General features: G+C 74.3%; 43 protein-coding genes, 1 tRNA gene and 1 pseudogene (2 of these 45 only partly in view). 26 read left to right on the top strand and 19 right to left on the bottom strand.

What is annotated here, in order from left to right; genetic code table 11:
• From recQ to ACH4TP_RS12230, 3 genes are all read left to right on the top strand, one after another.
• Positions 1–1,357: the 3' portion of a DNA helicase RecQ gene (gene recQ / locus ACH4TP_RS12220; RefSeq protein WP_398437352.1), read on the top strand. It extends 707 nt beyond the left edge of the window; only the last 1,357 of its 2,064 coding nucleotides appear in the window; its start codon lies off the left edge, out of view; its stop codon occupies positions 1,355–1,357.
• A gap of 291 nt (positions 1,358–1,648) precedes the next feature.
• Entirely contained in the window at positions 1,649–1,861 is a 213-nt protein-coding gene (locus ACH4TP_RS12225) for a hypothetical protein (protein WP_398437354.1), read from the top strand.
• Positions 1,862–2,175: 314 nt separating this feature from the next.
• Positions 2,176–2,343, top strand: a complete 168-nt coding sequence (locus ACH4TP_RS12230) for a hypothetical protein (protein WP_398437356.1) — start codon at positions 2,176–2,178, stop codon at positions 2,341–2,343.
• Between the two features lie 4 nt (positions 2,344–2,347).
• Here the strand turns inward: ACH4TP_RS12230 and ACH4TP_RS12235 are convergent, their stop codons facing one another.
• On the bottom strand, positions 2,348–3,649 hold the full coding sequence (locus ACH4TP_RS12235; protein WP_398437357.1) for a YhgE/Pip domain-containing protein: 1,302 nt from the start codon (positions 3,647–3,649) through the stop codon (positions 2,348–2,350).
• 312 nt (positions 3,650–3,961) lie between these two features.
• Between ACH4TP_RS12235 and ACH4TP_RS12240 the strand changes: the two genes are divergently transcribed.
• The gene (locus ACH4TP_RS12240; protein WP_398187359.1) at positions 3,962–6,478 is read left to right on the top strand and encodes an ATP-dependent Clp protease ATP-binding subunit; all 2,517 of its coding nucleotides are present in this window, start codon (positions 3,962–3,964) and stop codon (positions 6,476–6,478) included.
• A gap of 28 nt (positions 6,479–6,506) precedes the next feature.
• Here ACH4TP_RS12240 and ACH4TP_RS12245 read toward each other — a convergent pair whose 3' ends face one another.
• From ACH4TP_RS12245 to ACH4TP_RS12255, 3 genes are read right to left on the bottom strand one after another with little or no spacing between them, the layout of a single operon-like run.
• Positions 6,507–7,436 carry a LysR family transcriptional regulator gene (locus ACH4TP_RS12245; protein WP_389231047.1) on the bottom strand — a complete coding sequence of 310 codons (930 nt, stop codon included), beginning with the start codon at positions 7,434–7,436 and terminating at the stop codon, positions 6,507–6,509.
• A 48-nt stretch (positions 7,437–7,484) separates the two neighbouring features.
• Positions 7,485–8,321, bottom strand: a complete 837-nt coding sequence (gene fdhD, locus ACH4TP_RS12250) for a formate dehydrogenase accessory sulfurtransferase FdhD (protein WP_398187365.1) — start codon at positions 8,319–8,321, stop codon at positions 7,485–7,487.
• The gene (locus tag ACH4TP_RS12255) at positions 8,309–10,615 is read right to left on the bottom strand and encodes an FdhF/YdeP family oxidoreductase (RefSeq protein ID WP_398437360.1); all 2,307 of its coding nucleotides are present in this window, start codon (positions 10,613–10,615) and stop codon (positions 8,309–8,311) included. The genes fdhD and ACH4TP_RS12255 overlap by 13 nt, the downstream gene beginning before the upstream one ends.
• A 211-nt stretch (positions 10,616–10,826) precedes the next feature.
• On the opposite strand from ACH4TP_RS12255, the gene ACH4TP_RS12260 reads away from it, so the two are divergent.
• The gene (locus ACH4TP_RS12260; protein ID WP_398437361.1) at positions 10,827–12,602 is read left to right on the top strand and encodes an FUSC family protein; all 1,776 of its coding nucleotides are present in this window, start codon (positions 10,827–10,829) and stop codon (positions 12,600–12,602) included.
• 7 nt (positions 12,603–12,609) lie between these two features.
• Here the strand turns inward: ACH4TP_RS12260 and ACH4TP_RS12265 are convergent, their stop codons facing one another.
• Positions 12,610–14,934, bottom strand: a complete 2,325-nt coding sequence (locus ACH4TP_RS12265; RefSeq protein WP_398437364.1) for an FdhF/YdeP family oxidoreductase — start codon at positions 14,932–14,934, stop codon at positions 12,610–12,612.
• Between the two features lie 219 nt (positions 14,935–15,153).
• Here ACH4TP_RS12265 and ACH4TP_RS12270 point away from each other — a divergent pair, with 219 nt between their 5' ends.
• Genes ACH4TP_RS12270 through ACH4TP_RS12280 form a run of 3 tightly spaced genes read left to right on the top strand, consistent with a single transcriptional unit; the run spans position 15,154 to position 17,597 of the window.
• Positions 15,154–16,143 carry a Dyp-type peroxidase gene (locus ACH4TP_RS12270; RefSeq protein WP_398437367.1) on the top strand — a complete coding sequence of 330 codons (990 nt, stop codon included), beginning with the start codon at positions 15,154–15,156 and terminating at the stop codon, positions 16,141–16,143.
• Positions 16,140–16,955, top strand: a complete 816-nt coding sequence (locus tag ACH4TP_RS12275) for a family 1 encapsulin nanocompartment shell protein (RefSeq protein ID WP_398437369.1) — start codon at positions 16,140–16,142, stop codon at positions 16,953–16,955. The genes ACH4TP_RS12270 and ACH4TP_RS12275 overlap by 4 nt, the downstream gene beginning before the upstream one ends.
• Positions 16,956–16,958: 3 nt before the next feature.
• Positions 16,959–17,597 carry a DUF1345 domain-containing protein gene (locus tag ACH4TP_RS12280; protein WP_389231068.1) on the top strand — a complete coding sequence of 213 codons (639 nt, stop codon included), beginning with the start codon at positions 16,959–16,961 and terminating at the stop codon, positions 17,595–17,597.
• A gap of 12 nt (positions 17,598–17,609) precedes the next feature.
• Here ACH4TP_RS12280 and ACH4TP_RS12285 read toward each other — a convergent pair whose 3' ends face one another.
• The 3 genes from ACH4TP_RS12285 to ACH4TP_RS12295 all read right to left on the bottom strand — a co-directional run bounded on the left by ACH4TP_RS12285 (position 17,610) and on the right by ACH4TP_RS12295 (position 20,221).
• Positions 17,610–18,437, bottom strand: a complete 828-nt coding sequence (locus tag ACH4TP_RS12285; protein WP_398437370.1) for a hypothetical protein — start codon at positions 18,435–18,437, stop codon at positions 17,610–17,612.
• 4 nt (positions 18,438–18,441) lie between these two features.
• Positions 18,442–18,906: a GreA/GreB family elongation factor gene (locus ACH4TP_RS12290; protein ID WP_398437372.1), complete on the bottom strand. Its 465-nt coding sequence runs from the start codon at positions 18,904–18,906 to the stop codon at positions 18,442–18,444.
• 70 nt (positions 18,907–18,976) lie between these two features.
• On the bottom strand, positions 18,977–20,221 hold the full coding sequence (locus ACH4TP_RS12295) for a serine hydrolase domain-containing protein (RefSeq protein ID WP_398187388.1): 1,245 nt from the start codon (positions 20,219–20,221) through the stop codon (positions 18,977–18,979).
• Between the two features lie 147 nt (positions 20,222–20,368).
• Between ACH4TP_RS12295 and ACH4TP_RS12300 the strand changes: the two genes are divergently transcribed.
• Positions 20,369–21,016, top strand: coding sequence for a 1,4-alpha-glucan branching protein (locus tag ACH4TP_RS12300; RefSeq protein ID WP_389231078.1), 648 nt, complete (start codon positions 20,369–20,371; stop codon positions 21,014–21,016).
• 11 nt (positions 21,017–21,027) lie between these two features.
• Here the strand turns inward: ACH4TP_RS12300 and ACH4TP_RS12305 are convergent, their stop codons facing one another.
• The 3 genes from ACH4TP_RS12305 to ACH4TP_RS12315 all read right to left on the bottom strand — a co-directional run bounded on the left by ACH4TP_RS12305 (position 21,028) and on the right by ACH4TP_RS12315 (position 28,446).
• Complete coding sequence (locus tag ACH4TP_RS12305; RefSeq protein ID WP_398437374.1) at positions 21,028–22,101, bottom strand: trypsin-like serine peptidase; 1,074 nt, start codon at positions 22,099–22,101, stop codon at positions 21,028–21,030.
• A gap of 6 nt (positions 22,102–22,107) precedes the next feature.
• Positions 22,108–27,405 (bottom strand): trypsin-like peptidase domain-containing protein, encoded by a 5,298-nt coding sequence (locus tag ACH4TP_RS12310; protein ID WP_398437376.1) that lies wholly within the window; start codon positions 27,403–27,405, stop codon positions 22,108–22,110.
• Positions 27,406–27,570: 165 nt separating this feature from the next.
• Positions 27,571–28,446, bottom strand: a complete 876-nt coding sequence (locus ACH4TP_RS12315) for a DNA/RNA non-specific endonuclease (protein WP_398437378.1) — start codon at positions 28,444–28,446, stop codon at positions 27,571–27,573.
• Between the two features lie 100 nt (positions 28,447–28,546).
• Here ACH4TP_RS12315 and ACH4TP_RS12320 point away from each other — a divergent pair, with 100 nt between their 5' ends.
• Positions 28,547–29,356 carry a caspase family protein gene (locus tag ACH4TP_RS12320; RefSeq protein ID WP_398437379.1) on the top strand — a complete coding sequence of 270 codons (810 nt, stop codon included), beginning with the start codon at positions 28,547–28,549 and terminating at the stop codon, positions 29,354–29,356.
• Positions 29,357–29,509: 153 nt separating this feature from the next.
• Positions 29,510–30,943, top strand: a complete 1,434-nt coding sequence (rox, locus tag ACH4TP_RS12325) for a rifampin monooxygenase (protein WP_398437381.1) — start codon at positions 29,510–29,512, stop codon at positions 30,941–30,943.
• A 146-nt stretch (positions 30,944–31,089) separates the two neighbouring features.
• Here rox and ACH4TP_RS12330 read toward each other — a convergent pair whose 3' ends face one another.
• The 5 genes from ACH4TP_RS12330 to ACH4TP_RS12350 all read right to left on the bottom strand — a co-directional run bounded on the left by ACH4TP_RS12330 (position 31,090) and on the right by ACH4TP_RS12350 (position 39,842).
• A complete protein-coding gene (locus ACH4TP_RS12330) occupies positions 31,090–34,125 on the bottom strand; it encodes an AAA family ATPase (RefSeq protein ID WP_398437382.1) in 3,036 nt (1,011 codons plus the stop codon).
• Between the two features lie 226 nt (positions 34,126–34,351).
• Positions 34,352–36,118: a S8 family serine peptidase gene (locus ACH4TP_RS12335; protein ID WP_389231098.1), complete on the bottom strand. Its 1,767-nt coding sequence runs from the start codon at positions 36,116–36,118 to the stop codon at positions 34,352–34,354.
• 397 nt (positions 36,119–36,515) lie between these two features.
• Positions 36,516–37,382 (bottom strand): GNAT family N-acetyltransferase, encoded by an 867-nt coding sequence (locus ACH4TP_RS12340; RefSeq protein WP_398437383.1) that lies wholly within the window; start codon positions 37,380–37,382, stop codon positions 36,516–36,518.
• 181 nt (positions 37,383–37,563) lie between these two features.
• Positions 37,564–38,919, bottom strand: a complete 1,356-nt coding sequence (locus ACH4TP_RS12345; protein ID WP_398437385.1) for a DMT family transporter — start codon at positions 38,917–38,919, stop codon at positions 37,564–37,566.
• Positions 38,916–39,842: a phosphatase PAP2 family protein gene (locus ACH4TP_RS12350; protein ID WP_398437387.1), complete on the bottom strand. Its 927-nt coding sequence runs from the start codon at positions 39,840–39,842 to the stop codon at positions 38,916–38,918. The genes ACH4TP_RS12345 and ACH4TP_RS12350 overlap by 4 nt, the downstream gene beginning before the upstream one ends.
• Positions 39,843–39,993: 151 nt before the next feature.
• On the opposite strand from ACH4TP_RS12350, the gene ACH4TP_RS12355 reads away from it, so the two are divergent.
• Both ACH4TP_RS12355 and ACH4TP_RS12360 read left to right on the top strand, forming a co-directional pair.
• Positions 39,994–40,596: a TetR/AcrR family transcriptional regulator gene (locus ACH4TP_RS12355; protein ID WP_398187418.1), complete on the top strand. Its 603-nt coding sequence runs from the start codon at positions 39,994–39,996 to the stop codon at positions 40,594–40,596.
• Positions 40,597–40,625: 29 nt separating this feature from the next.
• Positions 40,626–40,991, top strand: a complete 366-nt coding sequence (locus ACH4TP_RS12360) for a DUF488 domain-containing protein (protein WP_398187421.1) — start codon at positions 40,626–40,628, stop codon at positions 40,989–40,991.
• Here the strand turns inward: ACH4TP_RS12360 and ACH4TP_RS12365 are convergent.
• On the bottom strand, positions 40,962–41,492 hold the full coding sequence (locus ACH4TP_RS12365; protein WP_398437390.1) for a DUF309 domain-containing protein: 531 nt from the start codon (positions 41,490–41,492) through the stop codon (positions 40,962–40,964). The genes ACH4TP_RS12360 and ACH4TP_RS12365 overlap by 30 nt on opposite strands.
• A 197-nt stretch (positions 41,493–41,689) precedes the next feature.
• Here ACH4TP_RS12365 and ACH4TP_RS12370 point away from each other — a divergent pair.
• From ACH4TP_RS12370 to ACH4TP_RS12390, 5 genes and pseudogenes are all read left to right on the top strand, one after another.
• Positions 41,690–44,376 (top strand): annotated as a pseudogene (locus ACH4TP_RS12370) (ATP-binding protein).
• 53 nt (positions 44,377–44,429) lie between these two features.
• Positions 44,430–44,503: transfer RNA gene (locus ACH4TP_RS12375), tRNA-Pro, on the top strand.
• Positions 44,504–44,679: 176 nt separating this feature from the next.
• Positions 44,680–45,126: a hypothetical protein gene (locus ACH4TP_RS12380; RefSeq protein WP_398437392.1), complete on the top strand. Its 447-nt coding sequence runs from the start codon at positions 44,680–44,682 to the stop codon at positions 45,124–45,126.
• 76 nt (positions 45,127–45,202) lie between these two features.
• Positions 45,203–46,819, top strand: a complete 1,617-nt coding sequence (locus ACH4TP_RS12385; RefSeq protein ID WP_398437394.1) for a multicopper oxidase family protein — start codon at positions 45,203–45,205, stop codon at positions 46,817–46,819.
• A gap of 99 nt (positions 46,820–46,918) precedes the next feature.
• A complete protein-coding gene (locus ACH4TP_RS12390) occupies positions 46,919–47,980 on the top strand; it encodes an NAD-dependent epimerase/dehydratase family protein (protein WP_398437396.1) in 1,062 nt (353 codons plus the stop codon).
• 45 nt (positions 47,981–48,025) lie between these two features.
• Here ACH4TP_RS12390 and ACH4TP_RS12395 read toward each other — a convergent pair whose 3' ends face one another.
• Together ACH4TP_RS12395 and ACH4TP_RS12400 are read right to left on the bottom strand one after the other, a co-directional pair.
• A complete protein-coding gene (locus tag ACH4TP_RS12395; RefSeq protein WP_389231125.1) occupies positions 48,026–49,144 on the bottom strand; it encodes a sensor histidine kinase in 1,119 nt (372 codons plus the stop codon).
• Positions 49,141–49,941 (bottom strand): response regulator transcription factor, encoded by an 801-nt coding sequence (locus ACH4TP_RS12400; protein ID WP_398437398.1) that lies wholly within the window; start codon positions 49,939–49,941, stop codon positions 49,141–49,143. The genes ACH4TP_RS12395 and ACH4TP_RS12400 overlap by 4 nt, the downstream gene beginning before the upstream one ends.
• A gap of 125 nt (positions 49,942–50,066) precedes the next feature.
• Between ACH4TP_RS12400 and ACH4TP_RS12405 the strand changes: the two genes are divergently transcribed.
• The 8 genes from ACH4TP_RS12405 to ACH4TP_RS12440 all read left to right on the top strand — a co-directional run.
• Complete coding sequence (locus ACH4TP_RS12405; protein ID WP_398437400.1) at positions 50,067–50,771, top strand: glycosyltransferase family 2 protein; 705 nt, start codon at positions 50,067–50,069, stop codon at positions 50,769–50,771.
• Complete coding sequence (locus ACH4TP_RS12410; RefSeq protein ID WP_398187444.1) at positions 50,768–51,406, top strand: DUF2064 domain-containing protein; 639 nt, start codon at positions 50,768–50,770, stop codon at positions 51,404–51,406. The genes ACH4TP_RS12405 and ACH4TP_RS12410 overlap by 4 nt, the downstream gene beginning before the upstream one ends.
• Positions 51,403–52,200, top strand: a complete 798-nt coding sequence (locus tag ACH4TP_RS12415) for a class I SAM-dependent methyltransferase (RefSeq protein ID WP_398437402.1) — start codon at positions 51,403–51,405, stop codon at positions 52,198–52,200. Before ACH4TP_RS12410 ends, ACH4TP_RS12415 begins: the two co-directional genes overlap by 4 nt.
• Positions 52,200–53,696 carry a glycosyltransferase 87 family protein gene (locus ACH4TP_RS12420; protein WP_398437404.1) on the top strand — a complete coding sequence of 499 codons (1,497 nt, stop codon included), beginning with the start codon at positions 52,200–52,202 and terminating at the stop codon, positions 53,694–53,696. The genes ACH4TP_RS12415 and ACH4TP_RS12420 overlap by 1 nt, the downstream gene beginning before the upstream one ends.
• Positions 53,693–55,117 (top strand): molybdopterin-dependent oxidoreductase, encoded by a 1,425-nt coding sequence (locus ACH4TP_RS12425; protein ID WP_398187453.1) that lies wholly within the window; start codon positions 53,693–53,695, stop codon positions 55,115–55,117. The genes ACH4TP_RS12420 and ACH4TP_RS12425 overlap by 4 nt, the downstream gene beginning before the upstream one ends.
• Positions 55,114–55,668, top strand: a complete 555-nt coding sequence (locus tag ACH4TP_RS12430) for a hypothetical protein (RefSeq protein ID WP_398187456.1) — start codon at positions 55,114–55,116, stop codon at positions 55,666–55,668. Before ACH4TP_RS12425 ends, ACH4TP_RS12430 begins: the two co-directional genes overlap by 4 nt.
• The gene (locus ACH4TP_RS12435) at positions 55,658–56,449 is read left to right on the top strand and encodes a PQQ-binding-like beta-propeller repeat protein (RefSeq protein WP_398437407.1); all 792 of its coding nucleotides are present in this window, start codon (positions 55,658–55,660) and stop codon (positions 56,447–56,449) included. The genes ACH4TP_RS12430 and ACH4TP_RS12435 overlap by 11 nt, the downstream gene beginning before the upstream one ends.
• Positions 56,450–56,538: 89 nt before the next feature.
• Positions 56,539–57,410, top strand: partial view of a WD40/YVTN/BNR-like repeat-containing protein gene (locus ACH4TP_RS12440; RefSeq protein ID WP_398437409.1) — the 5' portion only. It continues 1,558 nt past the right edge of the window; only the first 872 of its 2,430 coding nucleotides appear in the window; the start codon lies at positions 56,539–56,541; the stop codon falls past the right edge of the window.

Genomic DNA, 57,410 nt, shown 5'->3' on the forward strand with positions numbered 1-57,410 from the left:
CAAGCAGCTCCTGGAGCTGATCAGGACCGAGCACGACGGGGACGCGGGCGTCGTCTACTGCCTCTCGCGCGCCTCGGTGGAGAAGACGGCGGCCGCCCTCGTCGAGCAGGGCATCGACGCCGTCCCGTACCACGCCGGCATGGACGCCCGGACGCGCGCGGCGAACCAGGCCCGGTTCCTGCGGGAGGACGGGGTCGTCGTGGTGGCGACCATCGCCTTCGGCATGGGCATCGACAAGCCCGACGTGCGCTTCGTGGCCCACCTCGACCTGCCCAAGTCCGTCGAGGGCTACTACCAGGAGACCGGCCGCGCCGGACGCGACGGCGAGCCGGCCACGGCCTGGCTGGCGTACGGCCTCCAGGACGTCGTCCAGCAGCGCAAGATGATCGACGGCTCCGAGGGCGACGAGACCCACCGCCGCTCCCTGGCCATGCACCTGGACGCCATGCTCGCCCTGTGCGAGACGGTCGACTGCCGCCGCGTCCGGCTCCTGGAGTACTTCGGGCAGACCGGCACGCCGTGCGGCAACTGCGACGCCTGTCTGACGCCGGGCGAGTCCTGGGACGGGACCGTCGCCGCGCAGAAGCTGCTGTCCACGGTGTGGCGGCTCGCCAAGGAACGGCGCCAGAAGTTCGGCGCCGGCCAGATCATCGACATCCTCCAGGGCAAGCGGACCGCCAAGGTCATCCAGTTCGACCACGACCAGCTGTCGGTGTTCGGCGTCGGCTCGGACCTCGGCACCGCCGAGTGGCGCGGGGTCGTCCGCCAGCTCCTCGCGCAGCGGCTGCTCGCGGTGGAGGGCGACTACGGGACGCTGGTGCTCACGGAGGACAGCGGCGAGGTGCTCGGCGGACGCCGCCAGGTCCCGATGCGCAAGGAGAAGGCCGCCGCCCCCGCCCGCAAGGAGTCCGGGGCCCGCTCCGGCAAGGGCGCGCGCGTACCGGTCGATCTGCCCGCGACCGCCGTGCCGGTCTTCGAGGCCCTCCGCGCCTGGCGGGCCGCGGCGGCGCGCGAGCAGGGCGTGCCGGCGTACGTCGTCTTCCACGACGCGACGCTCCGCGAGATCGCGACCCGACTGCCCGCCACCGTCGAGGAACTCGGCGGCGTCGGCGGCGTCGGCGAGGCCAAGCTCGCCAAGTACGCCGAGGGCGTCCTCGACGCCCTGGCCCAGGCGGGAGCCGAGGGGCCGGGCACCGGATCCGTCCCCGCCGCGCCCGCCGCCGCGCCCGCTCCGGCTGCCGCGCGCGCTGCCGTGCCGCCGGTGCGGGGGCCGGAGCCGGACGTCCCGCCGTTCCACGACGAGGAGCCGCCGTTCGACATGGACGAGCCCGAGCCGCCGTGGGACGAGTTCGCGTAGCCCGGGGAACCCCGGTCGCCGGAGGCCGTATCGGAGACGTCCGATACGGCCTCCGGCCTTTCCGGCCGTTTCCGCGAGACGGGACACGGTCCGGACGGTTGTGGAACGCGGCCGAGGGAGCGGTGCGCGCTGTTGGCTTTCCGGTCTTCCTGCCTCCCGGTCGCCGCGTCGGGGCGGTGCCGCCGGACCCCGCGACCCTCATGTGAGGAACGTTCCACCGACGACGAGCAGCGGGCGCGGAACCCCATGGGCGGGGGCGGTCCTCGCCGTGACCGCCCCCGCCCTGGCCGGGTGCTCCACCGCCGAGCAGAGCAGGACCCTCGCCCGCGCGGAGCAGAACTGGTCGGCCGGTGCCTCAAGGGCTTCGGGGCCGACTGGAAGCCCGCCCCGGAGCTCCCCGCGACCGACCCGAAGAACCTGCTCGACTGGCGGCACGGGATCCATGGCGCCGGGATGTCCGCGGAGTTCGGCTACCAGGTGGAACCGGCGCAACAGGCGCGCTAAGACAAGACGTTGAGACACGAACGAGTCGTACCCCGGTCCATGGAAGACCCGCAGGTGAAGGCGGTGTTCGCGTGCCGGTCCGCCTGCTTGGAGGCCAAGGGCTTCGCGTACCCGGCTCCCATGGCCGCCCATGACGACCCCCGGTTCCGGCCCCGGCCCGAAGGGGCGTCGCGCGAGGAGACCGTCACAGCGCTCGCGGCGGACCGCCGCGCCCTCGACAGCGGCCTGCGCAAGGCGGCGGACGTCCTCGCCCGCCCCTGGCCCACGCGGAGGGCGATCCCACCGCCTGGATCTCCAGCGACGAGGACACCGTCATGTCGATGGAGACGTGCGCGGTGCACTCGGACCAGTTCCGGTTCCGCCTCTACTGCAGCGCCGGCTGCAAGGGGGTCTCCGACACGGTCGGCGCCCGCTCCGGCACGTCCACCCTCTGGAACACCCGGAAGGACAACCGCTCCATCCGGTTCGGCAGCACCTGGTAGTCCCTCACTCGGGCTGCGGCGTGAGGCGCCGCAGTCCCCTGCGGTCGTAGTAGTGCGTCATGCCGAAGCCGAACGCCAGGGCGAGCACCGTGCCGATCGCGATCATGATCCAGCCGCGGGCGAGACCCGCGTCGGCCCGGGCGTCGAAGTACAGGATGGACCGGATGCCCGAGCTGAGCTGGTGCATCGGCTCGAAGATCCCCAGGAAGCGGTAGAACGCGGGGGTCGCCTCCAGCGGGATGGTCGCCCCGGAGGAGGGGAGGGCCAGGGCGATGAAGATGAACATGGACACGAGCTGCCCGATGCCCCCGAAGGCGGCGTTGATGGCCTGGACGCCGAGGCCGACGGCGACCGTCGCGCAGTAGGAGAAGAGCCACAGCATCGGCAGGTGGCCGGCGTCCATGTCCAGGATCCCGATCGTGGCGACCATGACCAGGGTGGTGGTCAGGAGCGCGATCCCGGCGGTCATCAGCATCTTCAGGACGAGCGTCTGGGTGCGGCTGATCGGGACGGTCGGCCGGCGGGTGTGCCAGGGGCCGAGCTCGCTGTCGGCGTAGCCGAGCGCGGTGTCGACGCCGGTGTTGATGAGGTTTCCGCCGATGAAGCCGCCCAGGACCAGCAGCAGCGTGTAGTAGAAGGCGGTCAGGCCCAGGCCGCTGTGCCGGCCGATCGGATGGCCGACGCGGGTGGTGACCGCGACGGGGTCGGTCAGGAGCAGCCGCGTGGTCGGCGCGGCGGCGGTGGCCGAGAGCTGCTTGCCGATGGTCAGCGAGGCCTGGTGCGCCGCGCCCTGGTTGATCTGGGCCGCCAGGGACGAACCCAGGCTCCCCAGGCCGGGGTTGGTGAGCACGGTGAGCGTCGGGCGGACCGTCGCCCGGTTCGTGGTCAGCGCGGCGACGGACCGGGTGAAGTCCTTCGGGACGACCAGGGCGCCGAAGACCTTGCCGGAGGCCAGCGCGTCCTGCGCGGCCGAGGCGTCGAGGCGGCGCCAGTCGACGGAGGTCCTCGTGGAGCCCACCGAGACGACCGTGTCGGTGATCTGCTTCCCGAGGCTCTCCCGCTGCCCCGGCAGCGGGGGTCCCTCGTCCTCGTCGACCAGGGCGATCGGCAGCTCGTCCAGGTGGTCGTTCGGGCTGAGGATGCCGCCCATGTAGAGGAGCGAGAGCAGCAGCGATACCAGGGCGCACAGGACGGTCGGTACGAGCCACAGCTTGGCATGCCGTACGAGCGCGGAGGCGCGGACCTGGGGGCCGGTGCCCGTGCCGGTGCCGGGGGCCGGGGCGTTCGGGGGGATCGCGGAGGTCATGGGGCCATCGTCGACGGACGGAGCCGTTATCCGGGCATTTCGGGCGTCCGTGTGGGTGGGTGTGTCGGGCCCTGCCGGTGGCGAACAGGGGGGCGTGCCCGGTGGCGGACTGGAGCACCCGGTCGACGGTGGACAGGTGGGGCGCGCTCGGTGGCGGACGGAGGCCGTGCTCGGCGGCGGGACCGGAGGCCGTGCTCGACGGCGGACCGGAGCGCCCGGCGGCGGAGCCCCGCCGGTCCTGCTCCGATTGCGGAGCGGTGGGCGCCGGGTTTGAGTGGGGAGGACCCCCGTCTCGCGCTTTCAGGAGCTGCCATGTCGATGGCGTTCGGTTCACCCTTCGGATCGTCGGATCCGTTCAGCGACCTGTTCAACCGGTTCTTCGGCATGTCACCGGCCTCGTCGCCCCCGGCGGTGCAGCGCGTGCCGATCGGGCGGCTGCTGACCGAGTCCGCCCACGAACTCCTGAACACGGCCGCGCGCAAGGCCGACGAGGACGGCAGCTCCGACCTCGACACGGAACACCTCCTGTGGGCGGCGACCCAGGTCGAGCCGACCCGCCGGCTCCTCTCCCAGGGCGGGGTGAACCCCGACAAGCTCGCCGAGCAGCTCGCCGAGGTGCTGCCCCGCGAGTCCGCCGAGCCGTCCGCCGAGCCCGGACTGACCCCGGCGGCCAAGCGGACCCTCGCGACCGCCCACGCCTACTCGCAGGCGGCCGGCGTCTCGTACATCGGCCCCGAGCACATCCTCAGCGCCCTCCTCGGCGACGCCGGCTCCGGCGCCTCCCGCTTCCTGCGGGCCGAGGACCTGGACGTGAAGAAGCTCCGCGGCCTCACCGACCAGGCGGCCCGCCCGGAGCCGCGCGGCGCCCCCGCCGCCGCGAAGCAGCCGGCCACGACCCTCGACGAGTACGGCCGGGACCTCACCGAGGAGGCGAAGGCGGGCAGGCTCGACCCGGTCGTGGGCCGGGCCGACGAGATCGAGCAGACCATCGAGATCCTCTCCCGGCGCTCCAAGAACAACCCCGTGCTCATCGGCGAGCCCGGCGTCGGCAAGACCGCCATCGTCGAGGGACTCGCCCAGCGCATCGTCGCGGACGAGGTCCCCGACACCCTCAAGGGCAAGCGGGTCGTCTCCCTTGACCTGTCCGGCATGGTGGCCGGCGCGCAGTACCGGGGACAGTTCGAGGAACGCCTCAAGAAGGTCATCGAGGACGTCCAGGAGGCCGAAGGGGAGATCATCCTCTTCATCGACGAGCTGCACACCGTCGTCGGCGCGGGCGCCACCGGCGAGGGCTCGATGGACGCGGGCAACATGCTCAAGCCCGCCCTCGCCCGCGGCGAACTGCACGTGGTCGGCGCCACCACCATCGACGAGTACCGCAAGCACATCGAGAAGGACGCCGCCCTCGAACGCCGCTTCCAGCCCGTCCTCATCCCGGAGCCGACCGTCGAGGAGACCGTGCAGATCCTCGAAGGACTGCGCGACGCGTACGAGGCCCACCACCAGGTCCGCTTCGCCGACGGCGCCCTCGCCGCGGCCGCCGAGCTCTCCGACCGCTACATCAGCGACCGCTTCCTGCCCGACAAGGCCATCGACCTCATGGACCAGGCCGGCGCGCGCGTACGGCTCCGCAGCGGCGGCCGCTCCACCGAGGTCGTCAGCCGCGAGGACAGGCTCGCCAAGCTGGGGCGCGAGAAGGACCAGGCCGTCGCCCGCGAGGACTTCGAGAAGGCCAAGGAACTCAAGGAGCAGATGGCCGAGGTCGAGGGCGAGCTCGCCGGGGTCGAGGAGCGCCGCGAGGGCGTCGTCTCGGTCACCGCCGCCGACATCGCCGACATCGTCTCCCGCCGCACCGGCATCCCCGTCTCGCAGCTCACCGCCAGCGAGAAGGAGAAGCTCCTCAGGCTGGAGGAGGAGATGCACGCCCGGATCGTCGGCCAGGACGAGGCGGTCACCGCCGTCTCCGAGGCCGTGCGCCGCAACCGGGCGGGCATGGGCGACCCGAACCGGCCCGTCGGCTCCTTCCTCTTCCTCGGTCCCACGGGCGTCGGCAAGACCGAACTCGCCAAGACCCTCGCCGAGCTGCTCTTCGGCGCCGAGGACCGCATGATCCGCTTCGACATGAGCGAGTTCCAGGAGAAGCACACCGTCGCCCGGCTCGTCGGCGCGCCTCCCGGATACGTCGGCTACGAGGAGGCCGGCCAGCTCACCGAGAAGGTCCGCCGCCAGCCGTACAGCGTCGTGCTCTTCGACGAGATCGAGAAGGGCCACCCCGACGTCTTCAACACGCTGCTCCAGATCCTCGACGACGGACGCCTCACCGACGGACAGGGCCGCACGGTCGACTTCCGCCACTGCGTCGTCATCATGACGTCCAACATCGGCGCCCACCGCATCCTCGCCCACGAGGGCGACGCGGCCGAGCTCAAGGACGAGCTGATGGAGGACCTGCGGGGCCGCTTCCTGCCCGAGTTCCTCAACCGCATCGACGACATCATCGTCTTCCACAGCCTCACCGAGGAGAACCTGTCGGAGATCGTCGACCACCTCCTCGACCGCAGCAAGCACCGCGTCCACGCGCAGGGCCTGACCCTGGAGGTCACCGAGGCGGCGAAGAAGCTCCTCGTCGCCCACGGCTACCAGCCGGCGTTCGGCGCCCGGCCGCTGCGCCGCACGATCCAGACGGAGCTCGACAACCGCGTTGCCTCCCTGCTGCTCGGCGGCGAGGCCGATCCCGGTGACACGATCGTCGCGGACGTCGTGGACGACTCGCTGCACTGCCTGGTCCGCAAGCCCGAGGACGCGGAGGGCGCCGCCGCGCCGGCCTGACAGCAGCCCGTACGGACCTCCCGGGAGCTCAGCGCGGTACGGAGTCCCCCGGGAGCCGGTCCAGGGCGGCGGCGACATCGGTGCGGCCCGCGACCTCCCGGAGCGCGCGGGCCATCACGGACTCCGGCTCCCGGACGACCGTCACCAGACCGACCGGCACCGACCGCGCCGGCTCGGCCATCGGCACCGCCCGCATGCCGTGCGGCACCCCGAAGACGTGCAGCCAGGCATGCGGCACGATGCCGGCCCAGCGGCCGGTCCGCACATGGGCGAAGAGCGCCGCCACCGAGTCGGTCTCCACCCGCGGGGAGGGCCGCACGCCCGCCTCGGCGAACAGCCCGTCCAGGACCTGGCGCCCCTGCATGGTCCCGGTCAGCAGACAGAGCGGCAGCCGCGAGGCCTCCGCCCAGGTCGCCGTCGTCCGGTGCGCCGGGGCGTCGGCGGCGCCGGTGAGGAGCACGTACCGCTCCTCGTACAGCGGAACGGCCCGGAAGTTCTCCGGCAGCCCGTTGTGCAGATACGTCACTCCGGCGTCGATCTCGAAGTCCCGCAGCTGCCGCAGCACGTCCTCCGCCCGCAGGTCCGTCGCCACCTCCACGGTCACCAGCGGATGCGCCAGGCAGAACGGCGCCGTGAGCAGGGCGACCGCGCCGGACGCCGTCGGCACCGAACCGATCCGTATCCGGCCGCTCAGCCCCGTGCGCAGCGCGCCGACCTCGCTCTTGAGGGCGTCGCGGTCGGCAAGCAGACGCTGCGCCCACACCACGATCCGCTCGCCCTCGGGCGTGAGGCCCTCGTACCGGCGGCCGCGCAGGACCAGCGGGACGCCGAGCTCCTCCTCCAGCTTCCGGACCGCCTCCGAGAGGGCGGGCTGGGAGACGTGGCAGGCCTGGGCGGCGCGGGCGAAGTGACGCTCCCGCGAGAGGGCGACCAGGTACTCGAGTTGGCGGAACAGCACCCCACGGGTCTACCCGACCGCCCGCCCGAACGCCAATCGGCACCGCCGTCAGCCGACGGGCCCGGCCTCCAGCCGGTCGTCGCCGCAGTAGACGTTCATCGACGTCCCGCGCAGGAAACCGACCAGCGTCAGACCGCTCTCCGCGGCGAGGTCCACGGCCAGCGAGGAGGGCGCCGACACGGCCGCGAGCAGCGGGATCCCGGCCATCACCGCCTTCTGCACCAGCTCGAAGGAGGCCCGGCCGCTCACCATCAGCACCGTCCCCCGCAGCGGAAGCAGCCCCTCCCGCAGGGCGTGCCCGACGACCTTGTCCACGGCGTTGTGCCGGCCGACGTCCTCCCGCAGGCACAGCAGCTCGCCCCCGGCCGAGAAGAGACCGGCCGCGTGCAGCCCGCCGGTGCTGTCGAAGACCTTCTGCGCCGCCCGCAGCCGGTCGGGGAGCGCCGTCAGGACCTCGGGCCCCACGCGCAGCGGGTCCTCGGCGACGGACCAGGCGGCCGTGGTCCGCACCGCGTCCAGGCTCGCCTTGCCGCACAGACCGCAGGAGGAGGTCGTGTAGAAGTTCCGCTCCAGGGACGCGTCGGGGGCGGCCACCCCGGGCGCGAGGACGACGTCGACCACGTTGTACGTGTTGCCCCCGTCGGAGGTGGCGCCCGCGCAGTACCGGATCCCGGCCACGTCCCCGGCCGCGCGCACCACGCCCTCGCTCACCAGGAAACCGGCGGCCAGGTCGAAGTCGTCGCCCGGGGTGCGCATCGTCACGGTCAGCGGGCGGCCGCCGACCCGGATCTCCATCGGCTCCTCGGCGGCGAGGGTGTCGGGGCGGTACGCGGAGCCGCCCTCCCGCACGCGCAGCACGCGCCGCCGCCGGGTCACGCGTCCCATCGGGCGCTCCGTCCGTCGGCCGGTTCGAGGCGGACCACGACGCCCTTGGACGTCGGGCAGTTGCTGATGTCGGCGACGCTGTCGAGCGGCACCAGGACGTTGGTCTCCGGGTAGTACGCCGCCGCGGAACCCCGGCTCGCGGGGTACGCGACCACCCGGAAGCCCTCCGCGCGCCGCTCCCGCCCGTCGTGCCAGACGCTCACCAGGTCCACGAGCTGGCGGTCCTGGAGTCCGAGGGCGTCGAGGTCGGCCGGGTTGACCATGACCACCCGGCGGGCGTCGTGGATGCCGCGGTAGCGGTCGTTCGGCGCGTACCAGACGGTGTTCCACTGGTCGTGCGAGCGCAGCGTCTGCAGCAGCAGGTGCCCCTCGGGGACGTGCGGCATCGTGAACGCGTTGCACGTGAAGACGGCCTTGCCGCTCGGGGTGGGGAAGACCCCGGAGTTCACCGGATTGGGCAGGTGGAAGCCGCCCGGCCGGGCCACGCGCGCGTTGAAGTCCTCGAAGCCGGGCACGACCCGGGAGATCCGGTCCCGGACGGCGCCGTAGTCCCGCTCGAACTCCTCCCAGGGGACGGCGGGTTCGTCACCGAGGGTCGCGCGCGCGAGACGCGCGACGATCGCGACCTCGCTGAGCAGGTCGGGGGAGGCGGGCGGCAGCTTCCCCCGGGAGGCGTGGACGTCGCTCATGGAGTCCTCGACGGTCACGAACTGCTCGACGCCGCCCTGCACGTCCCGGTCGCTGCGGCCCAGCGTGGGCAGGATCAGGGCGGTCTCGCCGCAGACCGTGTGGGAGCGGTTGAGCTTGGTGGAGACGTGCGCGGTGAGCCGGCAGCCCCGCATCGCCTCCTCCGTGACCGCGCTGTCGGGGGTGGCCCGTACGAAGTTCCCGGCGACGCCCAGGAAGACCTTCGCGCGCCCCTCGCGCATGGCGCGGATGCCGTTCACCGCGTCCAGGCCGTGGTGGGTCGGCGGGGTGAATCCGAACTCCTTCTCCAGGGCGTCGAGGAACCCCTGCGGCATCCGCTCCCACACGCCCATCGTGCGGTCGCCCTGCACGTTGCTGTGGCCGCGCACCGGGCACACGCCCGCGCCGGGCCTGCCGATGTTGCCGCGCGCCAGGAGGAAGTTGACGACCTCCCGGATGGTGGGGACGCCGTGCTTGTGCTGGGTGAGGCCCATCGCCCAGCACACGATGATCCGCTCGCTGCGCAGGACCCGCTCGAAGACCTCCTGGATCTCCTCGCGGGACAGCCCCGTCGCCGTCAGGACGTCCTCCCAGGACACCTTCCGCGCGTGCTCGGCGAACTCGGCGAAGCCGGTCGTGTTCCGCTCGATGAAGCCGCGGTCGAGGACGGTGCCCGGCGCGGCGTCCTCGGCCTCCACCAGGAGCCGGTTCAGGGCCTGGAAGAGGGCGAGGTCGCCGCCGGCGCGGATGTGCAGGAACTGGTCGGCGATCGGCGTGCCGCGGCCGATGATCCCGCGGACCTTCTGCGGGTGCTTGAAGCGCATGAGCCCGGCCTCGGGCAGCGTGTTCACGGCCACGACCTGCCCGCCGTTGCGCTTGGTCTCCTCCAGGGCCGACAGCATCCGGGGATGGTTGGTGCCCGGGTTCTGCCCCACGACGAAGACCAGGTCGGAGTGGTGGATGTCGTCCAGGGAGACGCTGCCCTTGCCGATGCCCAGCGTCTGGGACAGCGCGGAACCGCTGGACTCGTGGCACAGGTTGGAGCAGTCCGGCAGGTTGTTCGTGCCGTAGGCGCGCGCGAAGAGCTGGAGGAGGAACGCGGCCTCGTTGTTCAGCCGGCCGGAGACGTAGAAGAGGGCCTCGTCGGGGGAGTCGAGCGCCTTCAGCTCGCCGGCGAGCAGCCCGAGCGCCTCGTCCCAGCCGATCGGCTCGTAGTGCGTCGCGCCCGGCCGCTTCACCATCGGCTCGGTGAGCCGGCCCTGCTGGTTGAGCCAGTAGTCGGACCTGCCGCCGAGCTCCGCGATCGAGTGCTCGCGGAAGAAGTCCCGGGTGACGCGCCGCGAGGTGGCCTCGTCGTTGATGTGCTTGGCGCCGTTCTCGCAGTACTCGTTCCTGTGCCGCCGGCCCGGCGCGGGCTCCGGCCACGCGCAGCCCGGGCAGTCGATGCCCTCGGGCTGGTTGATGTTCAGCAGCGTCAGCGCGGTGCGCCGCGGGGACGTCTGGCCCAGGGAGTACTCCAGGGCGTGCGTCACGGCGGGAAGGCCCGTCGCCCAGGTCTTCGGCGGGGTGACCCGCAGGTCGTCGACCGGGTCCTCGATGGCGCTCATGCTCGGGTCCGCCTCATTTCCTCGCGAATATCGGATTCTGGCCGCAGAGCAGATTCGACCCCCGTTCGGAGCAAAGTCAAAGAGATGTTCTCGATGACCTGATAGGTGGCACCTATCAGGTCGCCGACGAGTGCTTTATCGGAGATGTGTATCGCGCGATCGGAAATGCCTCTTTGACTTGCGCGGAGAATGCGCCGAGGGTGATCGGGCCATGAATTCCTGTCGTCGTACACCACGGCGTGCGGCCGCCCGTCTGGGGCGGGCGCTCTCCCCGAGGGGCGCGCTCGCCCTCCAGAGCGTGGACGGAGCGCTGTCCTTCGCGCTGCGCGCCGCGCTCGCCATGGCGCTGCCCGCGCTGCCGCTGGCGCTCACCGGCCGCGCGGACCAGGCCGTCTACACGATGCTGGGATCCTTCACCACCACCTTCGGCCGCAATCTGCCCTACGCGCGCCGCGCCCGCGTGCTCGCCGTCGTCGCCGTCGCGATGACCGCGTGCGTGGCCTGCGGCGCGGCGCTCGCCGCCTGGGCGCACCCCAGGGACGGGGGCGCGGGCGCCGCCGTGACCGTCGTGGCCACGGCCCTGGTGGCCGGTCTGGCGAAGTTCGCCTGCGACGCGGCCCGGCTGAGCGGGCTCGGCGCGGTGCTGCTGCTGTTCTCCTTCGCGGTGGCGGCCAACGGCGCCTCGGCCCCCGCCGACGTCCTGCCCCGGGCCGGCCTGGCCGCCTGCGGCGCGGCCGTCGCCTGGGCCCTGGCCGTGGCGGGCCGGCTCGTGCACCCGGACCGCCCGCAGCGGCTCGCCGTCGCCGCCGCCCTGCGCGAACTCGCCGACCTGTGGGACGCGAGCGGCACGCGGGGCCCCGGCCGTCCCGTACGGCACCGGGCGACCGCCGCGGTCCTCCAGGCGTACCGCACGCTCGGCGTCCTGCCCCCGTCCGGCGCCGACCGGAGCGGCCGGGGCGACACCTGCGTCCGCCTCACGGACCTCGCCTGGGCGCTGCTCGTCGGTTCCGCCCGCCGCCCGCCGGACGACCCCACCGGTCTGGCCCGGGCGCTGCGCCGCCAGGTCCGCCTGCTCGTCAGCCGCCGCCTGCGGGCCCCGCGCCTCCTGCCCGAACTGGCGCTCCCGGCCCTGATCGCCCAGTCCGGAATGCTCGCCCGGCCCGACGGCCCCGCCGGCACCGGGGTGTCAGGACCCGGGCCGGTCCCGGCGGACCCCACCACCCTGCGCGCCGCCGGGCTCCGGGCCGCCGCCCTGGTGACGGGACCGGCCCACGGCCGCGCGGCGGTCCTCCTCGTACCGGCCCTGCGGATGGTCCTCGGCACCGGCCTCGCGGGCGGCACGGCCCTCCTCCTGGGCCTCGGGCACGGCTACTGGGCGGCGATCTCCGCCGCCGCCGTCCTCCACTCGGTCAACGTGCGGACGGCGGCCCAGCGGGCCGTCCAGCGCACCCTGGGCACGGTCGCCGGCCTCCTGCTCGCCCTCGGCGTCCTCGGCCTGGGCCCCGGGCCGGTGACGCTCGTCCTCGTGATCGTCCTGTTCGAGTTCCTCCTGGAGTACGTCGTCGCCCGCAACTACGGGCTCGGCGTCGTCTTCCTCACCCCGCTGGCCCTGCTCCTGACCGACCTGGCCGCGCCCGCGCCCGCCGGGGCCCTCGTGCAGGACCGGGCGCTGAGCAGCGCGCTCGGGGTCGGCATCGGGCTCGGCTGCGCGCTGATCGTGGTCCACGACCGGGCGGCGGTCCGGGCGGAACGCGCGCTCGCCGCCTGCGCGGAGGCCTCGGAGCGGGCCGAACGCGCCCTGGAGGAGGGGGCCGTGCGCGCGTTCCCGCTCGTCCAGACGCGCCTGGCGGCGGCCGCGGTGGAGCTGCGGGAGGCCGACGACGCCGCGGCGGGGGAGCTCTGGCCGGCCGAGATCGACCCCACCGAGCTCGCCGCCGCCGAACGGCGCGCCTACCTCCTCCTGGACCGGCTGGTCCGCCAGGCGTGACGCACCGTCAGGAGGCGCGCTCGATCGTCACCTTGACGTGCTTCATGATCGGCTGATCGCTCTGGGTGCTGTAGTCGCCCAGGGCGCACAGCACGTTCATCTCCGGCATGTAACCGGCGGCGCAGCCGCGCGGGATGTCGTACGGGACGGCGAGATAGCCTTTCAGGTGCCGCCGGCTGCCGTCCTTCGCGGTGCTCGTGATGTCGACGGTGCCCATGTCGGTGATCCCGCGCTCGCGCATGTCCGCCCGGTTCATGAAGACGAGCGTGCGGCAGTTCTTGATGCCCCGGTAGCGGTCGTTGTCGGAGTAGATGGTGGTGTTCCACTGGTCGTGGGAGCGCATGGTGCCGAGCGCCAGGGTGCCGGGGGCGGGCACCACGTCGGGCAGTTCGGCGGCGGAGAACTCGGCGCGCCCGGACGGGGTCAGGAAGACGAGCTCGCGGGCGGGCTGCTTGATGCGGAAGCCCAGCGGCAGCCGTACGCGCCGGTTGAAGTCCTCGAAGCCGTCGAGCGCGCGGGCCATGGTGTCCCGGATGCGGTCGTAGTCCTCGACGTACCACTCCCAGGGCGTGGCGCTGTCGGGGAGCGCGGCGCGCGCCATGCCGGCGACGATGGCCGGCTCGGAGAGCAGGTGCGGCGAGGCCGGCTTCTTCATGCCGATCGACAGGTGCACCATGCTCATCGAGTCCTCGACCGAGGTGCTCTGGATCCCCTTGCGCTGGTGGTCCTTCTCGGTCCGGCCGAGGCAGGGCAGGATGAGGGCCTGCCGGCCGTGCACGATGTGGCTGCGGTTGAGCTTGGTGCTGACCTGGACGGTGAGCTCGCAGGCGCGCAGCGCCTCGTAGGTGTACGGGGTGTCGGGGGCGGCGAGCGCGAAGTTGCCGCCCATGCCGACGAAGACCTTGATCTCGCCCTCGCGCATGGCCTTGATGCTCGCGACGGTGTCCTTGCCGTGCGCGCGCGGGGGTTCGATCGAGCAGACCTCGGCGAGCCGGTCCAGGAACTCCGTACCGGGGCGGTGGTCGATGCCGCAGGTGCGGTTGCCCTGGACGTTGCTGTGGCCGCGTACGGGGGAGGGTCCGGCGCCCTCCCGGCCGAGGTTGCCGCGGAGCAGCAGCAGGTTGACGATCTCCCGCACGGTGTCGACGCCGTGCTCGTGCTGGGTGATGCCGAGGCACCAGCTGACGATGGAGCGGTCGGCCTCCCCGTACACGCGCGCGGCCTTGAGGATGTCGGCCCGGCTCAGCCCGGACTGCCGTTCGAGCTCCTCCCACGGGGTGGCCTCGCACAGCGCGCGGTACTCCTCGAAACCCGAGGTGTGGCGCTCGATGAACTCCCGGTCCAGTGCCTTCGGATCGGTCGACGAGGCCTCCAGGACCGCCTTCGCCATGCCGCGTACGAGCGCCATGTCGCCGCCGATGCGCGGCTGGAGGTTGAGCGTGCTGGTCCTCGTCGTCTTGAACAGGGCCATGTCCGTGAAGTCGTGCGGGACGATGGTGCGGGTGGCGGCGGCCTCGACGAGCGGGTTGACGTGCACGATCTGCGCGCCGCGGTGGTACGCCTCGGCGAGGGCGGTGAGCATCCGGGGCGCGTTCGAGGCGGCGTTCACGCCGAAGACGAACAGCGCGTCGGCGGTCTGCCAGTCCTGGAGGTCGACCGTGCCCTTGCCGGTGCCCAGGGAGGCCTGGAGGGCGCGGCCGCTGGCCTCGTGGCACATGTTGGAGCAGTCGGGCAGGTTGTTGGTGCCCAGCTCGCGGGCCATCAGCTGGTAGAGGAAGGTGGCCTCGTTGCCGAGCCTTCCCGAGGTGTAGAACGTGGCCTGGTTCGGGTCGTCCAGACCGCGCAGGGTGCGGCCGACGAGCGCGAAGGCGTCCTTCCAGCTGATCGGCACGTAGTGGTCCGACTTCGCGTCGTAGACCATCGGCTCGGTGAGGCGGCCCTCGTTCTCCAGGTCGTAGTCGCTCCACCCGGCGAGCTCCGTCACCGAGTGGGCGGCGAAGAACTCGCGCCCGACCCGCTTGCGGGTCATCTCCCAGGTGACGTGCTTGATGCCGTTCTCGCAGATGTCCAGGTGGAGGCCCTTGGTGTCGTCGGGCCAGGCGCAGCCGGGGCAGTCGAAGCCGGTGTTCTCGTGGTTCATCCGCATGATCGCGCGCGGGCCGTCGACCAGCGCGCCCTCGCGCACGAGGAAGTTCGTCACGCTCTTCGCGGCGCCCCAGCCCGCGGCCGGGTGGTGGTACGGACGGAATTCCGGTTCGCCCCGGGGGGCCGGGCCCACCTGGGGTTCGCGCTCGTCCTGGGCGGCGGTGTTCTCGTCCTGTTCGGTGCTCAAGGCGCTTCACCCTCTCGCCCTGCGGACGCATGGGCATGGTGGGACGGAAAGCCCCCTCCGGGCAGGCTAAGCCCGCTGTCCGGCACCTGCCACCCCACACCGGAGGGGCCGCGTCCGGCTGCGCCGCGGCTCGCCGGAGGGCCCGCGCCGGGCTGCGTACCGGATCATGCGCACCTACGCTGGCGCTGTCCCTTTCGTGCCGTTTTCCCTGGGAGCGTCATGGTCGTACCCCAGTCCGTCGTCGCCCCGCCCTCGCGGGCTGCCGTCTTCCTGGTGGCCACCGTGAACCCGGGCGGCGAGACCGTGGTGCGGGAGGCGCTCCAGGACCTGACGGGACTGACCCGCTCGGTGGCGTTCCGTCACCCCGAGGCGTACCTCACCTGCGTCGCCGGCATCGGCTCCGAGGGATGGGACCGGCTCGTCGGCGGCCCCCGCCCCCGCGAGCTGCACCCCTTCCCGCCCCTGAGCGGCCCCCGTCACCGCGCCCCCGCCACCCCCGGCGACCTGCTCTTCCACCTGCGGGCCCGGCGCCCGGACCTCTGCTTCGAACTGGCCCGGCACATCGTGGCCGCCCTGGGCGGCGCGGTGACCGTCGTCGACGAGGTGCACGGCTTCGGGTACTTCGACGACCGCGACCTGCTCGGCTTCGTCGACGGCAGCGAGAACCCCGAGGGCGTGACGGCGGCCGAAGCGGTCCACATCGGCGACGAGGACCCGGACTTCCGGGGCGGCAGCTATGTGCTCGTGCAGAAGTACGTGCACGACATGGCGGCCTGGGACGCGCTCACCGTCGAGCAGCAGGAGCACGTCATCGGGCGCGGCAAGGGATCGAACATCGAGATGTCCGACGACGTCAAGCCCCCGGACTCGCACGTCGCCCTGAACACGGTCACCGACGAGAACGGCGTCCAGCAGCAGATCTTCCGCGCCAACATGCCCTTCGGACGGGTCGGCACCGGCGAGTTCGGCACCTACTTCATCGGCTACGCGCGCACCCCCGCCGTCACCGAGCGGATGCTCCGCAACATGTTCCTCGGGGATCCCCCCGGCACCACCGACCGCATCCTCGACTTCTCCCGGGCCGTGACCGGCGGCCTCTTCTTCGTGCCGAGCGCCGGCCTCCTCGACGACCTCCCCGCCCCGCCGGCGGCCGCGGCCCCCGGGGAGACCCTGGGCATCGGCAGCCTGAAAGGAGCCCTGGCCCCATGACGTCCCCCGAGTCCCGCAGCAACCTCCACCGCGAACTCGCCCCGATCACCGCCGCCGCGTGGGCCGAGATCGAGGAGGAGGCCCGCCGCACCTTCCGCCGCAACGTCGCGGGCCGCCGCGTCGTCGACGTCCCCGACCCGGCGGGACCCGAGCTCGCCGCCGTCGGCACCGGCCACCTCTCCGAGCTGGCCGCACCCGCCCCCGGCGTGACGGCACGGCTGCGCGAGGCGCGGCCCCTCGTCGAACTCAGGGTGCCGTTCACCGTCGACCGGGCCGCCGTCGACGACGTCGAGCGCGGCTCGAAGGACTCCGACTGGCAGCCCGTCAAGGACGCCGCCCGCGCCCTGGCGCTCATCGAGGACCGCATGGTCTTCGAGGGGTACGAGGCCGCCGGGGTCGAAGGACTGCGCGGCCGCAGCTCCAACCCGGTGCTGCGGCTGCCCGCCGAGCCCCGCGACTACCCCGACGCGGTCAGCCGGGCCCTCACCTCCCTGCGGCTCGCCGGCGTCGACGGCCCGTACGCGCTGCTGCTCGGCGCCGACCAGTACCGGGCCGTCAGCGAGACCTCCGACCACGGCTATCCGATCGCGGCCCACCTCGCCCGGATGCTCGACGGCTCCCCGATCTGGGCGCCCGCCCTCGACGGCGGCTTCGTCCTCTCCACCCGGGGCGGCGACTTCGCGCTGCGCATCGGCCAGGACGTGGCCATCGGCTACACCTCGCACGACGCGGACAGCGTCGAGCTGTACCTCCAGGAGACCCTCACCTTCCTGGCCTACACGGACGAGGCCGTCGTCGTCCTGGAGCCCTGAGCCGTGCTCCGGTGGTTGTTCGGCGCCGTCCCCCGTCTGGCCGCGTCGGCGCTCGTGGGCGCGGCGACCGGCGCGGGGGTCGCGGCCGTGACCGACACACCGCTGGGCGTCCTCGCCGGCATCGCCACGGCCGAGACCCTCTTCGTCGTCAGCGGCTGGATCGCCCTGTGGCCCATGGACGCCGCCACGACCCACCGCAACGTCCGGCGCGAGGAGTTCCGGCCCTTCGTCGAGGAACTCCTCGTCGTCATGGCCTCCGTGTGCGGGCTCGTCGCCATCGTCGTGCTCCTCCTGGTCGGGCACACTGACCTGAGCCACGCGGCGGCTGCGACGGCGCTCTGCGGCGTCTTCATGGCCTGGGCGGCGCTCCACCTCACGTACGCCACCCGGTACGCGTACCTCTACTACGCACTGAAACCCGGCGGCGGCATCGACTTCAACTCCCAGGCCCCGCCGAAGTACAGCGACTTCCTCTACTTCAGCTTCAACCTCGGCATGACCTACCAGGTCTCCGACACCAGTGTCTCCAGCCCCACGGTCCGCTCGGTCGTCCTGCGGCACTGCCTGCTGTCGTACGTCTTCGGGGCGAGCATCCTGGCCACCACCATCAACCTGGTCTCCGGAATCGTCACGGGCCGGTGACCCGGCCCGGGGTCAGCTCCGCCACCACGGCTCGCGCACGTAGCGGCTCTCCTCGCCCACGCACCCGGAGCCGTTGGAGATCTGCTCCGAGTCCAGGTTCCAGCCGACGACGCCGTCGCCCTTGCGGCTCAGCTCGATCAGCCGGTCGCTCTCCGTCCGCACGCCGTCCGTGACCCGGCACTCGACGATCGACGTCCAGGCCTGCCCGTCGAGCGCCGACACGAACGCCAGGAACGGCAGCACGAGCACCGTCAGGGCCAGGGCCACCCACTGCTCGACGCCGGCGGCCCGGCGCAGCCACGAGGGCGGCCGGTAGCCGGGTTCGCGGGCGGTCCGCTCCCGCCCGTGCCGGTGGTGCGGCCGACGCCGGCCCGTGCGGTACTCCACGACCACGCCCTGCCGCAGCGCGAAGGCGGCGAGCCCCGTGGCGAGGCCCCACCACGGCCCGAAGAAACAGGCGTCGACGACCCCCACGGCGACCGGGTTGACCACCGTGAGCGCCGCCCGCCGCAGCGCCCCCGCCGGGCCGCTCCCGAGGGGGACCGCCCCGCGCGCGGCGAACAGGGCGAAGACCACGCGGGAGACGACGACGCCGAGCACCGACCCGAGGAGCGGGTCCGTGATCACCATGCCGATCAGGATGTCCGGCCAGTTCCCCGGCTCCATGCCGACCAGCACGTCCCGCACGGCGTCGCCGCCGCCGACCGTGTAGGCCAGCTTCGTGACCGGCACCGCGACGGCCAGCGCCACCAGGACGGTGTGCCCGGGACCGCCCTTGCGGTCGGTCTCCCGGATCTCCTCGCGGCCGGGCCCGGAGGCGGAGGCGGCGGTGTCCGGCACGCCGTCAGCCGAGCGAGAGCACGACCGCCGTCGTCCGGCCCTCGGGTGTGTCGTACGTGACGGTGTCCCCGGCTCGGTGGCCGAGCAGCGCCTTGCCGAGCGGGCTGTCGGCGGTCACCAGGGTCGCGTCCAGGGCGTTCGCGAGCTCGCCGATCCGGACGGTCGACTCGGTGCCGTCCGCGAACCGCACGGTCACGCTGCTGCCCACACCGACCGCGTCGGTGGACGGCGCCCCCGCGACGGCCCCCTCCCGGAGGCGGCCCTCGATCTCGGTGATGCGGGTGCCGAGCCGGTCGAGCTCGTCGGCCCGCTGCAACTCGTCGGCCTGGTCGGCCCGGTCGCCGACCTCGTCGCCGCCGCCGTCCCGCAGCGTGACGGCGACGGCCTCGCGCTCGGTGCGCAGATCGGCGAGCTCGCGCTCCAGCGCCTCGCGGGCGACGGCGCTGAGGGGCTCGGGTCCACCGGTCATTGCTGCTCCCGATTCTGCGACGGCACGGATGCGTGCCTGGGATCATTCAGGACAATTCGGAGATTATCAGTCAGCTCCCGCTCGGACTCGGCTTGGGCTCCACCACCGGGATGTCGAAGACGTGGCCCGGGGTCACGATGCGGGTGATGGCCTGCCCGAAGAGCGTGCTGGGTTCGTTGCCGTCGTGCAGCACGTCCGTGTTGAGGAGGACGACCAGGGTGGCCTTCGCCTCCGGCAGGTAGATCGTGAGCGACTCGTAGCCCGGCAGGGAGCCGTTGTGGCCGATCCAGCCCTGGATGTTGAAGATGCCGAGTCCGTAGCCCGCGCCGGGGATGCCCGAGGGGTACGTGCGCAGCCGCTCGGCCTGCGTCTTCGGTGTGAGCAGCGTCCCGGTCGCGACCACCCGGGCCCAGGTGCGCAGGTCCTGGAGGTCGGAGATCATCGCTCCGGCCGCCCAGCCCCAGGAGGGGTTCCAGTCGGTGGAGTCCTCCAGCTTCCCCGAGGCGGTCTGCTCGGTGTAGCCGTGGGCGTGCGGGCTCGGGAACGCGGCGTCCGTCGGGAACACCGTGTGGCGCAGTCCGGCCGGTTCGATCACGTTCTTCCGGACGAACTCGTCGAGGGGCGTCCCGCTGACCTTCTCCACGACGAGCCCGAGCAGGATCAGGTTCGTGTTGCAGTAGTCGAACTCGGCGCCCGGCTGGAACTGGATCGGGTGCTTGAAGGAGTACGCGAGCAACTCCTGCGGGGTGAAGGGCCGGTACGGATCGGACGTGAGCGCCTTGTAGAAGCCCTCGTCCGCCGAGTAGTTGAAGAGGCCGCTGCGCATGGACGCCAGGTTGCGCAGGGTGATGTGGTCGCCGTTCGGCACGCCGTCGACGTACTTCGAGATCGGGTCGTCGATGCTCACCTTGCCCCGGTCGGCCAGTTCGAGCAGGGCGGTCACCGTGAACGTCTTGGTCTCGCTGCCGATCCGCATGTAGAGCCCGGGGTCCATCGGCTGCCCCGTCGCCTTGTCCGCGACGCCGAAGGAGCGGATGTACGTGCCCTTGCCGGGCGCGGAGAGGCCCACCGTGACGCCCGGGACGCCGGTCTCCTTCATCACGTCCTGGACCGCCCGGTCCAGGCGGGCGGCGACGGCCGGGGTGAGCTCAGGGAAGCCCGCGTCCGCCGACGGGGAGGGATCCGCCGCCACGAGGGCGGCGGGACCGGGAGGTCCGGCGGCGAAGGCCGTACCCGCGCCGACGGGGGCGACGAGGATCCCCAGGGCCGCGAACGCCACGCAGACGCGCCGGATCCGGGTGTGCGAGTACCTCACGGCGGGCCTCCTGCCGGCCGGGGACAACACCTCTTCTCCAGGCTAGGACGGCGTGGACGCCCCCGCAGCGCGACCCGGCCCGTCTGTTAGGTTGCGGATCTCCGGCCCCGGGTTTCTTCGCCCAGGTCAGAGAGGGAGATACGCACGATGGCCGTCATCCACCACACCACGATGCAGCCCACCAAGCTGGAGCTGCTCACCTCGTGGCTGCCCAGCCGCACCTGGTACACCGGCGGGGCCGACGCGCCGAGCCCGGCCAAGGCGGGCGGCTTCCGGCTCGACGACCCGGCGGGCGAGGTCGGCATCGAGTTCATGGCGGTCGCCGACGGCACCGGTCCGGACGCGGTCGCCTACCTGGTCCCGATGACCTACCGCGGCGCGCCCCTGGAGGGCGCCGAGCACGCCCTCATCGGCACCTCCGAGCACGGTGTCCTCGGCACCCGCTGGATCTACGACGGCACCCACGACCCGGTGCTCGTCGCCCAGTTGTACGCCCTGCTCGCCGGCCGCGCCGAGGCCCAGCACCAGAACGTCGACGACACGACCGACCCCACCGTCACCGCCTCCCTCGCCCCCGCCGGCGCGGACGCGGAGCTCGTACGGGTCGAGGAAGGCCCCGACCACACCGACGTGGTCGTACGGGAGGCGGGCGCGGCCGCGCCGCTGACGCTCCGGATCCGGCGCGTCCTGCGCCCCGGCGAGGACGGCGGACCGGGCCGCGGCCGGGTCACGGCCGAGTGGCGCCTCGCCGACGGCACCGCCGCCCGCGGCGCGTACGCCGTCGCCCTCGCCTAACAGGGCGCGGCTCAGACCCAGTTGACCTCCGCCTTCGCGAGCAGCGGGTCCTCGAGGAGCTCCCAGAGCGGGACGGCGAAGTTCCCCGTGCGGTAGCGGCCGCCGTAGTGCAGCCCGAGGACCCGGTGGTCGGCGAGGTCGAACACCGGGGAGCCGCTGTTGCCGCCGAGGGTCGAGCAGTCGTGCTTCATCACCAGACCGCCGGGGGTGAACTCGGTGGCCATGCCCGGCTGGAGCCGCTTCACGTTGTAGACGTCCATGAAGATCCGGCGCATCGACTCGGGCTCGTTGCGCCGGCCGTCCCAGGCCGGATAGCCGATCACGTACACCGGGCGGCCCGGCAGGTCCGCCGGCGCGTCCGCCGCGACCGCGAGCGGCGCCGGCAGGCCGTCCTCCGACACGGGCTCGACCCGCAGCAGCGCCATGTCGACGTCGGGGTGGACGCCGATGACGTCGGTGATCTCGTACGGCACCGAGGACCCGGGCGGCGCACCCTCGACGGGCAGCTCCTCCGCCGGGTCGACCCGCGCCGACATGCCGAACTCCAGGGCCCAGCGCTCGCCCTCCAGGCGGGTGAACTCCGCCGCCACATGACGGTTCGTCATCGCCGTGCGCGGGCCGACCAGGAAGGCCGTGCCGATCCAGTCCAGGCTGGGATGCCCGGTGACCTCGACCCGGCCGACCCGCAGGAGCGACTCCCGGATCGCGGGCCGCTGCGGCTCCAGGACCGCCCACTCGTCGCGCTGCGGGGCGAAGTCCTGCCGCTGGACCAGGATCGCCGGCCGGCCCTCCAGGAGGACGATCGCCTCCACCCCGAAGGTCTCGTCCCCGTCGAGCTCGTCCTCGCGGTGCCCGGCCAGCTTCTCCAGGCCGCTGACCCCGGCCTCCAGGACGCGGGCCCGCTCCTCGCGGGCGAAGCGGGAGATCTCGGCCGCCGGCGCCACCTCGGCGGGCAGTTCGAGCGCGGACTCGGCGATCTCCGCCTCCAGCTCCGCGCGCACCCGCGCGGCCACCTCCCGCAGATCGCCGAAGATCCGCTCCGCGCCGGTCGCCACCGGCGACACGCTCCGTGGTCCGTTCGGCATGGTCGCTCACCTCGGCTTCGCGTTCGGGTCCCCCGGGGCCGGCCGCCCGGACTGGGCCGCCATGATCTCCGCGTACAACTCCGGCCGGAACTCCCTGAGATGGGCCAGGACGCCGCTCATCTGGGTGCCCACGTTCACGAACCGCGTCCGGGCGCCCTGGAACTCGACCTCGTCCACCTTCCGCGTCCCCCGGTGCAGCCCCACGACCGTCCAGTCGTCGAGGCAGACCGGCGAACCGGAGGAGCCGCCGCGGGTGTCGGTGAAGTACAGGATGTCGCGCTCGTCCGCCCGGTAGACCAGGTTGTTGCGCAGCGCGACCCGCTTCGGCAGCCCGCCCGGGTGCTGGATGATGTTGACCGGTACGCGCTGCCGCTCGCGGACGATCAGCGGCCGCGTGGCCACCCGGAGGGTGGGCCGCTCCCCCTGGCCGGCGGCGAGCCGCACGATCGCGTAGTCGAGGTCCGCGTCCCAGGCCGCGAGCTCGCCGGCCGTCGCCTCCGGCGCGGCCGCCGCGTTCTCGACGAAGTCGAAGCGGGAGCGCGACATGAGCGCCTGGAGCCGCAGGTCCTCGTCGCTCACGTACGGCCGGACGCCCTCCTCCCACGAACGGGCCATCACCACATGGTGGTTGGTGACCAGCAGTCCCGGGGCGATCATCCAGCCCGTGCCGCCGTGCGGGTACGAGGGCAGCAGCGGCGCGCCCGACTCGTACGGCGGGATCCGCAGCAGCGCGACCGAGGCGCCGGCCCGGATGCCGCCGTGCAGGAACTCGTACGGCACGGTGTCGTCCTGGAGGACGACCTCCTCCTTCATCTCCCCGGGCATCATCTCCGGCGGCAGCTCCGCCTCGCCGGTGATCGCGCGGGCCACGGTGTCCAGGGCGCCCTGGAGGACGGCGCGCGGGCCCTGCTCACGGGTGTGCTCGACCGCGTTGTGCAGCCAGATCTCCAGCGGCACCAGACCGTCGAGGAGGCGCTCGACCTGGTTCATCGCGTTGAGGTCGGCATGCGCCTGCTCCCGGGGGTCGTCGAGCGGCCGGAGGGTGGCCGTGAAGTAGCCGGGGATGCCCTTGAGCAGGGCGGGGCGCAGCTCCCGGTCGGCGAGCCCCGCCTCCATGGCGGCGTTGCGGACCCGGACCAGCTCCGCCTGCGGCAGGAACGGCACCTTGCGCAGCGCGGCCCCGGCGGCGTTCGGCGGCGGGCGGGTCCACAGGCCGGTGCCTCCCTGCCGGGAGCGCGGACCGGGCCCCGGCTCCGCGCCCCCGGCGGCTTCGGTCCCGGCCGCTCCGGTCCCGCGCGGGGCCGGGCCCGCGTCCATCGCGGAGGCCACCCCGAGCAGCAGGTCCCCGCTGCCGTCCCGGAGCGTGAGCACCTGCCGGGCGACGCCGTCCAGGGTGCCGCGCCGCCGCGCCTCCCGCAGGTCCCGCTCGATCCGCTCCAGGTCCGGCCGGCGGGCGCCCGGGGAGGGCTCCGTTCCGGCGGCGGACTCCAGGATGCGGGTCAGCGGCCCGCGGAGGCCCGGCTCGGCGGTGAGCGTGCTGTCGATCCAGCGCGCCAGCTCCGTGACCACCGCCTCCTCGTCCGCGGGAAGCCCCACCAGCCGCAGCGTGTGCTCCAGGAGCCTCGGGTCCGCCCGGCAGGCCGTGGCCGCCGCCGTACGGGCCAGGGAGGGCTGCCGGGCCAGATCCGCGTCCGGCATCCCGCGCAGCGTCCGGGCGAGCCGCTCCTCCGTGGGCGCGGAGTCGCCGTCCGCGAGCGCCGCGAGCCGCGACCGGGCGACCAGGACCCCCAGCGACTCGAAGCGCAGCCCGAGGCCCGCCGCGATCTCCTCCGCCTCCTGGAGGTCCCGGTCCGCCTCCGCGAGGTCGCCCGTGTCCTGGGCGAGCCGCGCCGACAGCTGGAGCAGTTCGAGCTGGGTCTCCGCGCAGCCCGCCTCCTCCGCCCGGTCCACGGCCCGCTCGGCGCCCTCGCGCGCCTCCGCCGTCCGCCCCGAGCGGGCCAGGGTCTCCGCGAGCAGCGCATGCAGCCTGCTGCACGGGGTCCACGGCCGCCGCTCGGCGAGCCGCTGCCCCGCGGCCTCCACGTACCCCTGGGTGAGCAGGTCCTCCACCTCGCGCGCGGCGATCCGCTCCCAGTCCTCCTGGTCGGCCTCCGTCATGATCTGGTCGGGCACGTGGCCGCCGATCCTGCCGAGGAGGAACGCGGCCGGGCGGTGCGCCATCTCCCGGTACGTCGACCCGCCCAGGTAGGGCGCGACCCCCGACTCCCAACGGGCCTCCACCGTACGGGGGTTCTCGCCGAGACGGAGCCGGTGGTAGATCTCCTCGGCGCGCTCCCGGGTCCCCTCGCGGGCCGCGTAGTACGCGACGGCCCTGCGGTCCACGGCCCGCATCAGATCGGTCCGCGCGCTGTCCGAGAGGCGCAGCATGATGGCCCGCAGATCGGCCCGGTGCCGGATGACCTCCGGTCCCGCCGACTCCATCAGGTCGACCCGGGAGGTGAGCAGCCCGTAGAGCCTGCGGGCCTCCCCGGGGCTGTCGACCCGCAGCCCCGCCGGCCCGGCCAGGACCTCCCGGATCAGGTCGGGGGTGATGAAGCGGAGGGCCAGGCCCGCCTGCACGAGGGCCCGGACGTCGTCCTCCGCGATGTGCTTGAGCAGCCGGTCGTACAGCGTGCCCTGGATGAGCATCTGGTCGACCTGCCGGTCGAAGTAGCGGCGCCGGGAGGGCAGTCCGCGCAGCAGCTCGCCGAGCGAGGGGGAGTCGGCGCCCAGGGCGACCGCCGTCCGGGCCGCGAGCCTGAGGCTCAGCGGATGGCCGCCGATCCGGTCCGCGAGGTCCTCGGCGAGCGGCTCGTCCGCCACCCCGGAGGACATCAGCAGGTCCACCGACGCCTGGTGGTCCAGCTCGGTGAGCTCCATCGTGCGCGGGGTCAGCACCCGGGCCGGATGGTCGATCGGCGCCCGCCCGGAGACGACGAACCGCAGCCGCGAGTAGGCCGCCCGCAGGGCCGTCCACACCGCCCACATGCGGGCGATGACGGGGGAGCCCCGGTACTGGGCCTCCTCGAAGGAGTCGACGACCACGAGCAGCGGCGGGGGCGGCTCGCCCGGCGCCGGCCGGACGGCCTCGGCGACCAGGGACGCGGCCCGGTGGGCGAGCTCCTGCTCGCGGGCGCTGGCCCGGGCGTGGAAGTCCGAGGAGTAGTCGCGGCCGAGCGTCGCCCGGGTGCCGGCCAGCTCGTACAGCTCGTCGAGCTCGTTGCGTTCGCCGCGCTGGAGCGCCGCCGTCCGCTCGCACTCGTCCGCGAGCTCGTCGAAGGCGGCGCGGTGGGCCGGATGGTGGACGCCGAGCTGCCGGGCCATCTCCGCGATCACCGTGGCCGGTTCGTGGATGGAGAGCGTCGGGCGCGCGAAGTCGATGTACGCGAAGGGGAACCCGGCGGGTCCGGCGGCGGCGAGCGCGTCGACGAGGAACTTGGCGAGCAGGGTGCTCTTCCCGATGCCGCCGACGCCGTGCAGCAGGACGGGCGGCTCCGCCGGCTCCTCGGGCAGCGCGAGATAGGCGTGCAGGGTGTCGAGCTCTGCGGTGCGGCCGTGGAAGGTCCCCCGGACGAGCCGCCGCATCGGCTGGAGCAGCCGCGCCTGCTCCAGCCGGTGCTGCACCTCCTCCACCGCGGGCAGCCACGTCACCCCCGGCACCCGGCTCAGCCAGAGTGTGGCCTGCAGCGCGTCGGAGAGCACCTCGACCTCGTCGCGGGGGTGCGGGCCCACGGCTGCCGGAGGCGGTCCCGCGCCCGTCAGCAGGGCGAGTGCCGTGCGTTCCGGGCCGGGGCCCTCGGGGCGGAGGCCGAGGTTGGTCCGGAGGGCGAGGAGGGCGGCGCCGGGGCCGGCGAGGCCCGCCAGGGCGGCGTCGCGGACCTCCGGTTTGAGCGTCCACACGGTGGCCCCGGGCGAGGGCAGGGCGGTGCAGTCGTCGACGAGCTCCAGGACGGCCCGCCCGGTGGCCTGCTCCTCGCCGGGGAGCCGCAGCCGCGCGGGGTCGAACTCCTGGAGCAGACAGGCGGCCTCGCGGTAGGACCTGCGCAGATCGGGGAGCGCGGCGGCGGGGGCGGCGAGGCTGGTGCGCAGGGCGTCGCGCAGCACGTGACCGGCCTCGCCCGGCGGTGGCGACGCCGGCGGGAGCGCCCGGTGGAGCCGTACGACGTCCTCCACGGCCGTGCACAGCCGGCGCATGTAACTGTCCACCGAGGAAGGGGAGTCGACGGCCCGGAGCACCTCGGCGACGGCCGTCTCCGTGAGCTCGGGAACCGTCCCCTCCTGGTCGGCGGGGACGCTGTCGGTGAAGAACTCCCGGAAGAAGGCACGGAGATCGCCCTCGTCGGCGAGGCGCGTCGTGTCGCGGCACTCGTTCTTACGGATCTCGTAAGGGAGTTGGCGCATCGTCGTCGCATAGCCGAGCAGCACCAGACGGGGCACGGTGTCCGCCCGCACCGGGGTGTGCTCGTAGATGGCGCGGGCGAGGACGCCGATGCAGTCCCACACGTCCGAGTGCGGGTCGAGCCGGTCGCAGTCGTCCAGGACCAGCCAGAAGCGTTCCTCGGCGGCGGTCGCCCGGGCGACGATCCGGTGCGCCGCGTCCTCGAAGGAGGGCAGCGGATCGTTCAGCCGGGTGGGGTCCAGGGGGACCCGGTCGCCCTCGGGCCCCGCCACGAAGGCCGAGAGCCGCTCCATCAGGCGCGCCGCCGTGGACGTGCGGGAGAGCGTGACCCGGACCGGACGGAAGTCGCAGTGCTGGCCTAGGTGGCGGATCAGCTCGTACGTGTAGGAGCGGCCGCTGTCCGGGGGCCCGTCGACGACGAGCACCGTCTGCTCCGGGTCGGCCAGGAAGCCCCGGAGCTTCTCGCGCAGTTCGCTCCGGTCCAGGAACACCTCCGTGCCGTGCTTCAGGAGCACGCTGAGGAAGGGGTCCCGGGGGGAGCGCCGCAGCCGCTCGTCCTCCCGCAGCCGGGTCAGCAGGTTCCGGGCCTCGGCGCCCTGCTCGAAGCCGTGCGGATCGTCGATCGCGGCCAGCGCGTCGAGACCGGCGAGCACGGAGAGCAGCCGGCGCTGGTGGGCGATGTCCCGGCGGGCCGCGGCGACCACGAGGAGGGCGTTGCGCCCGGCGTCCGGGGTGAGCGGCAGGTCCTCGACGAAGTCGGCCGGCAGGCCCGCGCGCAGCAGCCGTCCCCGTGGCTCGGGGGTGTCGAGGAGGTGGTCCCGGACCCAGCCGGCGACGAGCCCCCACTCGGTCTCGGTGAGCGGCATACCGCACCTGCCCGGCGCTCTTCGCGCAGCGCCGGTCGCTCCGGCGCCGGACCCGACGAGATCAGCCGTGACCGGCCGTGAACGGTCGAGGCCGGACGGACCGGCTGGTCCCTCTCATCGTTCCACCGGGCGGGAACGGCCGCAATCGCTGCCCGCGGACCCCGTCTAGGGGTGCAGCACCATGTCCGCGTGCGACTCCAGGCGTCGCCAGCGCTCCTCCGGGGCGCGGGGCGGCGGCATCACGTCCACGTCCGGCAGCGGACCGAACTCCAGCTCGGTGATCTCGGCGACGTCCGAGACGGGCACCTGGTACGTGCGGTACGGGCCCAGCGGCGGCGGCGCGCCGGCCGTCGCCCCCGCGAGGGCCCGGTCCGCGTCCCGGCTGAGGTCGGGGCTCTGGTCGAGGACGTACGCGGCGGCGGCGAGCGCACCGTCCTGCATGAACGCCGCCACCTTCCAGAACCGCAGCGGCACCTGCAGCCCCCGGTACGGCGGGTCGGAGTCCTGGAGCACCGGGCCGGTGAGGACCGTCAGCTTCCGCTCGTAGTGGGCGGCGTTCTCGAGCAGGTAGTTCTCCAGTCCCTGCCAGAGCTCCTTGCCCTGGTTGAAGACGTCGACCTGGGGAGCCGCGTTGGTGAAGTGGAAGGTGTCCGCGTTGGCCTGGGCCGCCGTGGCCGACGGCCCCCAGACGGGATCGAGCCGGCGCACCAGATGGCCCCGGTCCAGGCTGTTGTTCCGGTAGATCTCGTCGCCGGCCTGCTGGTCCTCGGGCAGCCGGGGGTCGAAGGCCCAGGCGTCCTCCCGGGGCGTGTCGAGGAGGAGCTGCCGTCCCTCGATGCAGACCGCGGTCGAGGCGGCGAGCCGCCGGTCGGGGCGGAAGACCACGGTGAAGTGGGTGTACGGCAGGATCACCGTCTCGATCGTGTCCCGGACCGGGAGCGCCAGCGGGACGACGGGGCCGAGGAAGGCCTCGTCGTAGCCGGTGCGGTCGGCGAGCGCGGCCGGGCGCTCGGGGGGAAGCGACGCATCCGATGGGTTCATACGATGTAAGTACCGCGCCGAGGGGGTCGTGCTCGGCGCCGGACCACAGGTCACTCGAACAGACCCCGGCACCCCTCCGCCCCGCACGAGGAGGCATCCCATGGCCACCGGACTCTCCCTGCACGTCGGACTGAACGGGGTCGACCCCGCCCGGTACGAGGGCTGGGAAGGCACCCTGAACGCCTGCGAGAACGACGCCCGCGACATGGCCCGGCTGGCCAGGACCGCCGGATTCGAGACCACCACCCTGCTCACCGGGGAAGGCACCGTCGCCAACGTCACCTCCGTGCTCCGCGCGGCCGCCGCCCGCCTCGTCCCCGGCGACATCCTGCTCTTCAGCTACTCGGGCCACGGCGGCCAGGTCCCCGACGTCACGGGCCCCGACGACGAGCCCGACGCGCTCGACGAGACCCTCGTCCTCCACGACCGCCAGTTCCTCGACGACGAGCTCCAGCAGGCCTTCCGCGCCTTCGCCGAGGGCGTACGGATCGTCGCCCTCCTCGACTGCTGCCACAGCGGCAGCGGCATCGAACTCCCCGGCGGCGCCCCGGAGGAGAGCACGGGCCGCTTCATGCCGGAGCCGTGGCAGCGCCGGCTGTACGAGCGCGACCGGTCCTACCTCGAAGACCTCCAGCGCACCCTGGCCAAGGACGCCGCCGCCGGAGGGAGGGGCCACGACGCGCTCCTCGTCTCGGCCTGCCAGGACGACCAGGTCGCCGCCGACGGCGACGTCAACGGCGCCTTCACCGGGGCCCTGCTCCGGGTGTGGGACGGGGGCGCCTTCCAGGGCGGCTACCGCGCCTTCCACCGGGACATCCGGCGGCTGCTGCCCCCGACCCAGAGCCCGAACCTGTACCTGACCGGCAACCCGGCCCCGGACTTCCTCGACCAGCGGCCCTTCACCATCTGAGAGCGACGGCCCCGGAAAACGACGAAGGCAAGGAGGGACGACCTCTCCTTGCCACTCTCAAGGTATAGCGCATGGGGGGCCTTGCGGCAAGGCCCCCCACGTGCCGCAAAATCTCCGTTCGAAGCAAGGAACTGCGGAAAACGGGGCGTAACGATGATGGACGTGATCGTGGTCGGCGGCGGACCGACCGGCCTGATGCTCGCGAGCGAACTGCGCCTGCACGACGTGCGGGTGCTCGTCCTGGAGAAGCTGGCCGAACCGACCCTGGAGTCCCGGGGACAGGGCCTGCACGCGCGCAGCGTCGAGATGATGGACCAGCGCGGACTGCTGGAGCGGTTCAGCGAGATCAGCAAGAAGTTCTCGGTGGGCGGTCTCTTCGGCGGCGTGATGAAGGCCTGGCCGGAGCGGCTCGACACGGCCCACCCGTACGGCCTCGCCACACCGCAGCCGGACACCGAGCGGCTGCTCGAAGAGCGCGCGCGGGAGCTCGGCGCGGAGATCCGGCGCGGCAGCGAGGTCGTCGGGCTGAGCCAGGACGAGGACGGGGTGACCGTCGGGCTCGCCGACGGCACCGAGCTGCACGCACGCTACCTCGCCGCCTGCGACGGCGGCCGCAGCACCGTGCGCAAGCTGCTCGGCGTCGGCTTCCCCGGCGAGCCCGCGACGGTCGAGACCCTCCTCGGCGTCATGGAGGTGACGGCGGACCCGGAGTCGATCGCCGCCGCCGTCGCGGAGGTCCACAAGACCCAGCTGCGCTTCGGCCTCGCCCCGCTCGGGGACGGCACCTGGCGCGTCGTCGTCCCCGCCGACGGCGTGGCCGAGGACCGCGCCGTCCCGGCCACCCTCGACGACTTCAAGCAGCAGCTGCGGGCCTTCGCCGGCACCGACTTCGGCGTGCACGCCCCGCGCTGGCTGTCCCGCTTCGGCGACGCCACCCGGCAGGCCGAGCACTACCGGGTCGGCCGGGTGTTCCTGGCCGGCGACGCGGCGCACATCCACCCGCCGACCGGCGGCCAGGGCCTCAACCTCGGCATCCAGGACGCCTTCAACCTCGGCTGGAAGCTGGCCGCCGCGGTCGCCGGCTGGGCGCCGGAGGGGCTCCTCGACACCTACGAGGCCGAACGGCACCCGGTCGGCGCCCGCGTCCTGGAGAACACCCGCGCGCAGATGGCCCTCCTCGGCGCCGAGCCCGGACCGACCGCGCTGCGGGAACTGTTCTCGAAGCTGATGGACTTCGAGGAGGTCAACCGGTACATCACCGGCATGATCACCGCCGTCGACGTCCGCTACGACCTCGGCGAGGGCCATGAACTCCTCGGCCGGCGCCTGCGGGACCTGCCCCTCAAGCAGGGACGCCTCTACGAGCTGACGCACGGCGGCCGCGGCCTGCTGTTCGACCGCACCGGCCGGCTCTCGGCGGAGGGCTGGGCCGACCGGGTCGACCACGTCGTCGACCCCTGCGAGGAACTCGACGCGCCCGCCGTCCTGCTGCGCCCCGACGGCCACGTCGCCTGGGTCGGCGACGACCAGGAGGACCTGCTCGGCGCCCTGCGCGAGTGGTTCGGCACGCCCACGCCCACGGCCTGACCGAGTGGCCCGGCGCCCGGGGCGCCTCGGCGCGGGCCTGCCGTGGGGTGGGCCTCGGGTGGGGGGCGGGGCGGCCGGGGGCCGGGTGGGGGGCCGGTCGTGCGGGGGTGGGGCAGTGGACGGGCGGGTGCGTCGTACGCCGGGGGCTAGGGGCGCAGGGCCGTGGCCAGCTGGGCGCGGGAGCGGACGTCGAGCTTCTGGTAGATGCGGGTCAGACGGGCCTCGACCGTCTTGACGCTCAGGTAGAGCTTCGCCGCCGCCTCCTGGTTGCTCGCGCCCTGGCCCACGAGCCGGGCGAGGCGCAGTTCCGCCTCCGTGAGGGAGGAGAGCGCCGAGACCGACTCCTCGCCGCCCGCGCCGGGACCCGCGGCCTCGCCCGCCGGGGTCTCGCTCGCCAGGGCCAGCCACGGCGCCGCACCGGCCCGCTCGAACACCGAGGCCGCCTCGTGCAGGGCGCTCTGCGCCGCCGACCTGCGCCTGCGCCGCCGCTCGACCCGGGCCAGGGCGATCAGCGCCCGCCCCCGCTCCAGCGGCAGCCCGGCCCGGCCGAAGCTCTCGGCCGTACGGGTCAGCAGCTCGGCCGCCTCGTCGGTCCGGCCCTCCGCCGCCAGGCACAGCGCGTACACCCGGTCGCAGCCGAGCAGGACCGTGGTCCGGCCGAGCCGCTCCGCCACCGGCCGGACCTCGGCGAGGAGCGCCAGGGCCTCGTCGCCCGCGTCCTGGCCGAGCAGTGCCTCGGCCAGCTCCTCGTGCCAGCGCAGCATCGAGGGGTCCACCGTCGACTGGGCGCGCTCGTCGGCCTGGACCCGCCGCAGCGTCTCCAGGGCGGCGGCGACGTCGCCGTTGATCAGCTGGACGCGGCCGAGCGCGTACCGGCTGCGGGAGAGGAAGACGCGGTCGCCCTCCTCCTCCGAGGCCTGCACGCTGCGGCGGGCGTAGCTCGCGGCCCGCGCGAAGCTGCCGCCGGCCGTCTCGGCGAGCGCGAGGGTGTACCAGGCGGGGCCGGGGGAGAGGCCCGCCTCCAGGGTGAGCGCGAGGGACTGCCCCGCGTGCGCGAGGGCGGCCGCGCAGGCGCCCCTGCGGGACTCGATCGCGGCGAGCGTGGAGAACAGCTCGATCGTGTCCTCCACCGAGCCGCGCCGCTGGACCAGCGGCAGCAGCGCGTTCAGCTCGTCCCGGGCGTCGTTCAGCCGGTCGTCGAAGAGGGCGTGACGGATCGTCAGGATCTGGGCGGCGTTGCGGATGCCGAGCGGCCGCTCGGCCAGCTCCAGGGCGCGGGCCTGCGCGAGCACGGCCTCGGCGTCCGGGACCCCGAGGGCCCGCTCCATCCGCGCCTGCACGGTCAGGGCCTGCACCGCGAGCCGGGGATCGCCCATCGAGGCGGCCAGCGCGGCCGACTCGACCGCCGCCGTCCGCGAGCGCTCCGGATCGCCGTCCGCGAGCACGTACTTGACGGCGAGGCGCAGCTGCACGGCGGCCCGCAGGGCGGTGTCGCCCTCCGAGTCCTCCATGGCGTGGGCGTACATCTCGTCGAGCCCGGTGAGCCCCTGACCGGCGGTGTCGAGCACGGCGAGCCGCGCCCTGACCCGGTCGGACGGCCCCGCGTCCCGGGCGAGCAGATCGGTGGCGGCCCGCATCGCGAGGTCGGCGCGGGCGGCGCGGGCGGCCTCCTCGGCGGCGTCGACGAGTCGCGCGATCCGCCGCGTCCCGTGCCTGCCGGGGGTCGACTCGGCGGCGAGCAGGGCCAGTTCGGCGGCGAGCGCGCTGTTCCCGCGCCGCCGGGCCAGTTCGGCGGCGGCCGCGACCTCGGCGGCGAGCTCCTCGTCCGGCCGCTCGGTGGCCAGCGCCCGGTGCCGTACGGCCTCGACGGGGTCGTCCACGACCTCCGCGAGCGCCGCGTGCCCGGCGCTCCGCTCGGACCAGCAGGCGTCGTGCACCAGGGTGGAGGGCAGCAGCCCTGCCGTGAAGGTCACCGAGCCGTCCTCGGAGAGCGACACCAGGTCGGCCCGCTCGGCCGCGGCGAGGTCCGCCTCCGCGGTGGGCCGCCCGGCGCGGCGCACCAGCGTCGCCGAGGGGCGCAGCGCGAGCGCGGCGAGCAGCAGCGTCTCGCGCACGGCGGGGGGCGCGGCGCCCAGGAGCTGGCGGGCGAGGTCGCGGGCGCGACCGGAGAGCGTCAGGGCCTCGGCGTGGTGGACCGGGGTCCGCGCGTCGGCGAGCGAGCGGCCCACGGCGAGCGCGAGCCGCGGATTGCCGCCGCTCGCGCGGTGGATGCGGCCGGCCATCCGGGAGGGCAGCCGGTGGTGGATGAGGAGTTCGGCGATCTCGTCGGCATGCAGCGGCGGGACGCGCAGCACGTCCGCCTCCGAGGGCACCCACAGGTGCGCGGCATGCGGGTCCTCGGCGCGATGGCCCTCGCGGTACGGCGCGTGGGCCCCGGCGTACGGCTCGGGGGTCTCCACCGCCACCACCCGCAGCGCGGGCGGGGCAAGATGGAGGGCGAACCGGAGCAGGTCCACGCTGTCCGCGTCGACGTGCTGCACCCCGTCGACGACGAGCAGGACGGGACCGCGGCAGGTCAGGGCGCGCAGGATCCGGGCGATGCCGAGGCGCAGCGCGATCGGGTCCCAGCCGCCCGCGTCGATCGGCGCCTCGCGGCAGAGCATGGCGACGGCGGTGCGCTGGGGGCCGGGCAGCTGGTCGAAGACCCCGGAGGAGAGCACTCCGGATTCGAGGACTCCGGAGGAGAGGACCGCGGAGGCGAGGGCCTCGGAGGAGAACGCGACGGACGGGGGTTCGCCGGTCCCGTGCCCGCCGGTCCCGTGTCCACCGGTTCCGTGCCCGCCGGTGGGGTGCGGCCCGGGCGCTGCCGCCCCGGCCGTGGACGGTTCGGGCGCGGGCCGGCCTGTGCCGAGTCCCGGCCAGGTCACGGTCGCGGCCACCGAGGCCACGAGCGCGGCGGCGGCCGCCCCGGGTATCTCGCGGTCGGACGACAGGGGCGCGAGCCACAGCACGGTCTCGCCGCGCGCCTCCGCGCGGGCCGCCTCGGCGAGGGCGACCTCGGTCTTGCCGACGCCGGCGGGTCCGGTGAGCAGGGCGCGGCCCCGCGTGTGCAGGGCCCGTTCGAGCCGGGCGAGGAGCTCCTCCCGGCCCACCGGGGCAGGGTTCTGCGGAGCTGTCGTCACTGTCCACCACCTCCGGCCCCTCGGGACCCGGCCCATGAGCCCCGTGCGCAGAGGATACGGAGCCCACGGGCACAGTCCAGGCCCCTTGTCCGGCATACGGACAGGGGGCTCGGCGCGCGCACGCTCCCACAACGCCAGGACGCGCCAGTGGTGTAGACCACGGGCGCGTCGCTGACCAGCAAAGATGCTGATGTGGGGGGTGGTTCAGGGGTGGTGCGGTGGTGCTTTAGAAGGTGAGGCTCCAGGAGTCGATGTAGCCGGTGTCACCCGTGGCCACATCCTGGACCCGGAGCTTCCAGGTGCCGTTGGCGAGCTCGCTCGACGCGTCGACCGTGTAGGTGGCGATGACGTTGTCGGCGCTGTCCGAGGAGGACGAGGTCTTCAGGTTGCGCACCGTGCCGTCGGGGGCGACCAGGTCGACGACCAGGTCTCCGCGCCAGGTGTGCTTGATGTCCACGCCGACCTTGAGGGTGGCGGGGGCGTTGCCGGCGATGCCGGTGACGGTGATCGGGGACGTCACGGTGGTGTTGTCCGGGATCTGCACGTCCGTCGCGTTGGTGAAGACGGTGCCGGTCGGCGGGGTGGTGTTCAGGACCGCGTCCACGGACTTCGTCGCGTCGGCGATGCCGGTGCCGCAGCCGCCGGTGCAGGCGCCGGGCAGCGGGCGGGCGTTGGCCTTGATCGTGGACTCGATGTCGGCCGGGGTGAGGGTGCTCTTGGCCGACTTCAGCAGGGCGGCGAGACCGGCGATGTGCGGAGCCGCCATCGAGGTGCCCTGGTAGGGCTTGTAGGTCTCGGTCGACTGGGTCGTCAGGCCCGAGTTCAGCGTGGAGTAGATCGCGTTCTCGGGGGTGGTGACGGTGCCGGGCGTGTCCGTGGCGTTGCGGGTCTCGCCACCGGGGGCGGCCACGTCCACGATCGTGCCGTAGTTGGAGTAGTACGACCGGGCGCCGGCGCGGTTGGTCGACGCCACGACGATGACGTTCGAGCAGTTCGCCGGGGTGAAGCCGGAGGCGTTGGCGTTGCTGTTGCCCGCGGCGACGACGACCGTGGTGCCGCGCGAGACGGCGCCGTTGATGGCGGTCTGGTAGACGCTCGGGCAGGTGGTGCTCGCGCCGCCCAGGCTCATGTTGATGACCTTGGCCGGGGTCGGGTTGACCGGGATGCCCGGCACGGTGCCGCCGGAGGCCCAGGTGATCGCGTCGGCGATGTCGGAGGACGAGCCGCCGCACTTGCCGAGCACGCGCACGGGCTGGATCTTCGCGTTGTACGCGATGCCCGCGATGCCCTTGGTGTTGTTGGTGACCGCGGCGATGGTGCCGGCCACGTGGGTGCCGTGCCAGGAGGAGTTGGAGGCGGTGGAGCCGGTGCCGCACTCGCCGGCGGTGGCGTTCCAGTCGCCCTCGTCCTTCGCGTCCGCGTCACGGCCGTTGCCGTCGCGGGCCTCGGTGGAGTCCGAGATGAAGTCGTAACCGGCGATGACGTTGGACGCCAGGTCCGAGTGGGCCGCGTAGCCGGTGTCGATGACGGCGACGGTGACGCCGGAGCCGGTGGCCTTGTCCCAGGCTGCAGGAACGTTCATGCCACCGGTGGGCTCGAAGAGGTCCCACTGCTTGGCGTAGTCGGTGTCGTCCGGGGTGACCGCCATCGCGTAGGCGCGGATGTCGGGCTCGACCGAGGCGACGGACGGGTCGGCGCGGAACGCGTCCATGACCTCGGTCACGTCCTGCTTGGTCGCCTTGCCGCCCAGGTTGACGAGGGCGGCACCGCCGGCGAGGCGGCGCTCGAAGGAGAGCTTCTCGCCCGTCTTCGCGGCCTTCTCGGCCGTGTCGCTCTTCGCGGCGGTGTTGGAACCGGCCTCGGGGGTCCGGCTCTTGTAGGTGACGATCACCTTCTCGACGGGGGCCTTGGGAAGCGCCCGCATCGCCTGCGAAGCCGGGACCGGCTTCGGGGTGGCAGCGACCGGGGCGGCGGCGTACGCCCCGGAAGTCATGGCAGCGGCACCGAGGATCGCGGCGCCCGCGACCACGGATATGACTCTCCGCCTGGAACGGTTCAAGGTGTGGCCCTTTCGAGTACGACGTAACTGCGGAGCAGTGGCGGCGGCGCGGGACACACGGGTCGAAGTGGGGTCGCCTCCGTGGTTCCCTGGGCTTGGGGGGCCCGTGCGCCGCCACCGGCGCGACGGCCCGGGTCAAGGCCGTCACCGGCGGACAGCACCCTCCACATGCACCTGTCAGGGTGCGTTCGGGGGATGATATCTGCCGGTGCGGAGGACAGTAGGGAACGGGGGGGTGAACCCGATACGGGGAAAACCCTTGTCACCCCTCACGGGGTGGTGGGGGTGCGGTGAGGGGAGGGTGCGCGGGTGGGTGGGAAGGGCTGCGGTCTCAGCCGAGTTCGAGCGTGGTGACGCCGAAGACGCGCTCCCGGGCCACCGGGCGGACCGGGCCCGTGTACATCCGGGCCGTCTCGAACGTCGGCTCCAGACCGCGCTCCTGGGCCAGGCGGGCGGCCGCCGGATTGGCCTCCGGCATGTCGACCGCGACGCGGTCCGCGCCGAACTCCCGCGCCTCGGCGGCGAGTCCGTCGAGCAGGGCCGCCGCGTCCGCCGGGGTGTCGGCGAACAGCGGCCCCACACGGGCCTCGTCCTGCGCGGGACGAACCACCCCGTACCCGGTCAGACGGCCGTCGACGACGCGGGCGAGCGCCCGGTGGCCGGGCGTGGTCAGCCAGGCGTTCAGGAACCGCGGCCGGTCGGCGTGGTGGCAGGCGCCGTCGTACGCGGCGAGCGCGGCCGCGTCGACCCGCTCGGCGGCCACCAGACCGGCCACGGGGCGGTCGGGGGCCGGGACCTCGCCCACGTACCGGGCGGTGCGGTAGGCGGTCGCGAAGCCGGAGCGCCGGTAGTTGTCCTGCTGCGCCGGTACCCCGTCGAGCCCGACGCTCCGGCCGCCCGCGTGGGCGAGCGCGGCGCGCCAGGTGGCGAGCCCGTACCCGAGGCCGCGGAGTTCGGGGCGGACGAGGTAGAAGCCGAGGAAGGCGTAGGAGTCGTCGTAGTCGACGACGGAGATGGCCGAGACCGGCTCCCCGTCGACCCGGCCGAGGAAGAAGCCCGCGGGGTCCTGGGCGAAGAACGCCGGAGCGTCGGAGAGCCCGGGGTTCCACCCCTCCTCGGCGGCCCAGGACCGCACGAGCGCCCACTCCTGCCGGGTGGCGGAGGAGACGGACAGCGAACCGGTGGAGGCGGAGGTCATGGGGGTCCTTCGACGGCCGGGGAGGCGGGCGGACGCCCGGGCGGCAGGAACCCGGGCAAACCGCGCCGAGCATAACGCCGGGCCGCCCCCTGGCATTTCCCCGCCGATCGATTCCGGCCGATCGGGGCGCCCGGTCGAACGGTGCCCGGTGGGACGGCGCCCGGTGGGGGCGCCCGCTCCCTCAGCCCGCGATCGGCGCGGGTGCCGGCCCGGTCTCCGATGCGGAGAGGTCGGGGAGACCGGAGAGGTCGGGGAGATCGGGCAGGTCGAGGAGGCGGGGGGCCGGTACCGGCCGTGCCTCCCGGACGGGGCCGGAAGAACCGCTCGCCCGTACGGGAAGGGGGGCCGACGCCGGAACGGGAGCCGGGGCCGGAACTGTACCGGCCGAAGCCGTCACCGGCACCTGCATCGTCACCGGGGCCCCGGCCGTACCGGCCGAAGCCGTCACCGGGGCCCCGGCCGTACCGGCGGAAGTCGCCACCGGCACCTGTGCCGTCACCGGGGCCCCGGCCGTACCGGCGGAAGTCGTCACCGGCACCTGTGCCGTCACCGGGGCCCCGGCCGTACCGGCGGAAGCCGTCACCGGCACCTGTGCCGTCACCGGGACTCCGGCCGTACCGGCCGAAGCCGTCACCGGCGCCTCCGCCGTCCCCTCCGCCCCGCCCTTCGTCAGCAGGATCACGCCCCGTGCCGCGACCAGCGACGCGCCGGCCGCTACCAGCCAGCCCCAGGCGCCGGCCCGGAAGGTCTCGCCGAGCAGGGCGACGCCGATGACCGCGGCGGCGGCGGGGTTGGAGAGGTTCACGACGGCGAGGGGGGCCGCGAGTCCGCCCCGGTAGGCGGCCTGGGACAGCAGCAGGCCACCGCTGGCGAAGGCGGATATCAGCACCGCGAGGAGCGCGGTCTGCCACCAGGTCGGCTTGCTGCCGGGCAGGTCGAGCGCGAGGGCGGCGGTCAGCGTCTGGGTGAGCGCCGAGGCGACGCCCGAGGCGATCCCGGAGGCCGTGGCGTGCCCGAGTCCGCGCGCGGCCGGGCCGCCGGTCCCGCGCCGTTCGCGCCCGTGCAGCCGCCCGGAGGCCAGTACGGCGATGAGGGACGCGGTCGCCGCGGCGACGATCAGGGACTCGCGCAGGCTGAGCGCCTCGCCGGGGGCGGTGGGCCCGGTCACGGCGACGAGCCCGACGAGCCCGCCGAGGGTCCACAGGGCGCCGCGCCATTCGGTACGGGTCACCCGGCGCCGTGCGCAGTACGCGCCCAGCGGCAGTGCCGCCACGAGCGTCAGCGCGCCGAGCGGCTGCACCAGCGTCAGCGGCCCGTAGTGCAGGGCGGCCACGTGGGCGAGGGCTCCGGCGGCGTTGAGGCCGACCGCCCACCACCACTGCCCGCGGGCGAGCAGGGCGCGCAGCGCGCCGCGTCCGTCGGGGGCGGCGGGGGAGGCGGCGGCGAGCCGGGACTGGGCGACGGCGGCGAGCGCGTACCCGGCGGCGGAGACGAGGGAGAGGAGGACCGCGAGCGCGGTGCCGGCGGCGGGGTTCATCGCAGGGCTCCGACCGGGAGGGGTGCCGCACCGAGCGGGCGGGGTACGGGTGGGGGTTCCGTCCGCCGGCGGGGGGCGCGGACGGCGAGCAGCGCGAGGCCGAGGAGGACGGCGGCGGCGAGCGCGTCGAACCAGTAGTGGTTGGCGGTGCCGACGACGACGAGCAGGGTGAGCAGCGGGTGCAGCAGCCAGAGCACCCGCCAGCGGGACCGGGTGGCGGCGATCAGGCCGATCGCGACCATCAGGGCCCAGCCGAAGTGCAGCGAGGGCATGGCCGCGAACTGGTTCGCCATCGAGTCGGTCTCCGGCGTCGCCCCGTAGACGGAGGGGCCGTAGACGCGGGCCGTGTCGACGAGACCGGAGGCGGCGAGCATCCGGGGCGGGGCGAGCGGCATCAGCAGGTGCAGGGCGAGCGCGGCGCCGGTGACGAGGGCGAGGACCCGGCGCGACCACAGGTAGTGCGCGGGGCGGCGCCAGTACAGCCAGACGAGGAAGGCGAGGGTGGCCGGGAAGTGCACGACCGCGTAGTACGTGTTCGCCGTCCGGATCAGCGGTTCGCCGTGCAGGAGCAGCTGCTGGATCGTTCCCTCGCCCGGCAGGTGGAGCGCGCGCTCGGCGTCCCAGACGCGGTCGGCGTTCCGGAAGGCGCGGGCCTCGTGGCCGTTGGCGAAGAGCCGGCCGAACTTGTAGACGAGGAAGAGCGAGGTGACGAGCAGGAGCTCCCGCAGGAGCGGCGGCCTGGCGGACCCGGACCCGGACGCAGGCGCGGACCCGGACGCAGACGTGGACGCGGACCCGGACGCGGACGCCGGCCCGGGCCGGGCCGGGGGTACGGGTGACGGCTCGGGCTCCGGCTCGGACGCGTTCCCCGCGTCCTCGTCCCGGTCGTGCCCCCCTCGTATCCCCTGTATCCCGACAGCCATCGCGCGGCCCTCTAATCCGTCAAATCGGCAACAAACGGAGTGAGCCTAGATCCGATTTCATCGAGACGCAAGCGTCTCGATACGTTTGCGTCTCGATTGCGCACCCCCTACCCTCGTATGAGCAGAGATGGATGGGTTCCGGGAGGCATCGATGTCCACGCAGGCCGCGACTGCTGCAGCCCGTCGCAGCAAGATCACGCCGGAGCGCGAGACGGAGCTCTACGACGCCGTGCTCTGCCTCCTGCGCGAGGGCGGCTACGACACGGTGACCATGGAGGGCGTCGCCGCCCGCACCAAGTGCGGCAAGGCCACGCTCTACCGGCAGTGGGGCACCAAGGCCCAGCTCGTGACCGCCGCCCTCGCCCGGCGCCGCTGCGTCGTCTTCGCCGGCATCGACACCGGCACCCTCGCCGGCGACCTGCGCGAGGCCGCCCGGGTCGCCGCCTCCCGGCGCGAGCGGGACGCCGAGCTCATGGAGGCCGTCGCCCAGGCCTACATCCAGCACCCCGACCTGCGCGCCGCCCTCCGCGAGACCGTCATCGCCCCCGAGGTCGCGGCCCTCGAAGCCGTCGTCGCGCGGGCGGTCGAGCGCGGCGAGGTCGACGCCGACAACCCGGCGATCGGATTCGTCGCCCCCTGCTTCATGGGCGTGCTCCGCGTCGAGCGGCTCTTCGAGGAGCGGTTCGCGGACGCCTCGACCATGCGCGCCTTCGTCGACGCCGTCCTCCTCCCGGCACTGCGCGTCGAGGGGTGAGTCCCGGCTCCGTCCGGCACCCTGGGGCCATGCCCGCGAGCACCCCCGCCGTCCGCGTCCGCCGCGTCTACGAGGACCCGTCACCCGACGACGGGGTCCGCGTCCTCGTCGACCGGCTCTGGCCGCGCGGCCTCGGCAAGGCGGACGCCCGCGTCGACGAGTGGCCCAAGGCGCTCACCCCGTCCACCGAACTCCGCCGCTGGTACCACGGCCCCGACGGCGAGTACGAGGAGTTCCGCCGCCGCTACGAGGCCGAACTCGACGCCCCGGAGGCCGCCGCGGCACTCGACCGGCTCCGCGACCTCGCCGCCCGCGGGACCATCACCCTCCTGACGGCCGCGAAGGACCCGGCCGTCAGCCACACCTCAGTCCTGCGGCGCGTCCTGGAGGCGTAGCCGGGGCGCCTCCGCGGCGGCGTCCACCCCGACCGGGCCCCCGCCCTCCGTGCGGTCGGCCAACTCCCGCGCCCAGGCCACCAGTCCGCCGACGTCGATCCCGTACGCCCCCGGGACGGGCCGCCCGCCCGCCAGGCGGTCGGCACCCCGGCGCAGCAGCCGGGCCCCGCCCGCCGCGTTGCCGCGGGCCGCATGCGTCAGGCCGACGGCCAGCTGGGCGAGCCCCTGCCACAGGTCCCGCTCCGCCTCCGGGCCGGACTTCCAGGCGTCCTCGAAGACCTCGTGCGCGTGGAAGGGCATCCCGGCGTCCAGGAGCCGCTGCGCCTCGCGCACGGTCTCCCCGGGCCCGCGCACGACCCCCTCGGGCTGCCGGGGCACCCCCTCCGCCCCGTACGGCAGCGGACGGCCGAGCCCGTCGCGCGGCCGGGCGCTGCGGGCACGCCCCGCCGGGTCGCGATCCCTGCCGCGCCCGCCCTCGTGGTCACCCGTTGTCCGGTTCACCCGTCCATTGTCGCCCCCTGGGCGATCACGACCGCTAGGCTCGTCCGTCCGGGGCTGTTCCGGTCCGTGCGGGTGGTGCCGGGAGCGTCATGCCAACAGTACGTGTGGGGAGTGAGTGACCGGTGCCGACGGATCCCGAACAGTCGTCGCCCACAACGCCGTTCACGCCGGGTGCCCTCGGCGCCGGGCGGAGCGGCCTGCTCGAACGCGGCTCGGAGCTCGCCGCGGCCGCCCACGCCGTCGACGAACTCGTCGCGGGAGCCGCGGCGGGCGGCCCCGCGCGCGGCGGCATACTCGTCTACCGGGGCGAGCCGGGCATAGGCAAGACCGCACTCCTCGCCGAGGTGCACCGCATCGCCCGGGACCGGTGCACCGTCCTCACCGCGCGGGGCGGCGAGACCCTGACCTCCGTCCCCTTCCACCTCACCCGTCAGCTGCTCCAGCCCGCCCTGGACGGCTTCGAGGCCCACGAGGTGCGGCAGCTCTTCGGCGACCACTTCGACCTGCTCGCCCCGGCCCTCGGCATCGCCCCGCCGTCCTCGGACACGCCCGCCGACCCGCAGGGTGTCCTGCTCGGCCTCGCCCGGCTCCTGGACCGCCTCGCGGAGCGGCTGAAGGACCGGCCACCGGTGCTCCTCGTGGACGACGTCCACTGGGCCGACGCCGAATCCCTGGCCTGGCTCGACACCTTCGCCCGGACCCGGCGCGGCCACCGGCTGCCGGTCCTCCTCGTCCTCGCCCACCGCCCGTTCGTACGGGAACCGCAGGGCCCCGGCGGGCCCGCGACGCTCGCCGCGCTGGCGAACCGGGCCGTCCTCACCCTCGGTCTGAACGCCCTCACCTCCACGGCCACCGCCGAACTCGCCCGGGACGTGCTCGGCAGCCACGCGGACGAGCCGTTCTGCCACGAGCTGTGGACGGTGACCTCCGGAAACCCGTACGAGACCGTCGAGTTGCTCAACCAGGCCCGCGACCGGATGCTCGAACCCGTCGCGGGCTCCGTGGGCCTCCTCCGCGACCTCAGCGCGGGCGCCCGGGGCGGCGGACTCGTCGCCCGCCTGGAGGAACTGGGCAGCGGCCCGACCCGCGTCGCCTGGGCGACGGCGGTCCTCGGCCCCGACAGCACCCCGGAACTCCTCGCCGCCGTCACCGGCATGCGCCCCCAGCAGGTCGCCGAGGACACCGAACGCCTCCGGGCCGCCGGGATCGTGACCGCCCCGCCCGGGACCGGGCGGGGCGGACTCGCCCTCGTGCCCGTCCCGCCGCTGGAGTTCACCCACCCGCTCATCGCCACCGCCGTGTACGGCTCCGTGCCCTCGGGCCTGCGGACCGCCATGCACGGACGCGCCGCCTGGGCCCTCACCCAGGCGGGCCACGGACCGGCCGCCGTCTCCCGCCACCTCCTCGAAGTCCACCCCGACGACGACCAGGACGTCGTGAGCGGACTGCGCGCCGCCGCCGTCGAACACCTCGCCGTCGGAGCCCCCGACGCGGCCCGCCGCTGCCTGGAGCGGGCCCTCGCCGAACCGCCCGGCCCCGACACGTACGCCAGGGTCCTGTACGAGCTCGGCTGCGCCTCCCTGCTCACCGCGCCCGCCGCCACCGTCCGCCACCTGCGCTCCGCACTCGACCTCCCCGGCCTCGACGACGAACTGCGCATCGACGCGACCTACCGGCTCGTCCAGGCCCTCGCCCACAACAACCAGCTCCAGGAGGCCGCGCGGGCCGCCGCCGTCGAGTACGCCCGCACCCCGCCCGGCACCGGCCGACGGCGGCTCCAGGCCGCACACTTCATCTACGAGGGGTTCCAGGCCTCCGAGGTGGACGGCCCGGACCGCTCCCGCCGCCTCGCCGAGCTCACCGCCGGCCTCACCGGCGCCGACAACTCCGAGCGGGCCCTCATCACCGTCCGCAGCTTCGACGCGACCATGCGCGGCGAACCCGCCTCCGAGGTCGTACGGCTCTGCGACCTCTCCCTCGTCGACGGCGCACCCGCCCGGGGCCTCGGCTGGACCGACCCCGTCTGGGGCTTCGAGATCCCGGCCTTCACCGGCATCGCGTACGCCTTCTCGGACCGTCCCGACCGGGCCGAGGCCCTCTTCACCGAGGCGGTCCGCGCCTTCGAGATCTCCGGCTGGAGCGGCGCCCACCTCGCCTTCGGCCACACCCTCCTGGGCCTGGTCCACCGGCGCCGCGGCAGCCTGCTCCGCGCCCAGCACCACCTGGAGAAGGGGCTCCGCCTCGCCGACCAGGTCGGCAACGGGCTGCCCGTCCACTGGGACACCGCCTGCCTCCTCGTCGACACCCTCGTCGCCCGGGGCCGTACCGCCGAGGCGCGCGCCGTCGCCGACCGGTACTCCTTCGGACCGCCCTGGCCCGGCGCGATCGTGCTCCCCGACGGCCCCAGCGCCCTCGGCCGGCTGCTGCTCGCCGAAGGCCGCGTCGAGGAGGCCGTGGCCACCCTGGAGGGCGCCGCCGAGGCCCTCACCGTCCGCGGCCGCCACCACATCGTCTGGGCCCCTGGCCGCTCGACCTCGCCCGCGCCCTCGCGCCCACCGACCCGGACCGCGCGGCCCGGATCGCCCGCGAGGCCCACACCCACGCGGAACGCCTCGGCACCCACACCGCCCTCGGCGAAGCCCTCCGCTGCCTCGCCCTCTTCGCCGACCCGCCCGAGGCCCGCCGCCTCCTCGAACGGGCCGTCGAGCACCTCGCCGCCTCGCCCTCCCGCTACGAGGAGGCCCTCGCCCGCCTCGACCTCGCCCACGCCACCGACTCCGCCGAGGCCTTCGCCGAAGCCATCGCCCTGGCCACCACCTGCGGCGCCGACCTCCTCACCTCGGACGCGGTGACGGCCCGTGCGTCATTCCACCCTCCGGAGTGAGGTAATGTTTTCCCTGCACGGCGACGCGGGAGAAACACCGCGGAGACGAGCACCGGGACGTGGCGCAGCTTGGTAGCGCACTTGACTGGGGGTCAAGGGGTCGCAGGTTCAAATCCTGTCGTCCCGACTCGAAAGAGTCGCAGATCAGGGGCCGTTTCAGAGCAATCTGAAACGGCCCCTGACTCGTTTCCGGCACCACGCGTGCGCGCCGTCCCGCGGGAGAGAGGGGTGGCGCGCCCTCAGTTCGAGCCCCCGCGGGACGAGTTCCCCGTTCGGCATACCCCCTCTCCGTATGATGGACGGGTGGAATCCGAGGTGAAGAGGCGCCCGAGGGCGGCGACGTGGTGGGGCCGGTTCGTGCTCGCCACCGCGCTGCTCGTCGGGATCGTGCTCATGCACGCCCTCGGCCACCCCGGCGAGCATGCGGACGCCGCGCACGTCCCCGGCGGGCGGACGGCCGTCGCGCACGTCTCCGGTGGGCACATGGCCGCCGCGAGGGAGCACGTGGCCGCCGACGCGGACCACGCGAGGGCCCCGGCTCCCGCGCACGGGGCCGGTGTCGGGGCCGTGTGTCTGGCGGTGCTCGGCGCGGGGGTCGGGATCCTGCTGGCGGTCCGCGGTGCGCTCGTGCACCGACGTCGGCGAACCGCCGCGCCGTGGGCGACGCGGCTCGCCCACGCCCTCCGCGCGATCCCGCCGCCCGGGTCGCCCGGGTCTCTCCTGACACGCCTCTCGTCGTTGCGCGTATAGGCGGACCGACCGCTCCACGCCCGGAGCGGACCGCCGCCATGTCCACGCGACGACCACGCCAAGAGGTTCCACAGCCATGTCCCGACCCACCCGTCGTACCGTCCTCGGTGCCGGCCTCGCCGCCGCCGGCACCGGCCTGCTCACCGCCTGCTCCGGTTCCACGAGCGGCATGGACCACTCCTCCGGCGGGGCCGGCACGTCGCCGGCCGCCGACTACATCGGCCCCGGCAGCAAGGAGGTCGGCGCGGCCGAAGCCCTCCGCGGGCCCGGACCGGACCGCAGGTTCAAGCTCACCGCCGTCGAGACCCCGCTCGACCTCGGCGGCGGACGCACGGTCCGCTCCTGGGCGTACGGGGACGAGCTCCCCGGCAAGGAGGTGCGGGTCACCGCCGGCGACACCCTCGCCCTCACCCTCGCCAACAACCTTCCCGTCGCCACCAGCGTCCACTGGCACGGGCTCGCGCTGCGCAACGACATGGACGGAGTCCCCGGTCTCACCCAGCGCGACATCAGGCCCGGCGGTTCCTTCGAGTACCGCTTCACCGTCTCCCACCCCGGTACGTACTGGTTCCACCCGCACTCCGGAGTGCAGCAGGACCGAGGCCTGTACGCCCCGCTCGTCGTCGAGGACCCCAAGGAGCCCCTGGCGTACGACAAGGAGTGGGTGATCGTCCTCGACGACTGGGTCGACGGCGTCGACGGCTCCACCCCCGACGCGGTGCTCGCCGAGCTGAGCAGGGGCATGGGCGGCATGGCGGGCATGGACCACGGGGGCTCCGGATCCGGGTCCGGGAGCATGGAGGGGCACGACATGTCGAACATGTCGATGACCGCGAGGAAGTCGCCGTCCCCGAAGCCGGCCGGGCCCTCCCGGATGCTCATGGGAGCCGGCAGCGACCTGCTCGGCGGTGACGCCGGAGACGTCGGGTACCCGCACTACCTGATCAACGGCCGCACGCCCGACGAGCCGCAGACCTTCGCCGCGAAGCCCGGCGACCGGATCAGGCTCCGGATCATCAACGCCGGCGGCGACACCGCCTTCCGGGTCGCCCTCGGCGGCCACCGGTTGACCGTCACGCACACCGACGGCTTCCCCGTCGAGCACACGCGGGCCGACGCGCTGCTGCTCGGCATGGGCGAGCGCCTCGACGCGCTCGTCACCGTCGGGAACGGAACGTTCCCGCTGACCGCGCTCGCCGAGGGCAAGGCCCGTACCGCCCTCGCCGTCCTGCGGACCGGCGGCGGCGCCGCGCCCACCGCCTCCGTACGCCCGAGGGAGCTCGACGGGAAGGTGGTCCACGGAGGCCTGCTGAAGGCGGCCGAGTCCGTACGGCTCGACTCGGGGCGACCGGACCGGACGATCGAGTTCCGCCTGACCGGCTCGATGACGAAGTACGACTGGGCCCTCAACGGCAAGAAGTACGACCCCGCCCAGCGCCACCCCGTCCGCTCGGGCGAGCGCGTACGGCTGTCCTTCGTGAACGACACGACCATGTGGCACCCCGTGCACCTGCACGGCCACACCTACGCGCTCGCCGACGGCGGCGCACGCAAGGACACCTCGATCGTGCTGCCGGGCAAGAAGCTCGACGTCGACTTCGACGCCGACAACCCCGGTCTGTGGATGGTCCACTGCCACAACGTGTACCACGCCGAATCCGGGATGATGGCGGTCCTCGGCTACCTGAAGTAGGGCGACGGTCCGGCCCGGGCCGGGGCCGTCCATGACGGAAGTCTTACGGACCGGTGCGGGAACGGCGCTCGCCGGGCCGGGTTCCGTAGCGTGCGGGGCATGCGAGTACTCGTCACAGGAGGAGCCGGGTTCATCGGCTCGCAGGTGGTGGCCGCGCTGACGGCCGGGGGACACGCGCCGGTGGTGTTCGACGCGTTGCTGCCGGCGGCCCATCCCGACGCGCCCGAGGTGCCGGACGCCGAGTTCGTCCGCGGGGACGTCAGGGACGCGGAGGCGGTGCGCGGTGCGCTGCGGGGGGTGGACGCCGTCTGTCACCAGGCCGCGATGGTGGGGCTGGGGAAGGACTTCGCGGACGCGCCGGAGTACGTCGCCTGCAACGACCTGGGGACGGCGGTGCTGCTGGCCGGCATGGCCGAGGCCCGGGTGCGCCGGTTCGTGCAGGCGGGGTCGATGGTGGTGTACGGGGAGGGGCACTACGAGTGCGGTGAGCACGGGGTGGTGCGGCCGGGCCCGCGGACGGTGGCGGAGCTGGAGGCCGGCCGGTTCGAGCCGCGCTGTCCGCGCTGCGGGGTCGCGCTCGTGCCCGGCCTCGTGGGGGAGGACGCCCCGGCCGATCCGCGGAACGTCTACGCGACGACGAAGCTGGCGCAGGAGCACCTGGCCGCCGCCTGGGCGCGGTCCGTCGGGGGCACGGCCGTGTCGCTGCGCTACCACAACGTGTACGGGCCGGGGATGCCGCGCGACACCCCGTACGCGGGCGTGGCCTCGTTCTTCCGGTCCTCGCTGGCCAGGGGCGAGGCGCCCCGGGTGTTCGAGGACGGCGCGCAGCGGCGGGACTTCGTCCACGTACGCGATGTCGCCGGGGCCAACGCGGCCGTGCTGGCGGGCGTGGAGACGCTGCCGCCGGGCGGCCACAGGGCGTACAACGTGGGCAGCGGCGAACCGCACACCGTCGGGGAGATGGCCGCCGCCCTCGCGGCGGAGCACGGCGGCCCGGATCCCGTGGTGACGGGGGAGTTCCGGCTCGGCGACGTCCGGCACATCACCGCGGACTCGTCCCGGCTGCGGCGCGAGCTGGGCTGGCGTCCCGAGGTCGGTTTCGCCGAGGGGATGGCCGAGTTCGCCCGCGCCGGACAGCGGGCCTCGGCCGGGATGGGGTAGCCGGCCGAGGAGCCGATCCGGTAGCCGACCGCGTACCGGTGCCGGTCAGGCGTCCGTGACCGCGAGCGGCAGGGTCACTTCGAAACGGCAGCCGCCGGGCACGTTGTCCACGCGGGCCCGTCCCGCGTGGGCCTCGACGATGCCCCGTACGATCGCGAGACCGAGGCCCGCGCCGGAGGGAGGCGTGCGGGCGGGGTTGCCGCGCCAGCCGGTGTCGAAGACCTTCGGCAGGTCCTCCTCGGGGATGCCGCCGCAGCCGTCGGTGACGGAGAGGACGGCGGTGTCCTCGCGCCGGTCGACGCGTACGGCGACGGTGCCGTCGGCGGGGGTGTGGCGGATGGCGTTGACGAGGAGGTTGGCCAGGACGCGGGTCATCTCCTTGCCGTCCACCTCGACCGGCACGTGGACGACGCCGTCGCCGCGCAGCCGCACCCCGCGCTCGCGGGCCAGCGGGTCCGCGCCGAGCAGGGCGTCGGCCGCCAGGTCCTGGAGGGAGAGGCGGCAGGGGGTCAGTTCGAGGGCGCCGGCGTGGATGCGGGAGAGCTCGAAGAGGTCGCCGACCATGGCGTCGAGGCGTTCGACCTCGGTGCGGATCCGCCGGTGGTAGCGGGCCGGGTCGGCGGCCACGCCGTCCTCCAGGGCCTCGGCCATGGCCCGCAGCCCGGCGAGCGGGGTGCGCAGGTCGTGGGAGATCCAGGCGACGAGCTCGCGCCGGGAGGCCTCCAGGGCCCGCTCGCGCTCCCGGGAGGCGGCGAGCCGGGCGCTGGTGGCGGCGAGTTCGCGGGTGACGGCGGCCAGCTCCGCGGTGGGCCGGGCGGACGGCGCGGCGAAGCTGCCGCCCTCGCCGAAGTCCCGGGCCGCGCGGACGAGGTCGCGGCCGCGGGCCACGACCCACCGTCCGAGCGCGAGCGCGGTGGCGAGCGAGACCACGGCGGCCATCGCGGCCACCAGCGTGACGACGGTCAGGTCGTGCGGGGACAGGAACATCGCCCAGGCGACGGCGAGCGTGCCGGCCAGCATCGCGGTGACGGTGACCGCGGCGACGACGGTCAGGGAGACCGCGACCGACCGGTGCCGCAGCAGACGCAGCGCCACCGCCCCGAGCACGCCGGCGCAGGCCGCACCGCCCAGGGCGAAGGCCGCGATCAGCAGGACGTCCTTCATCCGATGCCCTCCGATCCCGCCGGTCCCGTCAGTTCCTCCGGTCCCTCGGATTCCTCCGGTCCCTCGGATTCCTCCGGTCCCCCCGGTCCCGTCGGTTCGAAGCGGTAGCCGACGCCCCAGACGGTCTGGATGAGGCGGGGAGCGGCCGGGTCGTCCTCGATCTTGGCGCGCAGGCGGCGCACGTGGACGGTGACGGTCGACAGGTCACCGAAGTCCCAGCCCCACACGTCCCGCATCAGCTCCTCGCGGCCGTGGGCCCGGCCGGGGTGGGCGAGGAAGTGCGCCAGGAGGTCGAACTCCCGCAGGGTGAGGGTGAGTTCCCGGCCGTTCCTGGTGGCCCGGCGGGTCTCGGGGTACACGCTGATCCCGGCCGCGCGCAGCACCGCGGGAGTGGCGGCGGCCGGGTGCGCGATGCGGCTGCGCCGCAGTACGGACTCGACGCGGAGGACCAGCTCGCGCGGGCTGAAGGGCTTGGTGACGTAGTCGTCCGCACCCAGTTCGAGGCCCGCGATCCGGTCCTCCTCGGCCCCGCGCGCCGTCAGCATGACCACCGGGACGGGGCGTTCGGCGCGCAGCCTGCGGCACACCTCCAGACCGTCGATGCCGGGCAGCATCAGATCGAGGACGACGAGGTCGGGCTCGTACCGGGCGGCGGATTCGAGAGCGGAGGGCCCGTCGGCGGCGTGCTCGACGCCGTGGCCGGCCCGGCGGAGGTAACCGGTGACGACCTCGGCGACGGTCGGGTCGTCGTCGACGACGAGGAGCCGGGCGGGCGGCGTGGGCGGGGGCGTGCTCATGGCGGCAAGCCTCGCACCACCCGGCCCCCGCCGTCCGCACCCGTACGGCCCCATCCGGCCGACGTCCGCGTTTCGTAAGGAGTCGATGTCCGCTATGTCCGGCGGGAGTTCCTACGGTGGCAGTCGTGACCGAACACACCGTGGACGTCGTCCTTCCCTGTCTGAACGAGGCCGAGGCCCTGCCCTGGGTCCTCGCCCGCGTCCCCGCCGGCTGGCGGGCCCTGGTCGTGGACAACGGGTCCACCGACGGGTCCGCCGAGCTCGCCCGCTCCCTCGGGGCCACCGTCGTGGCCGAGTCCCGGCGCGGCTTCGGGGCCGCGTGCCACGCCGGGGCGATGGCCTCCGACGCCGAGTACGTCTGCTTCAGCGACTGCGACGCCTCCCTCGACCCCGGCCTGCTGACCGGCTTCGTCCGCGCCGTCGCGGCCGGGGAGGCCGACCTGGTGCTGGGACGGCGCCGGCCGCAGGGCCGGGGCGCCTGGCCGGTGCACGCCCGCGCCGGGAACGCCGCGCTGTCCCGGATGCTGCGCCGCCGCACCGGGCTGCGGCTGCACGACCTCGGCCCCCTGCGGGCGATGCGCCGGGAGGCGCTGCTGGGCCTGGAGCTGACCGACCGGCGGTCCGGCTACCCGCTGCAGATGGTCGTCCGGGCCGCGGACGCGGGCTGGCGGGTGCGGGAGGAGGACGTGCCGTACCGGCCGAGGACCGGGAAGTCCAAGGTCACCGGCACCTGGCGGGGCACCTGGCACGCGGTCCGCGACATGCGTGCCGTGCTCGCGGAGCCCTCGTACGCTCCCGCCCCCGCCCCCGCTCCCGGGGGTGCGCGGTGACCAGCCTGCTCGTGATCGCCAAGGAACCAGTCCCCGGCCGGGTCAAGACCCGGCTCTGCCCGCCCTTCACGCCCGGGGAGGCGGCGGCCCTGGCCGAGGCCGCCCTCGCCGACACCCTGGCCGCCGCGGCGGCCACCCCCGCCGACCGGCACGTCCTGGTCCTGGACGGAGCCCCGGGCCCGTGGCTGCCCGCCGGTTTCGAGGTCGTGCCCCAGTCCGGCGGCGGCCTCGACGAGCGGCTCGCGGCCGCGTTCGCCGGCTGTACCGGGCCCGCGCTGCTGATCGGCATGGACACCCCGCAGGTCACCCCGGAACTCCTCACGCCCGCGCTCGCCCTCGACGCGTACGACGCCTGGTTCGGCCCCGCGGCGGACGGCGGTTTCTGGGCCCTGGGCCTGGCGGAGCCGGACCCGGCCCTGCTGCTCGGCGTCCCCATGTCCGTACCCGGGACCGGATCCGCGCAGTACGGGCGGCTGCGCGCGGCCGGGCTCCGCACGGCGCTGCTGCCCCCGCTGCGGGACGTGGACACCGCGGCCGACGCGGCCGAGGTCGCCGCGCTGGCGCCGGCCGGGCGGTTCGCGAGGCGCCACCGGGAACTCGCCGCGGGCCTGCCGGACCTCCCGGTGGCACGATGACCGCCACGGCTTCCCCGGCTTCCGCAGCCTCCGCGAGCTCCACGGCCTCCACGATCGGCACGGCCTCCACGGACCTCACGACCGCCACGGCCTCCGCGAGCCCCCGGTCGTGCGGCGCGTCCTCCCCGGCGTGGCGGGCGGACCCCTACGCCGTGGCCCTGCGCACCGGCCGGGGCCCCCTCTTCCTGCACCGGACGGACGGCTGGCTGCTGCCCCTGGACGTCCAGCGCTGGTGCGCCGGCACCGACGCCGCGGACGAGAGCGTCCTGGCCCGCTGCCACGGGGCCGTGCTCGACATCGGCTGCGGCCCCGGCCGGCTCGTCGCGGCACTCGCCGAACGCGGCCGGCGCGCCCTCGGCATCGACGTGGCGCCGGCCGCCGTGTCCCAGACGGTGCGCCGCGGCGGAACGGCCTTGTGCCGCTCCGTGTTCGACCCCCTGCCCGGCGAACACCGCTGGGACACCGCCCTGCTGATGGACGGCAACATCGGCATCGGAGGCGACCCCGCCGCCCTCCTGGAGCGGACCTCGGGCCTGCTGGCCCCCGGCGGGCGGCTGCTCGCCGAGGCCGCGTCCGTCGAGGTGGACGAGCGGTATGAGGTACGCCTCGACGACGGCCGCGGCACCTTCGGCCCCGCCTTCCCGTGGGCCCGGGTCGGCCACGGGGCGCTGCTGCGCCACGCCGAGGCCACCGGCTGGCGGGCCGTCCGCAGCTGGTCGGTGACCGGCCGGCACTTCACCGAACTCGTCCCCGTCGCACCGCGCCGCGCAGCCTCCGCCGGAACCGCGCCGTGATGCGCCGGGCGACCGCCTCCCAGGGCCGGGCGACCGCCTCCCAGCGCCGGGCGATCGCCTCCCGGGCCCGGCCGACCGCCTCCCCGGCCCGGGCGACCGCCGTCACCGCCGTCCTCCTGTCCGCACTGGTCGCCGCCCTCGTCCTCACCGTCCGCGAGGGCGGCCACGGCACGGACCCGGCGGGCCTGCTCCCGTGGTACGCCGCGTGCTGGGCCCTGTTCGCGGCCGCGGCCCGGTCCCTGCGCCGCGTGCCCGTACGGCGGACCGCCGCCCTCGTCCTGGTCGGCGGGATCGCCGTCGCCGCCACCGGGCTCGTCGCCGCGCCCCGCACCAGTACCGACGCGTACCGCTACGCCTGGGACGGCCGCGTGCAGGCGGCGGGCATCTCCCCCTACGACCACGCCCCGGCCGACGCCGCCCTCGCGCCGTACCGCGACGGCTGGCTGTTCCCCACCGGGCCCGCGTGCGGCGGTCCGGGCCTCGCGCGCGTCTCCGAGGGCGTCTGCACCCGGATCAACCGCCCCCTGGTCCACACGATCTACCCCCCGGCCGGCGAGCTGTACTTCCTCCTCGTCCACGCCGTCTCGCCGGAAGGCGTCCGCCACAAGGCCCTCCAGACGGGCGGCGCCGTCCTCTCCGCGGCCACCACGCTGGTCCTGCTGCGGATCCTCCGCCGAGACGGGGACCCCCGCACCGCCGCCTTCTGGGCCTGGTGCCCCGCCGTCCCCGTCGAAGCCGTCAACAACGCCCACGTCGACGTCCTCGCCGTCCTGCTGTCCGTCACGGCCCTGGGTCTGACGATCCGCCACCGGGCCGGGGGCGGCGCCCTGCTCGGCCTGGCCGTCGCGGTCAAACTCCTGCCGGCCGTCCTGCTCCCCGGCGCCCTCTCCGGCGTGCGCCGCGCCCGCGACGCGGCGGCCGTCCTGCTCCCCGCCGCCGCGGTCCTCGCGGCCCTCTACGTGCCGTACGTCCTGCTCTCCCGCTCCTCAGTCCTCGGCTACCTCGGCGGCTACGCCGACGAGGAGGGCTACCAGGACGCCTCCGCCGGAAACCGCTACGCCCTCCTGCGGCTGCTGCTCCCCGACGCCTGGGCCCTGCCCGCCGTGCTCGTCGGCGCGCTCGCCGTCAGCCTGTACGTGATCCGGCGCGGCGACCCCCGGCGGCCGTGGAGCGGCGCCCTCCTGGTCACCGGGACCGCGTTCCTCCTGACGACACCCGGCTACTCCTGGTACGCCCTCCTCCTGATCGCCCTGGTGGCGCTCGACGGCCGCTGGGAGTGGCTGGGCGTCGCCGTCGCGGGCGCGGCCGCCTATCTGACCGGCCGTACGTGGGCCGACGCCGGCACGGTCCTGTACGCCGTCGCCGCCCTGGCCGTCCTGTGCGGCCGGGTCGCCCGAAGACGTCCCGGCCCGCCGTCCCCACGGAAGGCCACGTCCTGCTCGGCGGGGGAGTCCCGGCGAGCCCTGGAAAGCGGAACCCGCGGAGAGTCCCCATGAACGCGAACGACGGCGGGACACCCGCCCCCCACGACGGCCCGGCACGTAGTACGGGAACGGGCCCCGAAGACGACGTCGGCGGCCCGGCACGTAGTACGGAAACGGGCCCCGAAGACGGCGGCGGCCCGACCCGGCTCGCCCGTCTGCGGTCCGCGCCGGCCTCCGGGTGGGCGGACGGACCGCCGCGCGGCCCGTCCCGGCCGGAGTTCTGGCGCAGCCCGCTGCGAGGCCCCTGGCTGACCGCGGTCTTCGGGATCGTCCTGCTCTTCGGCATCACGGTCCTGTTCGTCACGGGCCTGCTGTCGTACACGGCGTACGACCCGGACCTTTCCGCGGTCAACGACCAGACCCCGGACAAGGGGTGGCTGGGCTTCCACCTCTTCTCCTGGCCGACCTCCCCGTACTGGCTCTACCGGGTCACCCAGGGCGTACACGTCACGCTCGGCGTCGTCCTCGTGCCCGTGCTCCTGGCGAAGCTGTGGTCGGTGATCCCGAAGCTCTTCGCCTGGCCGCCGGTGCGCTCGGCGGCCCAGGCCGTCGAGCGGCTCTCCCTGCTCCTGCTGGTGGGAGGCGCGGGCTTCGAGTTCGCCACCGGCATCCTCAACGTGCAGCTCCACTACATCTTCCCGGGCTCCTTCTACACCCTCCACCTCTACGGGGCCTGGGTGTTCATCGGCGCCTTCACGGTCCACGTGGCCCTCCGGCTGAGGCGGACCCTGCGGGCCCTGCGCGCCGGTCCGCGCCCACCGGCCCCGGACAGCGAGGAGGCGGCCGGCCTGGTGTCGCCCCGTCCCGCCGCGCCCACGATCTCCCGGCGGGGCGCACTGGGCATGGTCGGTCTCGGTTCGCTGGCGCTGTTCCTGGTGACCGCGGGGCAGAGCGTGGGCGGCCGGTTGCGGGAGACGGCGCTGCTCGCCCCGCACGGCCAGGAGCCGGGCTCCGGCCCGAACGGTTTCCAGATCAACAAGACGGCCGCCTCCGTCGGCATCCGGCCCAGTGACCTCGGCCCCGCGTGGCGGCTGACCGTACGGGGCGCGGGCCGCCAGATCGACCTCACCTACGACCGGCTGCTGGCCCTGCCGCAGAACGAGGCGCTGCTGCCCATCGCCTGCGTGGAGGGCTGGTCGACCCCCGACCAGCTGTGGAGCGGGGTCCGCCTCACCGACCTGGCCGCGCTCGTCGGCCTGGGCGCGCACACCCCGCGGGTCCTGGTCGAATCCCTGCAGCGGGGCGGCTCGTTCAGCTCGGTCGTCCTCAGCGGCGCACAGGCCCGGGACCCCCGCTCGCTGCTGGCCGTACGGGTCAACGGCGCCGCCCTCTCCCACGACCACGGCTACCCGGCCCGGACGATCGTTCCCGGCGCCCCCGGGGTCCACAACACCAAATGGGTCACCCGCCTCACCTTCGGGGAACCGGCATGACGCTCTCCACGCACGCGGTCACCACGGCCTTCCGGCGCCGCTACGGCGCCTCGCCGCTCCACCTGCTCCTCGTCCTCGCCTCCTTCGCCCTGGCCTGCTACGCCGGTCTGCGCCTCCTCCGGGGGGACCCCCTCGGCGTGGCCCTGTGGTTCGTCGGGGCCGCGCTCCTGCACGACCTCGTCCTCCTGCCCCTGTACGCGGTCACCGACCTCGCCGTCCAACGGGTCCTGGGGAAACGCCGGGCGAAGGGAGAAGGAGGGCCCCGGACCGGGGTCAACCACATCCGGGTCCCGGCCTTCGTCTCCGGCGTGCTGCTGCTCGTGTACTGGCCGCTGATCTTCCGTCAGGTCGGGCACTACACGAGCACCACCGGCCTGCCCGCCGGCGTCTTCCTGGAACGGTGGCTGCTCATCACCGCCTGCCTCTTCGCCGTCTCCGCGGCCGTCCTCGCCGTACGGCTCCGGAACGGCGGCAGGGGCGCCGGACGGTCAGGGCACGGCGGGCCCGCCCCGGTTGCCGCCCCCGGGGAGGCCGGAGAGAATGGTGAATGAGCTCCGCATCGCGACCGGGGCGTGTCCGCAGCAGCTGTCCCACCCCACCAGAAGACCGGTGATCGGGGGCCGGATGCCCAGGATCCCCCGCGGTGTGGCCGACGCGTCCGCCGGACGGGCCGTCGTCCACGACCGCCAGGGCACCCTCATCGCGCTGGATCTGAAGACCGGCGCGGTGCTGTGGCGTCGTGGCCGCGCACTCCGCCCCTGCGCGATCGTGGCCGGAAACGTGGTGGCGCTCCACGTCGGTGTCTCACCCGTGCTCGAAGTCGAACTGCTCGACGCGGGCGAGGGGACGGAACTCTGGACGTCGCCCGCTCTGGCACTGCCGGAGTGGGCTCGTCCGGCACTGCAGGACTCGCCCGAGTTCACCGTGAGCACCACGGGGGAGCGGGATCCGCTCGTGATCCGGTGGACCGCCCGGGCCCTGTACCGGGGCGGCGCCCCACCGGGACCCGATGTGGCGGGGAGTCAGCCCCGTGAGGCGCACGGCGCCCTGCGGGTCGGCGTGGCGGCTCCGTCGGTGGAGCCGCTGACCGGGACGGCGGCCGAGACGGAGACGGAGGCGGAGACCGTGCCGCCGCCGCACCCGCCCCTCGCCGCCGACGTACTGGACTACGGGCAGGTCGGCGACCTCCGGGTGGAGCTCACCGTGCGCCCCGGCTCCGGCGGCGAGGACGCCGTCGTCCTGCGGGCGGTGGACGCGCGTACCGCCTCGAAGGTCTGGGAGGTGGTGCTCGACGAGACGGCCGAGACCCGCCCCCGCAGGCTCCGCCCGTGACCCTCCGCCGTACCCCCTCCGCCCGCCACCATCCGAACGACCCGCCACCATCCGAACGCACAGGATTGCCTCGTACTCAGAGGTGCATCATGACCCTCTCGGACGAACAGCTCGCCCAGGCCAAGGACATCAGCGTCGAGCAGGTGCGCCTGCTCCGCCGGAGCCGGGGCGCCACGAACGAGACACTCGACGGCCTTCCCGTCACGGCGGTGCGCCGGGCACTGCGCCGCCTCGACTACCCCGACCTGCCCAACGCGCGGGTGCTGTTCCGGTACGAACAGGAACGCGGCGACGACGGTACGGTGCCGCCGCAGGCCCAGGGCGCGGCGCGTGCCCGGATGCGCTCCCTGGTGCGGAGCACCTCCCCGGCCGCCCAGACGGCCGGCGTGCCGACCGGGCACCACCGCGGCGCGCGGGCGGGCCGGCCGGCGCCGACGGCGGGGATGACGCTCACCCAGTGGGAGTGGCTCGGACCCGGGAACATCGGCGGCCGGACCCGGGGCATCGTGGTCGACCCGGGCCATCCGAACAAGATGTGGGTCGCGAGCGCGGGCGGCGGCGTGTGGATCACCCGCAACGGCGGCGCGAAGTGGGACCCCGTGGACGACTTCCTCGGCAACCTCGCCTGCGGATGCCTGGCGATGGACCCCTCGAACCCGTCGACGATCTACGTGGGCACCGGCGAGGGCTTCTCGAACGTCGACGCCCTCCGTGGCAACGGCATCTTCCGCACCACCGACGCCACCACCTGGGCGCCCCTGCCGGCGACGCAGACCGCGGACTTCCGGGGCGTGACCCGGATCGCGGTCTCCTCCTCGGGCGCCGTGGTCCTCGCGGCCACCGGCACCGGACTGTTCCGCAGCTCCGACCCGGCACGGGCGACCTGGACGCAGGTCCTGGGCGTCCCGCTCGGCCAGGTGCTGTTCGACCCGGCCGACGACAACCGGGCGGTCGCCGGGGC

The organism is Streptomyces sp. NPDC021012 (assembly GCF_044333355.1).
In the GTDB taxonomy this organism is placed as follows: domain Bacteria; phylum Actinomycetota; class Actinomycetes; order Streptomycetales; family Streptomycetaceae; genus Streptomyces.

What these genes read in the sequence shown, in the direction of transcription:
- ACH4TP_RS12235 (WP_398437357.1), bottom strand. Translation starts at nt 3,649, where the DNA reads ATGACCTCCGCGATCCCCCCGAACGCCCCGGCCCCCGGCACCGGCACG.
- fdhD (WP_398187365.1), bottom strand. Translation starts at nt 8,321, where the DNA reads ATGGGACGCGTGACCCGGCGGCGGCGCGTGCTGCGCGTGCGGGAGGGC.
- ACH4TP_RS12240 (WP_398187359.1), top strand. Translation starts at nt 3,962, where the DNA reads ATGTCGATGGCGTTCGGTTCACCCTTCGGATCGTCGGATCCGTTCAGC.
- ACH4TP_RS12425 (WP_398187453.1), top strand. Translation starts at nt 53,693, where the DNA reads ATGAACGCGAACGACGGCGGGACACCCGCCCCCCACGACGGCCCGGCA.
- ACH4TP_RS12395 (WP_389231125.1), bottom strand. Translation starts at nt 49,144, where the DNA reads ATGAAGGACGTCCTGCTGATCGCGGCCTTCGCCCTGGGCGGTGCGGCC.
- ACH4TP_RS12350 (WP_398437387.1), bottom strand. Translation starts at nt 39,842, where the DNA reads ATGGCTGTCGGGATACAGGGGATACGAGGGGGGCACGACCGGGACGAG.
- rox (WP_398437381.1), top strand. Translation starts at nt 29,510, where the DNA reads ATGATGGACGTGATCGTGGTCGGCGGCGGACCGACCGGCCTGATGCTC.
- ACH4TP_RS12340 (WP_398437383.1), bottom strand. Translation starts at nt 37,382, where the DNA reads ATGACCTCCGCCTCCACCGGTTCGCTGTCCGTCTCCTCCGCCACCCGG.
- ACH4TP_RS12305 (WP_398437374.1), bottom strand. Translation starts at nt 22,101, where the DNA reads ATGCCGAACGGACCACGGAGCGTGTCGCCGGTGGCGACCGGCGCGGAG.
- ACH4TP_RS12345 (WP_398437385.1), bottom strand. Translation starts at nt 38,919, where the DNA reads ATGAACCCCGCCGCCGGCACCGCGCTCGCGGTCCTCCTCTCCCTCGTC.
- ACH4TP_RS12385 (WP_398437394.1), top strand. Translation starts at nt 45,203, where the DNA reads ATGTCCCGACCCACCCGTCGTACCGTCCTCGGTGCCGGCCTCGCCGCC.
- ACH4TP_RS12300 (WP_389231078.1), top strand. Translation starts at nt 20,369, where the DNA reads ATGGCCGTCATCCACCACACCACGATGCAGCCCACCAAGCTGGAGCTG.
- ACH4TP_RS12415 (WP_398437402.1), top strand. Translation starts at nt 51,403, where the DNA reads ATGACCGCCACGGCTTCCCCGGCTTCCGCAGCCTCCGCGAGCTCCACG.
- ACH4TP_RS12390 (WP_398437396.1), top strand. Translation starts at nt 46,919, where the DNA reads ATGCGAGTACTCGTCACAGGAGGAGCCGGGTTCATCGGCTCGCAGGTG.
- ACH4TP_RS12315 (WP_398437378.1), bottom strand. Translation starts at nt 28,446, where the DNA reads ATGAACCCATCGGATGCGTCGCTTCCCCCCGAGCGCCCGGCCGCGCTC.
- ACH4TP_RS12275 (WP_398437369.1), top strand. Translation starts at nt 16,140, where the DNA reads ATGACGTCCCCCGAGTCCCGCAGCAACCTCCACCGCGAACTCGCCCCG.
- ACH4TP_RS12310 (WP_398437376.1), bottom strand. Translation starts at nt 27,405, where the DNA reads ATGCCGCTCACCGAGACCGAGTGGGGGCTCGTCGCCGGCTGGGTCCGG.
- ACH4TP_RS12270 (WP_398437367.1), top strand. Translation starts at nt 15,154, where the DNA reads ATGGTCGTACCCCAGTCCGTCGTCGCCCCGCCCTCGCGGGCTGCCGTC.
- ACH4TP_RS12255 (WP_398437360.1), bottom strand. Translation starts at nt 10,615, where the DNA reads ATGAGCGCCATCGAGGACCCGGTCGACGACCTGCGGGTCACCCCGCCG.
- ACH4TP_RS12230 (WP_398437356.1), top strand. Translation starts at nt 2,176, where the DNA reads ATGTCGATGGAGACGTGCGCGGTGCACTCGGACCAGTTCCGGTTCCGC.
- ACH4TP_RS12430 (WP_398187456.1), top strand. Translation starts at nt 55,114, where the DNA reads ATGACGCTCTCCACGCACGCGGTCACCACGGCCTTCCGGCGCCGCTAC.
- ACH4TP_RS12360 (WP_398187421.1), top strand. Translation starts at nt 40,626, where the DNA reads ATGCCCGCGAGCACCCCCGCCGTCCGCGTCCGCCGCGTCTACGAGGAC.
- ACH4TP_RS12355 (WP_398187418.1), top strand. Translation starts at nt 39,994, where the DNA reads ATGTCCACGCAGGCCGCGACTGCTGCAGCCCGTCGCAGCAAGATCACG.
- ACH4TP_RS12420 (WP_398437404.1), top strand. Translation starts at nt 52,200, where the DNA reads ATGCGCCGGGCGACCGCCTCCCAGGGCCGGGCGACCGCCTCCCAGCGC.
- ACH4TP_RS12320 (WP_398437379.1), top strand. Translation starts at nt 28,547, where the DNA reads ATGGCCACCGGACTCTCCCTGCACGTCGGACTGAACGGGGTCGACCCC.
- ACH4TP_RS12400 (WP_398437398.1), bottom strand. Translation starts at nt 49,941, where the DNA reads ATGAGCACGCCCCCGCCCACGCCGCCCGCCCGGCTCCTCGTCGTCGAC.
- ACH4TP_RS12260 (WP_398437361.1), top strand. Translation starts at nt 10,827, where the DNA reads ATGAATTCCTGTCGTCGTACACCACGGCGTGCGGCCGCCCGTCTGGGG.
- ACH4TP_RS12335 (WP_389231098.1), bottom strand. Translation starts at nt 36,118, where the DNA reads ATGACTTCCGGGGCGTACGCCGCCGCCCCGGTCGCTGCCACCCCGAAG.
- ACH4TP_RS12290 (WP_398437372.1), bottom strand. Translation starts at nt 18,906, where the DNA reads ATGACCGGTGGACCCGAGCCCCTCAGCGCCGTCGCCCGCGAGGCGCTG.
- ACH4TP_RS12435 (WP_398437407.1), top strand. Translation starts at nt 55,658, where the DNA reads ATGGTGAATGAGCTCCGCATCGCGACCGGGGCGTGTCCGCAGCAGCTG.